59 protein-coding genes (1 of these 59 running past the window's edge) are annotated in these 54,929 nt (G+C 70.2%); 28 read left to right on the forward strand and 31 right to left on the reverse strand.

What is annotated here, in order from left to right:
- The coding region (locus GPY60_RS15240; protein WP_231639672.1) for a PecA family PE domain-processing aspartic protease at positions 1-903 on the forward strand (903 nt) is incomplete at its 5' end.
- A 20-nt stretch (positions 904-923) separates the two neighbouring features.
- Here the strand turns inward: GPY60_RS15240 and GPY60_RS15245 are convergent.
- Both GPY60_RS15245 and GPY60_RS15250 read right to left on the reverse strand, forming a co-directional pair.
- Positions 924-1,679: a bestrophin-like domain gene (locus GPY60_RS15245; RefSeq protein ID WP_156688513.1), complete on the reverse strand. Its 756-nt coding sequence runs from the start codon at positions 1,677-1,679 to the stop codon at positions 924-926.
- On the reverse strand, positions 1,676-2,242 hold the full coding sequence (locus GPY60_RS15250; protein WP_156688514.1) for a M23 family metallopeptidase: 567 nt from the start codon (positions 2,240-2,242) through the stop codon (positions 1,676-1,678). The genes GPY60_RS15245 and GPY60_RS15250 overlap by 4 nt, the downstream gene beginning before the upstream one ends.
- A 262-nt stretch (positions 2,243-2,504) precedes the next feature.
- On the opposite strand from GPY60_RS15250, the gene rpsB reads away from it, so the two are divergent.
- The 3 genes from rpsB to GPY60_RS15265 are packed head-to-tail and all read left to right on the forward strand — an operon-like array spanning position 2,505 to position 5,614.
- The gene (rpsB, locus tag GPY60_RS15255) at positions 2,505-3,347 is read left to right on the forward strand and encodes a 30S ribosomal protein S2 (protein WP_156688515.1); all 843 of its coding nucleotides are present in this window, start codon (positions 2,505-2,507) and stop codon (positions 3,345-3,347) included.
- A gap of 12 nt (positions 3,348-3,359) precedes the next feature.
- Complete coding sequence (gene tsf / locus GPY60_RS15260; protein ID WP_156688516.1) at positions 3,360-4,175, forward strand: translation elongation factor Ts; 816 nt, start codon at positions 3,360-3,362, stop codon at positions 4,173-4,175.
- A 32-nt stretch (positions 4,176-4,207) separates the two neighbouring features.
- The gene (locus GPY60_RS15265) at positions 4,208-5,614 is read left to right on the forward strand and encodes an amidase (RefSeq protein WP_156688517.1); all 1,407 of its coding nucleotides are present in this window, start codon (positions 4,208-4,210) and stop codon (positions 5,612-5,614) included.
- A gap of 1 nt (position 5,615) precedes the next feature.
- On the opposite strand, the gene GPY60_RS15270 is transcribed toward GPY60_RS15265, so the two are convergent.
- A complete protein-coding gene (locus tag GPY60_RS15270) occupies positions 5,616-6,038 on the reverse strand; it encodes a MarR family winged helix-turn-helix transcriptional regulator (protein WP_156688571.1) in 423 nt (140 codons plus the stop codon).
- 109 nt (positions 6,039-6,147) lie between these two features.
- On the opposite strand from GPY60_RS15270, the gene GPY60_RS15275 reads away from it, so the two are divergent.
- Positions 6,148-6,561, forward strand: coding sequence for a ChaB family protein (locus tag GPY60_RS15275; protein ID WP_156688518.1), 414 nt, complete (start codon positions 6,148-6,150; stop codon positions 6,559-6,561).
- A 43-nt stretch (positions 6,562-6,604) separates the two neighbouring features.
- Positions 6,605-6,931 (forward strand): DUF2795 domain-containing protein, encoded by a 327-nt coding sequence (locus GPY60_RS15280; protein ID WP_156688519.1) that lies wholly within the window; start codon positions 6,605-6,607, stop codon positions 6,929-6,931.
- Positions 6,932-6,972: 41 nt separating this feature from the next.
- On the opposite strand, the gene GPY60_RS15285 is transcribed toward GPY60_RS15280, so the two are convergent.
- A complete protein-coding gene (locus tag GPY60_RS15285; protein ID WP_156688520.1) occupies positions 6,973-7,812 on the reverse strand; it encodes an SDR family oxidoreductase in 840 nt (279 codons plus the stop codon).
- Positions 7,813-8,095: 283 nt separating this feature from the next.
- Between GPY60_RS15285 and GPY60_RS15290 the strand changes: the two genes are divergently transcribed.
- On the forward strand, positions 8,096-8,692 hold the full coding sequence (locus tag GPY60_RS15290; RefSeq protein WP_156688521.1) for an MPT63 family protein: 597 nt from the start codon (positions 8,096-8,098) through the stop codon (positions 8,690-8,692).
- 97 nt (positions 8,693-8,789) lie between these two features.
- Positions 8,790-9,725 carry a lysophospholipid acyltransferase family protein gene (locus tag GPY60_RS15295; protein WP_156688522.1) on the forward strand — a complete coding sequence of 312 codons (936 nt, stop codon included), beginning with the start codon at positions 8,790-8,792 and terminating at the stop codon, positions 9,723-9,725.
- Between the two features lie 4 nt (positions 9,726-9,729).
- Here the strand turns inward: GPY60_RS15295 and GPY60_RS15300 are convergent, their stop codons facing one another.
- Both GPY60_RS15300 and mbp1 read right to left on the reverse strand, forming a co-directional pair.
- Complete coding sequence (locus GPY60_RS15300; protein ID WP_231639673.1) at positions 9,730-10,467, reverse strand: winged helix-turn-helix domain-containing protein; 738 nt, start codon at positions 10,465-10,467, stop codon at positions 9,730-9,732.
- A gap of 381 nt (positions 10,468-10,848) precedes the next feature.
- Entirely contained in the window at positions 10,849-11,085 is a 237-nt protein-coding gene (gene mbp1 / locus GPY60_RS15305; protein WP_156688524.1) for a microaggregate-binding protein 1, read from the reverse strand.
- A 286-nt stretch (positions 11,086-11,371) separates the two neighbouring features.
- Between mbp1 and pyrH the strand changes: the two genes are divergently transcribed.
- The 4 genes from pyrH (at position 11,372) to rlmN (ending at position 14,932) form a co-directional block, all read left to right on the forward strand.
- Positions 11,372-12,208 (forward strand): UMP kinase, encoded by an 837-nt coding sequence (gene pyrH, locus GPY60_RS15310; RefSeq protein ID WP_156688525.1) that lies wholly within the window; start codon positions 11,372-11,374, stop codon positions 12,206-12,208.
- An 85-nt stretch (positions 12,209-12,293) separates the two neighbouring features.
- Positions 12,294-12,851, forward strand: a complete 558-nt coding sequence (frr, locus tag GPY60_RS15315; RefSeq protein ID WP_156688526.1) for a ribosome recycling factor — start codon at positions 12,294-12,296, stop codon at positions 12,849-12,851.
- A gap of 80 nt (positions 12,852-12,931) precedes the next feature.
- Entirely contained in the window at positions 12,932-13,798 is an 867-nt protein-coding gene (locus GPY60_RS15320) for a phosphatidate cytidylyltransferase (RefSeq protein WP_156688572.1), read from the forward strand.
- Between the two features lie 39 nt (positions 13,799-13,837).
- On the forward strand, positions 13,838-14,932 hold the full coding sequence (rlmN, locus tag GPY60_RS15325; protein WP_156688527.1) for a 23S rRNA (adenine(2503)-C(2))-methyltransferase RlmN: 1,095 nt from the start codon (positions 13,838-13,840) through the stop codon (positions 14,930-14,932).
- A 127-nt stretch (positions 14,933-15,059) separates the two neighbouring features.
- On the opposite strand, the gene GPY60_RS15330 is transcribed toward rlmN, so the two are convergent.
- Positions 15,060-15,335: a DUF2631 domain-containing protein gene (locus GPY60_RS15330; protein WP_231639674.1), complete on the reverse strand. Its 276-nt coding sequence runs from the start codon at positions 15,333-15,335 to the stop codon at positions 15,060-15,062.
- A gap of 127 nt (positions 15,336-15,462) precedes the next feature.
- Here GPY60_RS15330 and dxr point away from each other — a divergent pair, with 127 nt between their 5' ends.
- The 13 genes from dxr to GPY60_RS15395 all read left to right on the forward strand — a co-directional run bounded on the left by dxr (position 15,463) and on the right by GPY60_RS15395 (position 30,213).
- Positions 15,463-16,695, forward strand: a complete 1,233-nt coding sequence (dxr, locus tag GPY60_RS15335; RefSeq protein ID WP_197283687.1) for a 1-deoxy-D-xylulose-5-phosphate reductoisomerase — start codon at positions 15,463-15,465, stop codon at positions 16,693-16,695.
- A gap of 7 nt (positions 16,696-16,702) precedes the next feature.
- The gene (locus tag GPY60_RS15340) at positions 16,703-17,917 is read left to right on the forward strand and encodes a M50 family metallopeptidase (protein WP_156688530.1); all 1,215 of its coding nucleotides are present in this window, start codon (positions 16,703-16,705) and stop codon (positions 17,915-17,917) included.
- Between the two features lie 22 nt (positions 17,918-17,939).
- On the forward strand, positions 17,940-19,100 hold the full coding sequence (ispG, locus tag GPY60_RS15345; RefSeq protein WP_156688531.1) for a flavodoxin-dependent (E)-4-hydroxy-3-methylbut-2-enyl-diphosphate synthase: 1,161 nt from the start codon (positions 17,940-17,942) through the stop codon (positions 19,098-19,100).
- A 54-nt stretch (positions 19,101-19,154) separates the two neighbouring features.
- Positions 19,155-20,009, forward strand: a complete 855-nt coding sequence (locus tag GPY60_RS15350; protein WP_156688532.1) for a GNAT family N-acetyltransferase — start codon at positions 19,155-19,157, stop codon at positions 20,007-20,009.
- A gap of 170 nt (positions 20,010-20,179) precedes the next feature.
- Positions 20,180-22,000 carry a penicillin-binding transpeptidase domain-containing protein gene (locus tag GPY60_RS15355; protein ID WP_156688533.1) on the forward strand — a complete coding sequence of 607 codons (1,821 nt, stop codon included), beginning with the start codon at positions 20,180-20,182 and terminating at the stop codon, positions 21,998-22,000.
- 34 nt (positions 22,001-22,034) lie between these two features.
- On the forward strand, positions 22,035-22,631 hold the full coding sequence (locus GPY60_RS15360) for a DUF1707 SHOCT-like domain-containing protein (protein ID WP_156688534.1): 597 nt from the start codon (positions 22,035-22,037) through the stop codon (positions 22,629-22,631).
- A gap of 86 nt (positions 22,632-22,717) precedes the next feature.
- The gene (map, locus tag GPY60_RS15365; protein WP_156688535.1) at positions 22,718-23,575 is read left to right on the forward strand and encodes a type I methionyl aminopeptidase; all 858 of its coding nucleotides are present in this window, start codon (positions 22,718-22,720) and stop codon (positions 23,573-23,575) included.
- Between the two features lie 76 nt (positions 23,576-23,651).
- Positions 23,652-25,154 (forward strand): cobyric acid synthase, encoded by a 1,503-nt coding sequence (locus GPY60_RS15370; RefSeq protein WP_156688536.1) that lies wholly within the window; start codon positions 23,652-23,654, stop codon positions 25,152-25,154.
- Positions 25,155-25,232: 78 nt separating this feature from the next.
- Positions 25,233-25,784 (forward strand): alpha/beta hydrolase, encoded by a 552-nt coding sequence (locus GPY60_RS15375; RefSeq protein WP_156688573.1) that lies wholly within the window; start codon positions 25,233-25,235, stop codon positions 25,782-25,784.
- 23 nt (positions 25,785-25,807) lie between these two features.
- Positions 25,808-27,196 (forward strand): glutamine synthetase family protein, encoded by a 1,389-nt coding sequence (locus GPY60_RS15380; protein ID WP_156688537.1) that lies wholly within the window; start codon positions 25,808-25,810, stop codon positions 27,194-27,196.
- The gene (locus tag GPY60_RS15385) at positions 27,183-28,076 is read left to right on the forward strand and encodes a gamma-glutamyl-gamma-aminobutyrate hydrolase family protein (RefSeq protein WP_156688538.1); all 894 of its coding nucleotides are present in this window, start codon (positions 27,183-27,185) and stop codon (positions 28,074-28,076) included. Before GPY60_RS15380 ends, GPY60_RS15385 begins: the two co-directional genes overlap by 14 nt.
- Entirely contained in the window at positions 28,073-29,440 is a 1,368-nt protein-coding gene (locus GPY60_RS15390) for an aldehyde dehydrogenase family protein (RefSeq protein ID WP_156688539.1), read from the forward strand. Before GPY60_RS15385 ends, GPY60_RS15390 begins: the two co-directional genes overlap by 4 nt.
- Positions 29,437-30,213, forward strand: a complete 777-nt coding sequence (locus GPY60_RS15395; RefSeq protein ID WP_156688574.1) for a 3-oxoacyl-ACP reductase — start codon at positions 29,437-29,439, stop codon at positions 30,211-30,213. The genes GPY60_RS15390 and GPY60_RS15395 overlap by 4 nt, the downstream gene beginning before the upstream one ends.
- Here GPY60_RS15395 and GPY60_RS15400 read toward each other — a convergent pair.
- The 22 genes from GPY60_RS15400 to GPY60_RS15500 all read right to left on the reverse strand — a co-directional run bounded on the left by GPY60_RS15400 (position 30,195) and on the right by GPY60_RS15500 (position 49,855).
- Positions 30,195-31,118 carry a PPE family protein gene (locus GPY60_RS15400; RefSeq protein WP_156688540.1) on the reverse strand — a complete coding sequence of 308 codons (924 nt, stop codon included), beginning with the start codon at positions 31,116-31,118 and terminating at the stop codon, positions 30,195-30,197. The genes GPY60_RS15395 and GPY60_RS15400 overlap by 19 nt on opposite strands.
- 100 nt (positions 31,119-31,218) lie before the next feature.
- Positions 31,219-32,334, reverse strand: a complete 1,116-nt coding sequence (locus tag GPY60_RS15405; RefSeq protein WP_156688541.1) for an alkaline phosphatase family protein — start codon at positions 32,332-32,334, stop codon at positions 31,219-31,221.
- 21 nt (positions 32,335-32,355) lie between these two features.
- Positions 32,356-33,099, reverse strand: a complete 744-nt coding sequence (locus GPY60_RS15410) for a DUF6390 family protein (RefSeq protein ID WP_255457246.1) — start codon at positions 33,097-33,099, stop codon at positions 32,356-32,358.
- Entirely contained in the window at positions 33,096-34,223 is a 1,128-nt protein-coding gene (hypD, locus tag GPY60_RS15415; RefSeq protein WP_156688542.1) for a hydrogenase formation protein HypD, read from the reverse strand. Before hypD ends, GPY60_RS15410 begins: the two co-directional genes overlap by 4 nt.
- A gap of 12 nt (positions 34,224-34,235) precedes the next feature.
- Positions 34,236-34,508, reverse strand: coding sequence for a HypC/HybG/HupF family hydrogenase formation chaperone (locus tag GPY60_RS15420; RefSeq protein ID WP_156688543.1), 273 nt, complete (start codon positions 34,506-34,508; stop codon positions 34,236-34,238).
- 68 nt (positions 34,509-34,576) lie between these two features.
- Positions 34,577-35,689: a hydrogenase expression/formation protein HypE gene (hypE, locus tag GPY60_RS15425; RefSeq protein WP_156688544.1), complete on the reverse strand. Its 1,113-nt coding sequence runs from the start codon at positions 35,687-35,689 to the stop codon at positions 34,577-34,579.
- Positions 35,686-36,363: a D-sedoheptulose-7-phosphate isomerase gene (locus GPY60_RS15430; RefSeq protein ID WP_156688545.1), complete on the reverse strand. Its 678-nt coding sequence runs from the start codon at positions 36,361-36,363 to the stop codon at positions 35,686-35,688. Before GPY60_RS15430 ends, hypE begins: the two co-directional genes overlap by 4 nt.
- A complete protein-coding gene (locus GPY60_RS15435) occupies positions 36,360-37,091 on the reverse strand; it encodes a HypC/HybG/HupF family hydrogenase formation chaperone (protein ID WP_156688546.1) in 732 nt (243 codons plus the stop codon). The genes GPY60_RS15430 and GPY60_RS15435 overlap by 4 nt, the downstream gene beginning before the upstream one ends.
- A gap of 14 nt (positions 37,092-37,105) precedes the next feature.
- Positions 37,106-39,439, reverse strand: a complete 2,334-nt coding sequence (gene hypF / locus GPY60_RS15440; RefSeq protein ID WP_156688547.1) for a carbamoyltransferase HypF — start codon at positions 39,437-39,439, stop codon at positions 37,106-37,108.
- Positions 39,436-39,708, reverse strand: a complete 273-nt coding sequence (locus tag GPY60_RS15445) for a HypC/HybG/HupF family hydrogenase formation chaperone (RefSeq protein WP_156688548.1) — start codon at positions 39,706-39,708, stop codon at positions 39,436-39,438. The genes hypF and GPY60_RS15445 overlap by 4 nt, the downstream gene beginning before the upstream one ends.
- 3 nt (positions 39,709-39,711) lie before the next feature.
- Positions 39,712-40,224, reverse strand: coding sequence for a hydrogenase maturation protease (locus tag GPY60_RS15450; RefSeq protein ID WP_156688549.1), 513 nt, complete (start codon positions 40,222-40,224; stop codon positions 39,712-39,714).
- 16 nt (positions 40,225-40,240) lie between these two features.
- Complete coding sequence (locus GPY60_RS27835) at positions 40,241-40,360, reverse strand: DUF6893 family small protein (protein WP_444850859.1); 120 nt, start codon at positions 40,358-40,360, stop codon at positions 40,241-40,243.
- Between the two features lie 12 nt (positions 40,361-40,372).
- A complete protein-coding gene (locus GPY60_RS15455) occupies positions 40,373-41,722 on the reverse strand; it encodes a hypothetical protein (RefSeq protein ID WP_156688550.1) in 1,350 nt (449 codons plus the stop codon).
- On the reverse strand, positions 41,719-42,360 hold the full coding sequence (locus tag GPY60_RS15460; RefSeq protein ID WP_156688551.1) for a DUF6084 family protein: 642 nt from the start codon (positions 42,358-42,360) through the stop codon (positions 41,719-41,721). The genes GPY60_RS15455 and GPY60_RS15460 overlap by 4 nt, the downstream gene beginning before the upstream one ends.
- Positions 42,357-43,001 (reverse strand): DUF5947 family protein, encoded by a 645-nt coding sequence (locus GPY60_RS15465; RefSeq protein ID WP_156688552.1) that lies wholly within the window; start codon positions 42,999-43,001, stop codon positions 42,357-42,359. The genes GPY60_RS15460 and GPY60_RS15465 overlap by 4 nt, the downstream gene beginning before the upstream one ends.
- Complete coding sequence (locus tag GPY60_RS15470; RefSeq protein WP_156688553.1) at positions 42,998-43,864, reverse strand: NifU family protein; 867 nt, start codon at positions 43,862-43,864, stop codon at positions 42,998-43,000. The genes GPY60_RS15465 and GPY60_RS15470 overlap by 4 nt, the downstream gene beginning before the upstream one ends.
- A gap of 56 nt (positions 43,865-43,920) precedes the next feature.
- Positions 43,921-45,720, reverse strand: a complete 1,800-nt coding sequence (locus GPY60_RS15475) for a nickel-dependent hydrogenase large subunit (protein ID WP_156688554.1) — start codon at positions 45,718-45,720, stop codon at positions 43,921-43,923.
- 53 nt (positions 45,721-45,773) lie between these two features.
- On the reverse strand, positions 45,774-46,829 hold the full coding sequence (locus GPY60_RS15480; RefSeq protein WP_156688555.1) for a hydrogenase expression protein HypE: 1,056 nt from the start codon (positions 46,827-46,829) through the stop codon (positions 45,774-45,776).
- A 260-nt stretch (positions 46,830-47,089) separates the two neighbouring features.
- Positions 47,090-47,845, reverse strand: coding sequence for a hydrogenase nickel incorporation protein HypB (hypB, locus tag GPY60_RS15485; RefSeq protein ID WP_156688556.1), 756 nt, complete (start codon positions 47,843-47,845; stop codon positions 47,090-47,092).
- Between the two features lie 13 nt (positions 47,846-47,858).
- Positions 47,859-48,194: a hydrogenase maturation nickel metallochaperone HypA gene (locus GPY60_RS15490; protein WP_156688557.1), complete on the reverse strand. Its 336-nt coding sequence runs from the start codon at positions 48,192-48,194 to the stop codon at positions 47,859-47,861.
- 31 nt (positions 48,195-48,225) lie between these two features.
- A complete protein-coding gene (locus GPY60_RS15495; protein ID WP_156688558.1) occupies positions 48,226-49,326 on the reverse strand; it encodes a HoxN/HupN/NixA family nickel/cobalt transporter in 1,101 nt (366 codons plus the stop codon).
- Positions 49,327-49,504: 178 nt separating this feature from the next.
- Positions 49,505-49,855 (reverse strand): WhiB family transcriptional regulator, encoded by a 351-nt coding sequence (locus GPY60_RS15500; RefSeq protein ID WP_156688559.1) that lies wholly within the window; start codon positions 49,853-49,855, stop codon positions 49,505-49,507.
- A gap of 376 nt (positions 49,856-50,231) precedes the next feature.
- Between GPY60_RS15500 and GPY60_RS15505 the strand changes: the two genes are divergently transcribed.
- Positions 50,232-50,717, forward strand: coding sequence for a Fur family transcriptional regulator (locus GPY60_RS15505; RefSeq protein ID WP_231639675.1), 486 nt, complete (start codon positions 50,232-50,234; stop codon positions 50,715-50,717).
- Here the strand turns inward: GPY60_RS15505 and mtr are convergent.
- Complete coding sequence (gene mtr / locus GPY60_RS15510) at positions 50,706-52,100, reverse strand: mycothione reductase (RefSeq protein WP_156688560.1); 1,395 nt, start codon at positions 52,098-52,100, stop codon at positions 50,706-50,708. The two genes, GPY60_RS15505 and mtr, sit on opposite strands and share 12 nt — an antisense overlap.
- A gap of 9 nt (positions 52,101-52,109) precedes the next feature.
- A complete protein-coding gene (locus tag GPY60_RS15515) occupies positions 52,110-53,141 on the reverse strand; it encodes an alpha/beta hydrolase (protein ID WP_231639676.1) in 1,032 nt (343 codons plus the stop codon).
- Positions 53,142-53,305: 164 nt separating this feature from the next.
- On the opposite strand from GPY60_RS15515, the gene mqo reads away from it, so the two are divergent.
- Both mqo and GPY60_RS15525 read left to right on the forward strand, forming a co-directional pair.
- A complete protein-coding gene (gene mqo / locus GPY60_RS15520; RefSeq protein ID WP_255457247.1) occupies positions 53,306-54,799 on the forward strand; it encodes a malate dehydrogenase (quinone) in 1,494 nt (497 codons plus the stop codon).
- A protein-coding gene (locus tag GPY60_RS15525) for a GNAT family N-acetyltransferase (RefSeq protein ID WP_156688561.1) crosses the window boundary here: on the forward strand, positions 54,796-54,929 show its 5' end (the start). 394 nt of this gene lie beyond the right edge of the window; the window shows 134 of its 528 coding nt (coding positions 1-134); its start codon is at positions 54,796-54,798; its stop codon lies off the right edge, out of view. The genes mqo and GPY60_RS15525 overlap by 4 nt, the downstream gene beginning before the upstream one ends.

Consider the following 54,929-nt stretch of genomic DNA (forward strand, 5'->3'; position numbering starts at 1 on the left):
GGCCGCGGCGTGTGGCTGAGGGGCACCGCGGGGGCCGGCGGCACCGCAACTCCCTTGCCGCCCAACGAGATTCTCGTGCAGGTCGATCCCGAGGGCCGCCCGCTCGTCAACGTTTCCGTCGGCGGCGGACCGACCGCGTCCGTGCTGTTCGATACCGGATCCACCGGACTTCTGCTCACACCCCAAGACGTTGATGTCGCGAAGCTCGGCCCGGTCACCGGGCCTCCGGGTCACGTCGACTACGAAATCAACAGCGATTCGTTCAAGACGGTCTACTACAACACCTACACAGCGCCGGTGGATCTCGGCAACGGCATCGTCACCGCGCCGATCACCGTGGCCGTCGCCACGTCCGCGACAGAGACGATCAATGGGGGTACGCCAACGCCCCTCTCGCTCGACTCCTTCCCCAGCGTGATGGGAGTCGGGCCGAACGACGGGCATCCGTTCTCCGATCCTGTGACCGCGGCGTTGCCGGGCACCCTCAGCCAGGGGGAGCTCATCAACGAACCGGCGGGTGTGGTGGAGTTCGGTCCCAACCCGCTGACCCCTGTCGCGTCGCTGCCCGGGGCGCCGCACACCGCCGACCTGCAGGTCCAGCTCGGGACCGGGCCACTGCAGACGGTGAGCGACACGATGGTCGACTCCGGGGGCAAAACCGGATCCATCCCGGCGTCCCTCGTGCCCGGCTTTGCGCAAGGCACGACGCTACCGGCGGGGACGACGTTCACGGTCTACACCAGCACCGGTCACGAGCTGTACACCGAGACGGTCACCGCGCCCTACACCCCGGTGGTCGCGTCGAACGGCAACCCGTTCAACACCGGGAACTACCCGTTCACGCTGGGACCGATCTACATCTCCAACAGCCCCGCAGGCGGGGAGACGATCTTTGACTTCTGACCGGGTCGCACGTTCGGCCGTCAGGTGGAGCGGTCGATCACGTCGAACACCAGGAGTGCGTGCTGAAGGGATCCCGAGGTGATCTCGCCGCCGGAGGGATGGTCGAGCGTGAAGACGATCCACAGCAGCAGGCCGAGCAGAATCGCGACCATGCTGGTCAGAGCCCCGTGGGCGGCCGTATTACCGATGCGCAGCAACGCGGTCAGAGTGATGAGGACGAGGGCGCCGGCGCCCAGGCCGGCCCACAGCGGCGGCGGTATGCGGGGCTGGGTCCGCATGTGGCGCATGGTGCGGTGTGATGCGAGCTCCGTCAGCTCGCTGAGGAAAGCCCCGTTGATGGGGTTCGAGGCCGCGCTCGGCGGCTGATCTCCGACCACGCGGTAGATCTGGACGAGCGTGGGACGGCGGGAGGCGCCGGGCTGCCGCTCCCAGTCGGCACCCTCATCGGCCGTGTATGTGCGGAGCAGAGCCCTCAGTTGTGCCCGCTCCGGCTCGGGCATGGCCGTCGTCTGCCGGTACAGCGTTGTCAGTGACGTCGCTTCGGATACGACGACCGCCTGAGCCGCGGAAAATTCCTGCCAGGAAACGACGACGGTAAAGCCGAGCAGAGCGCCGTAAACGAGCCCGGTGACCGACAGGTACGGCGAAATCTTCGAGTTGTGTTCCGGGCTGATCCCCGGCATGAGGCGGTCGGCCAGCGACACCCAGGTCAGCGAAAGGGCTATCGCGACGGCGGCGACCGAGAACAGGAGGAGCCAAGGATTCAATCCGCTCATGGATGTCCTCGTGGTGCGCGCGCGTCGGCCGGTGCTGGCAGCCTAACTTCCGTCCCGGCCGGTCGCTCGGTTGCGGCGAGCGGCTTGAGCCGGATCGGCGTCGATTTCAGCAGCCCCAGCGGGTCCACGTAATGGGCCCCGGACGCCGGACCCCACATCGCGCCCCAGTGCAGGCATGCCGCGGCCGGGCAGCCGGCGTGGCCGGGCAGCAACGACCCGATCGCCGTCTCGGCGGTGACGACCTGACCGACCCGCACGGAGGCGCGCACCGGCTCGTAGCTGGTGCGCAGCCCGCCGGGGTGGGCCAGCGAGACGACGGGCCGTCCCGCGAGCAGTCCCGCGAACACCACGGTCGCGTCGCCGGCGGCGTATACCGGCTGGCCGGGATGCCCCGGCAGGTCAACCCCCCGATGACCGGGGTGCCAGTCGGGCGTGGGAGCGTCGAACCCGCGGCTGACGGCCGGGGGAGGCCGCAAGGGCCAGTCCAGCCGGACGTCGTCGGCCCCCGCGGGCACCGCGCCGACCAGCAGCGCGCCGAGTACCAGCCCCGCCAGCCGTCGCATGCGGTCAGTTCAGTGCCGCGCCGATGGTGCCACCAGTCGCCGGCCGCCAGTGCTGTGGAAAAAGCACCCGCCGAACCGGTGTAAACTGCTGGTCGCAGCTCGCTTGCGGGCTGACTTCGCGCGTCTGCACCGCGACTCCCGCAGTCCAGGAACTCGCATCGCATGCCGGGCGGTCCCCTAACAGGGTCCGGCATCGCAGCAGACGCCAGGGCGTGGCGTCACCCGACGCCGGGCATAAAACCGACACAAGTGAGGCACAACCATGGCCGTCGTGACCATGAAGCAGCTGCTCGACAGCGGCACCCACTTCGGGCACCAGACCCGTCGCTGGAATCCCAAGATGAAGCGGTTCATCTTCACCGACCGCAACGGCATCTACATCATCGACCTGCAGCAGACGCTGACCTTCATCGACAAGGCGTACGAGTTCGTCAAGGAGACCGTCGCGCACGGGGGCACCGTGCTGTTCGTCGGCACCAAGAAGCAGGCGCAGGAGTCGGTCGCCGCGGAGGCGACCCGCGTCGGCATGCCCTATGTGAACCAGCGCTGGCTGGGCGGCATGCTCACCAACTTCTCCACCGTGCACAAGCGGCTGCAGCGCCTCAAGGAGCTCGAGGCGATGGAGCAGACCGGCGGCTTCGAGGGTCGCACCAAGAAGGAGATCCTCGGGCTGACCCGCGAGAAGAACAAGCTGGAGCGCAGCCTCGGCGGTATCCGGGACATGAACAAGGTGCCGTCGGCCGTCTGGGTCGTCGACACCAACAAGGAGCACATCGCCGTCGGCGAGGCCCGCAAGCTGGGCATCCCGGTGATCGCGATCCTCGACACCAACTGCGACCCCGACGAGGTCGACTACCCGATCCCGGGTAACGACGACGCGATCCGCTCGGCCGCCCTGCTGACCAAGGTGATCGCCTCCGCCGTCGCCGAGGGCCTGCAGGCCCGCGCCGGCCTGGGCCGCGGCGACGGCAAGCCCGAGGCCGAGTCCGCCGAGCCGCTCGCCGAGTGGGAGCAGGAGCTGCTCGCTTCGGCGACCGCCACCGCAGCCCCGGCCGGCAACGAAGCCGCCGCGGGCGCACCCGAACCAACCACTGAAACCTCATAGGAGGGCTGAGCATTGGCGAACTTCACCGCTGCCGACGTCAAGCGGCTTCGGGAACTCACCGGCGCCGGCATGCTCGACTGCAAGAACGCGCTGGCCGACAGCGACGGTGACTTCGACAAGGCGGTCGAGGCGCTGCGCATCAAGGGCGCCAAGGACGTCGGCAAGCGCGCCGAGCGCGCCACGGCCGAGGGCCTCGTCGCCGCCAAGGGCGGGGCGCTCATCGAGCTGAACTCTGAGACCGACTTCGTCGCCAAGAACGCCGAGTTCCAGGCCCTGGCCGACCAGGTCGTCGATGCCGCGCTGAACGCGAAGGCCACCGACGTCGAGTCCCTGAAACAAGCCAAGGTCGGCGACAAGACCGTCGAGCAGGCGATCGCCGACCTGTCGGCCAAGATCGGCGAGAAGCTCGAACTGCGGCGCGTGCAGTACTTCGACGGCAACGTCGAGGCCTACCTGCACAAGCGCGCCGCCGATTTGCCGCCGGCCGTCGGCGTGCTCGTCGAGTTCACGGGTGAAGACAAGGACGCGGCCCACACCGTCGCGCTGCAGATCGCCGCGCTCAAGGCGCGCTTCCTGTCCCGCGACGACGTCCCAGAGGACGTGGTGGCCAGCGAGCGCCGCATCGCCGAGGAGACCGCCAAGTCGGAGGGCAAGCCGGAGCAGGCGCTGCCCAAGATCGTCGAGGGCCGCCTGAACGGCTTCTTCAAGGACTCGGTGCTGCTCGAGCAGCCGTCGGTGTCCGACAGCAAGAAGACCGTCAAGTCCCTGCTCGACGAGGCGGGTGTGACGGTGACGCGGTTCGTCCGGTTCGAGGTGGGCCAGGCTTAACCGGCCCGACGGGCCGGGTTAGCGTCATCGCCATGCAACACGTGCACGCGTTCGGTGACGACGCCCTCGGTGAGCTGGACGCCGTCGGGCTGGCGGAAGCCCTCCGGACCGGCGCGGTCAGCCGCACGGAGGTGACCGAGGCCGCCATCGCCCGCACGGAGGCCGTCGACCCGATCCTGAACGGCCTGGCGTACGCGGCCTTCCGGCAGGCCCGGGAAGCCGCCGAGGGGAACGCGGTTGCGCAGGGCTACTTCGCCGGCGTGCCGACGTTCCTCAAGGACAACGTCGACATCGCCGGCCAGCCGACGATGCACGGCACCGACGCCTGGACGCCGTGGAACGCCACCAGCGACAGCGAGTTCACCCGGCTGTACCTGACGACCGGGCTGGCGCCGGTGGGCAAGACGCAGCTCTCGGAGTTCGGGTTCAGCGCATCGGCCGAACACCCGCGCCTGGGGCCGGTCCGCAACCCGTGGAACACCGACTTCAGCGCGGGCGCGTCGTCGTCGGGGTCGGGCGCGTTCGTCGCGGCCGGCGTGGTGCCGATCGCGCACGCCAACGACGGCGGCGGCTCGATCCGCATCCCGGCGGCGTGCAACGGGCTCGTCGGCCTGAAGCCCTCGCGCGGGCGCCTGCCGCTGGACCCGCACCTGCGGCGCATGCCCGTCGGGATCGTCGCCAACGGCGTGCTCACCCGCTCGGTGCGCGACACCGCGGCGTTCTACCGTGAGGCCGAGCGCACCTTCCGCAATCCCAAGCTGGCGCCGGTGGGAGACGTGACGGGCCCGGGCAGGCAGCGGCTGCGGATCGCCGTGCTGACCCGGTCGGTGCAACGCGACTGCAGCCCGCAGGTGCGGGAGCTGACGCTCAAGTCGGCCGCCCTCCTCGAGGAACTCGGCCACCGCGTCGAGCACATCGACGAGCCGCCCGTGCCGGCGAGCTTCGTCGACGACTTCGTGCTGTATTGGGGCTTTCTGGCGCTGGCGCAGGTGAGAACCGGGCGGCGGTTGTTCGGCGAGACGTTCGACCGCACGCGGCTGGACAGCCTGACGCTGGGCCTGGAACGGAACACGGCCCGCAACATGCACCGCCTGCCGCTGGCCATCCTGCGCCTGCGCCGGATCCGGCGGCGCACCGCGCGATTCTTCGGCACCTACGACGTCGTGCTGACCCCCACCCTCGCCGACCAGACGCCCCGCATCGGCCACCTGGCCCCGACCGACTACCACCAAGTCATCGAGAGGCTGATCGACTGGGTCTCGTTCACCCCGCTGCAGAACGTCACCGGCGAGCCGGCGATCTCGCTGCCCCTGGGCCAGTCCGCCGACGGCATGCCCGTGGGCATGATGTTCTCGGCGGATCTGGGGCAGGAAGCCCTGCTGCTGGAACTGGCCTACGAGCTGGAAGAGGCCCGTCCCTGGGCCCGCATCCAGGCCTGAATCATCCGTCGGAGCCCAGCTTTTCGAGTGTGCGCTTGAACTCGCGCTGCTGCGCCGGCGTGAGCTTGCCGAGAATGCGGTTGTCGGCTTCGCGCACGGCACCCTCCGCGCGCTTCAGCAACGTGCGCCCCGCAGTGGTCAGCGTGGCGGGCAGCGCCCGGCCCGACGACACCGACTCCGGTCGGGTCACCGCCCCGATCTCCTCGAGGCGGCGCAGGACCGTGTTCATCGCCTGCGGGGTGACGTTGGTGTGCCGCGACAGCTCGGCGCTGGACAGGCCCGGCGACATCGAAAGGATGCGCAGGCAGACGAATTCGGGCAGCGTCAGGCCGACGGGACCCAGCACCGCGGCGACCTCGGGTCGCAGGACGGCCGCCACCCGGTAGAGAAGGAATCCCAGCGGGGCGTCTTCGGCCTGACCCATGTCAGTCATATTTACATACCTCGGGCGCGGTGACGGGCGAACGGTGATTGCCTGGCGTGTGGCGGGGTAACCGACTGCCAACGAAACCAGCGGCCGACAAGGAGTTGTGATGCCGAAGACGACGAAAGGCGGCAAGCCGAAGAAGGACGAGTTGCCGAGCACCCTGCAGCGCTCCAACGCCAAAGCGCAACGCACGTTCGCGAAGACCCACGACTCCGCGGCCGAGGAGTACGGCGACGAGGAGCGTGCCCACCGAGTGGCCTACTCCGCCCTCAAGCACAGCTTCGAGAAGGTCGGTGACCACTGGGAGCCCAAGGAGAAGAAGGGGCCGTCGGACGAACGGGCAAAGAGCGGGGGACCCAAGGCCTCGGGGAAGACGGCGGAGGGCGTCGATGCCAACGCCAGCAAGAAGCACCTGCTCGACGTCGCGCGCCGCCTCGAGGTGCGCGGAAGGTCGACAATGAGCAAGGAGCAGTTGGTCGACGCGATCAAGAAGGAGAACCGTCGGGTCCGCGGGCGCTGACCCGACTCGTTTGGGGCGCCGATCGGGGGGCATCCCGACGGCCATGGTTGCATCAACTACCCCTGACCGACTCCGGCGGTGCCTCGACGCGGTCGACTTCCCGGCCAGCAAGGAGGACCTGCTCGACGCCGCGGACCGCAGCGGCTGTGACCTCGAGACCATCCGGGCGTTGCGGGCGATCCCGCCAGAGACCTACGCCAATGTCTCCCAGGTCATGTCGTCGGTGACGCTCGCCGACGGAGGCGTCGGCGACGCCGACAAGGCCGCGGCGCGCCGTTCGCACACCAAGCCCGGGCTGGCCGAGAACGCGAAGGACATCGGACCGCCGAGCGCGATCGTCGAGGAGCTGGGCGAGAACCGCGGCTCCTGAAGCCTATTCAGCCGCAGCGTGATTCACACCGGTGACCGGCCCTAGAGAATGGGCCGGCCCCCGGTGACCGCGACCCGCGCCCCCGAGATGTAACTCGCGTCGTCGGAGGCCAGCAGCACGTAGACCGGTGCCAGCTCGACGGGCTGGCCCGCGCGCCCCAGTGGGGTGTTCTCCCCGAAGGACTCCACGCTGTCGGGCGGCATGGTCGACGGGATCAGCGGCGTCCATATCGGACCCGGAGCCACACTGTTGACGCGAATTCCCTTCTCGCCCAACAACTGCGCCAGGCTGGCCGAGAAGTTGGCGATCGCCGCCTTGGTCGCCGCGTACGGGGCCAGCGTCGGATTGGGGCTGTCGGAGTTCACCGACGAACTGCCGATGATCGACGATCCCGGCTTCATGTGCGGCACCGCGGCTTTGGCGAGGTGAAAATACGCACCCACGTTGAGGCGGAAGGTGTAGTCCCACTCCTCGTCGCTGATCTCGTCGAGGCTGTGGCGCATCATCTGAAATGCCGCGTTGTTGACGAGGATGTCGACGCCGCCCAGCTCCTGTACCGCGCGGTCGACGACCGCGCGGCAGTGTGCCGGATCCGACAGGTCCCCGGGCACCAGAACGCATTTGCGCCCCGCGCCCTCGACATGGCGGGCCACGTCGCGCGCGTCGTCGTCCTCGTTGAGGTAGGAGATCAGGACATCGGCGCCTTCGCGCGCGAAGGCGATGGCGACCGCGCGCCCGATGCCGCTGTCGCCGCCGGTGATGATCGCCCGCTTGCCGGTGAGTTTTCCCGATCCCTGGTAAGAGTTTTCGCCGCAATCGGGAATCGGGTCCATCTCTGATTGCCGACCCGGAACCTCTTGTTGCTGTGCCGCAAAGCCCATTGCTGAGTTCCTCTTTCTGTTCAAGCGTGGGGTGAACGAGCGCTGTGAATGTCGCTTCGTGCCGGCCGCAGAGCGCCGTCATGCGGCTACCCGCCCGCGCAATGGCCAATCAACCGCGGTGTGGGAATTGTTACCGATGTGAAAGATGTGGCGCGAAAGGCCGTGTGCGGCAAATAAACGCGAACCATTTCCGTGTTTACGCCTTCGGACGAATGGCTATGCGACCTGGGTGCGCTTATCCCCCTTCGGGAAGAGCGAATGTTCGACACGGAAGGAACAAGCAATGAAGTTCAGCACGACCGCGAAGACTGCTGTCGCCGCCGCGGGCATCGCGGCCGCGACGATGTTCACCCCGGCGATGGCCTCCGCCGCGCCGGCGCCCAACATCCAGGGCTTCGGCGCCAGCGAGCAGCTCATCGACGGGCCGATGGTCACCGACTACACGGTGAGCAACCTGCAGCCGAGCAACGTCACAATCCCCGGCTACACGCCCAAGGGCACGCTCTACCAGGCGGACGTCACCGCCCGGTCGGACGGCGGGATCGTGACGCCGATGGTGAACAACTTCATCGCGCGCGGGCCGAACGGCCAGAACTACCGCGTGATCGACAAGGTGCAGGTCCCCAACGGCCTCAACCCGGCGCCGATCCCGCCGGGTAACCAGTCGACAGGCACCCTGTACTTCGACGTGACCGGCGCGGCGCCCAACGGCGTCGTCTACAACGACGGCCTGCAGGACATCCTGATCTGGACGTCGAACATGCCGGGCGGCACCGGTGCCCCGAACTCGACCCCGGGCGCCCCGAACACGAACCCGGGTGCTCCGAACTCGAGCCCGGCCCCGGGTGCGCCGCCCAGCCCGGCGCCGCAGCAGAGCTAAGTTCTCCTGCAAATACTCCCCGCGTCACGCGAAGTGGCGCGGGGAGTTTTGCGTCGAAGGGGAATGCAGTGCGGGCGAATCGGGTACCCGCCCCGTCATGAGTTGCGAAGATCACAGGCCGGACGACGTGAGACAGCAGGCACAGGAACACGCCGAGCAGGCGCGGGCCACCATGGACGAGAAGCGCAGCAAGGCGCGGGGCGGCGTGAGCGGGTGGGTTGCCGAGCGGGCCGGCGAATGGGATCTCAGCGGCGTCGACGAGTCGGCCCTGCAGCGCCAGAAGTATTTCTGGAACTTCCTCGTGGACTACTGGTTCCGCATGGAGATCGACGGCTGGGACAACATCCCCGAACCGCCGGTGCTGTTGGTCGGCATCCATTCCGGTGCCCCGTTCGTCTGGGACGCGTGGACCGTCGGCCTGCAGTGGTGGCGGCACTTCGGCCCGCGGCGCCAACTGCACGGGACGGCCCACGACGCCCTCATGGCGATTCCGGGCATCGGCCGCTACTTCCGGGCGATGGGAGTGCTTCCGGCCGCGCCCGACGCGATCGCCACGGCCCTGGCCGAGGGATGCGACGTCGCGCTGTGGCCGGGCGGCGAAGTGGACTCGCTGCGCCCGTGGACCGAACGTGACCGTGCCATCCTGGCGGGACGAAAAGGCTTCGTAAAAATGGCGATTCGCGCCGGCGTGCCCATCGTCCCGATCTCGACCGTCGGCGGCGCCGACGCGATGCCCGTGCTGATCCGCGGCGACAAGCTTTCGAGGGCCCTGCAGCTCGACCGCCTCTTGCGCCTGAAGGTCTTCCCGCTGGCGGTCTCGCTTCCGTGGGGCATCGCGCCCGCGGCGCTGCCGCAGCTGCCGCTGCCCGCCAAGATCAGGACCCGGTTCATGCCCGCCGTCGAACTCGACCACGATCCGGCGCGCGCCGACGACGACGCCTACGTCGACCGCAAATACAACGAGGTGCAGGACGCCATCCAGGCGGGAATGGACGCGCTGGCGCGCAAGCGCGCGTTCCCGCTCTTCGGCTGACGGGCTACGGAGACACCGAATCGGCGGCGGCCGCTGCCGATGTCCAGACCGGTGTCACGGTCGCGTTGCCGACGATCCACTCGGGGTGCGGCGGTGTAGGCGCCATGTACCCGACGCCGCGGACGGTATCGATCATCGACTCGTGTTCGGCGCCCAGCTTGGCGCGCAGGCGCCGCACGTGGACGTCGACGGTCCGCACGCGGCCGTTGCAGTCATAGCCCCACACCTCATGCATCAGCCGGGTGCGGGTGAACGCTCGACCCGCGTGCTGCACAAGGAAATTCAGCAACTTGAACTCGGTGAGCGTCAGTCCCAGGTCCCTGCCGTCGAGCGATGCGGAGAAGCTGGCCGGGCGCAGCACGAGTGGGCCGAACTTCAACGCGCCGTCGAGTGCGCTGCGGCGCCGCGTGATCGCCATCCGCAGGCGCGCCTGCAACTCGTCCGCGCCGACGGCCGGCAGAATCACGTCGTCGAAGTGCCCGTCGACGCCGACCGCCATGAAGTCGGACGGGGCCACCACGGCCACCACGGCCACCGCGGGGCTGCTCGCGGTCAGTTCGCGGCACGCGTTGCGCGCGGTGGCGGGGTCGTTGCGTGCATCGATGATGGCGACGTCGGCGATGCGGTGATGGCCGTCGCCGTCGTGCGAAAGCGGCGCGCGCCGCGTCGTCTGCGCCAACGATGCGAGAGCGGGCAGGGCAGAGTCGAAGTCGTCCTCGTCGGTGAGGAGTAGAACGTCCACCGCATCTCCAAGCTGACGTGGGCCTGTCGTGACCCCCGACCGTAGGCACCCCCGAGAGATGCCTGCCAGCGCAGCGGTGGATACCCGATTAAGAGTAAAACTATGCAATCGCCGACGGGGCCGAACCGGTAAACGGACCGGTGGCTCGCAAATCGACGGGGCCGGACCGGCAAACGTATGGGCCCGGTCCGTATCCGGACCGGCCGCGCGGAAATAGGTGGGGCCGGTCCGTATCCGGACCGGCCGCGCGGAAATAGGTGGGGCCGGTCCGTATCCGGACCGGCCGCGCAGAAATAGATGGGGCCGGTCCGTATCCGGACCGGCCGCGCAGAAATAGATGGGGCCGGTCCGTATCCGGACCGGCCCCATGCCATCCCCAAGTTACTGGTGGGACTTCTGGCGCTCCTCGGCCGCCTCGGCGCCGCCGCGCGCGGCCTCCGCCTCGGCTTCCTTCTTCGCCGCGTCGCGCTGAGCCTCGGCCTTGTCCTGCTGCGCCTGGCCCTCACGCTGGAGGTCGTCGCGGCCGGCCACGGTGCCGATGGCTTCCTTGGCCTTGCCCTTGGCATCCTCGACGATGCCCTTCACGGCCTCAGCGGGTCCCGACTTGTCGTCCGCCATGGATTCGTTCCTCTCGGTGGCGTCCCGCGTTGAGCAGTGCTGCCCAACGCCGGCCGATCTGATGATCGGCCCGGTCACACGGCGAGATGGGCCCTTGTTCTCAAGGCCTTGGTAACTCACCGCGATGGTGCGGATTCCCCACGCTCGGAGCCGCTCAAACATGTGCGGGCCACGGCCCTGCGGATAATGCCCCCCGCCGACGCGTCTTTGTGCTGCGATGAGGCAGGATGTGAAATGCCGTTCCGGATGAGGCCGCCCGGGATGGCACTCTCATGCGAGGAGTCTGATGACGGAGTCCACAGAGTCCAGGGAATCCGGAGTCGCCGGCCCAGCGGCGGCGCAGCCGGAGCCGACCAGCCATGGCACGCCCGAGTTTTCGGCGGAGAACGGGCTGGCGTCGGGCCACCCGGCGGGCCGGCCGAAGTATTCCAGGGTGCTGCTGAAGCTGGGCGGCGAGATGTTCGGCGGAGGCCAGGTGGGCCTGGACCCGGATGTCGTGGCGCGGGTGGCGCGTCAGATCGCCGAGGTGGTCCGCGACGGCGTCCAGGTCGCCGTGGTCATCGGCGGTGGCAACTTCTTCCGCGGCGCGCAGCTACAGCAGCGCGGGATGGAACGCACCCGCTCGGACTACATGGGCATGCTCGGCACGGTGATGAACAGCCTGGCGCTGCAGGACTTCCTCGAGAAGGAAGGCATCGTCACCCGCGTGCAGACCGCGATAACGATGGGCCAGGTGGCCGAGCCCTACCTCCCGCTGCGGGCGGTCCGCCACCTCGAGAAGGGGCGGGTGGTGATCTTCGGGGCCGGCATGGGGTTGCCGTACTTCTCCACCGACACCACCGCCGCGCAGCGGGCGCTCGAGATCGGCGCCGAGGTGGTCCTCATGGCCAAAGCGGTCGACGGCGTCTTCTCCGAGGATCCACGGCTGAACCCCGAGGCCGAACTCATCGCCGCGATCACCCACCGCGAGGTCATCGACCGCGGCTTGCGAGTGGCCGATGCGACCGCCTTCAGCCTCTGCATGGACAATGGCATGCCGATCCTGGTGTTCAACCTGCTGACGAATGGCAACATCGCCCGTGCCGTCGCCGGTGAGAAGATCGGGACGCTGGTCACCACCTGAGGGGAAGACGCATGACCCGCGCCTGCGACTATGCAGAGCAGGGATGTGGGGCTACCACCCGCTTGCGGGGGAGAGGAGCGGCGCAATGATCGACGAGGCTCTCTTTGACGCCGAGGAGAAAATGGAGAAGGCCGTCGCCGTGGCCCGCGACGACTTGTCGACCATCCGCACCGGTCGCGCCAACCCGGGCATGTTCTCGCGGATCACAATCGACTATTACGGCACCAACACCCCCATCACGCAGCTGGCGAGCATCAACGTGCCCGAGGCGCGGCTGGTGGTCATCAAGCCGTACGAGGCCGGACAGCTCGGGGCGATCGAGACGGCGATCCGCAACTCCGACCTGGGAGTGAACCCCACCAACGACGGGACGCTGATCCGCGTGGCCGTGCCGCAACTCACCGAGGAACGGCGCCGCGAGCTGGTCAAGCAGGCCAAGGGCAAGGGCGAGGACGCCAAGGTCTCGGTGCGCAACATCCGCCGCAAGGCGATGGAGGAGCTGCACCGCATCCGCAAGGACGGCGAGGCGGGCGAGGACGAGGTCGGCCGCGCCGAGAAGGACCTCGACAAGACCACCCACCAATACGTCACGCAGATCGACGAGCTGGTCAAACACAAAGAGGGCGAGCTGCTGGAGGTCTAGCGACCGTCCAGCAGCGAAACGCGTCGAAGTCCGTGGCAACCACCGGTACCCCGCCCGACGAGCCGGCGCGCTCGGCCCCGATGCCGGCGCAGCCGCCCAAGAAGACCTCCCGCGCGGGGCGCGACCTGCCCGCCGCCATCGCCGTGGGCGTCAGCATCGGCGCCGTGCTGATCGTGACGCTCGTCTTCGCGCCCCGCTACTGGGTCGCGATCGTCGCGGTGGGCGTCGCCGTGGCCAGCCACGAGGTGGTGCGCCGGCTGCGCGAGGCCGGGTACGTCATCCCGCTCGTCCCGTTGCTCATCGGCGGCCAGTTCACGATCTGGCTGACCTGGCCGTTCCATGCCGCGGGCGCGCTCGCCGGCTACGGCGGGACCGTCGTGGTCTGCAACTTCTGGCGCCTGTTCATGCAGGACAACAGCAAGCTCCCCGAGCCGTTCGTCGGGTCGCCGTCGGCGAACTACCTGCGCGACGCCTCGGCCACGGTCTTCCTCGCGGCGTGGGTTCCGTTGTTCGCGTCGTTCGGCGCCCTGTTGGTGTATCCGCACGACGGCGCGGGGCGGGTGTTCTGCCTGATGGTCACCGTCGTTGCCTCCGACGTGGGCGGTTACACCGTGGGGGTGCTGGTGGGCAAGCATCCGATGGTGCCGGCGATCAGCCCCAAGAAGTCCTGGGAGGGATTCGCCGGGTCGATGATCTTCGGTACCACGGCGGCGATCCTGACCGCCACCCTGCTGGCCCACAAGCCGGTGTGGGTGGGCGCGCTGCTAGGCGTCGTCTTGGTGCTCACCTGCACGCTGGGCGACCTGGTGGAGTCGCAGGTCAAGCGCGACCTGGGCATCAAGGACATGGGCCGCCTTTTGCCCGGCCACGGCGGGCTGATGGACCGGCTCGACGGGGTGCTGCCGTCGGCGGTCGCCGCCTGGATCGTCCTCACGCTCGTCTCCTGACGGCTCGTCCGAAGAGAAAGCGGCGATACTGGACCTGTCATGGTCCAGCAACTGGTCTTCACCGAACCCCGCCCCGGCCGGCCCCCGCGCCACCTCGCCGACCTCGACGCCGAGGGACGCGCGTCGGCCGTCACCGAACTGGGCCTGCCGGCGTTTCGCGCCAAGCAACTCGCGCACCAGTACTACGGCAGGCTGATCGCCGACCCGCACGAGATGACGGATCTCCCCGCGGCGGTCCGTGATCGGGTGGCCGAGGCGATATTCCCGACGCTGCTCACCGCGGTCTCCGAGGTGACCTGCGACGCCGGCGAGACCCGAAAGACGTTGTGGCGGGCCGCCGATGGCGCCACCGTCGAGTCGGTGCTCATGCGGTACCCGCAGCGCAACACGGTGTGCATCTCGTCGCAGGCGGGCTGCGGCATGGCCTGTCCGTTCTGCGCGACGGGACAGGGCGGGCTGACCCGCAACCTGTCCACCGCCGAGATCGTCGAGCAGGTCCGCGCCGGCGCCGCGGCCCTGCGCGACGACTTCGGTGACCGACTGTCCAACGTCGTCTTCATGGGCATGGGGGAGCCGCTGGCCAACTATGCCCGGGTGCTGGCGGCCGTGCGGCGCATCACCGAGCCGCCGCCGCACGGTTTCGGCATCTCGGCGCGCTCGGTGACGGTGTCGACCGTGGGCCTGGTGCCCGCGATCCGCAGGCTCGCCGACGAACGCCTCGCGGTGACCCTGGCGTTGTCGCTGCACGCGCCCGACGACGAACTGCGCGACACGCTGGTCCCGGTCAACACCCGGTGGAAGGTCGACGAGGCGCTCGACGCGGCCCGGTACTACGCCGACGTCACGGGTCGGCGGGTCTCGGTCGAATACGCGCTGATCCGCGACGTCAACGACCAGGCGTGGCGCGCCGACCTGCTGGGGGAGCGGCTGCATCGGGCGCTCGGACCGCTGGTGCACGTGAACCTCATCCCGCTCAACCCGACGCCGGGCAGCCAGTGGGACGCCAGCCCGAAGGCGGTCGAGCGGGAGTTCGTCCGGCGCGTCCGGGCCAAGGGGGTGTCGTGCACGGTGCGGGACACGCGCGGCCGCGAGATCAGCGCCGCCTGCGGCCAGCTGGCCGCCGAAGGCGGGTAGCACCTGCGCCGAGCGTGTAACTGTTGCGAGTTTCGGCGCGTTTTTTCGCAATGGCTGCACGCTCGGCGATCCGCCCGCGCTGGCCGCTTGTACCCAACGGCGCGGCGCGCCGGTGCGCTACAGCGAGCTACCTGAGCCAGCCGCGGCGGCGGCCCCACAGGTCGCGGCCCACGACGAAGAGCACGAGCGCGGCGAAGCCGATCAGGAACCAGTCCTCGATGTGCCCGACGTGGTTCCCGCGCAGCATGGCCAGCAGGAACACGAAGATGACGAGCCCGGTGATGTGCCAAGTGCGGTAGTTGATCCGGCTCCAACCCCACGCCCCGGACGGCACCTCGGCCACGTCGACGCCATTGACGTACCCGGAGACGTCCCCGGTGCGCTGCACCTCGGTACCGGCCACGGAGAGCCCCTTTCGGATCGTTCGGCCTGTCACCGGAGATTCTGGCATATGCGCACGGCGGTCGGCGGGCCAGCGTGGCTCGGGTCGCTCCGTGGCCCGCGGCGTCGCCGGGCGGCACAATGAATGGGTGACCAACCCGACGGCTCAACCGGATGCCGGCGCCCGCCTGCGCGTGCTGGTGCTGGGCAGCACCGGCTCGATCGGCACCCAGGCGCTGGAGGTCATCGCCGCCAACCCGGATCGCTTCGAGGTGGTCGGGCTGGCCGCCGGCGGCGCCAACCCGGACGTGCTGTCGCGCCAGCGCGCCGAGACCGGGGTGACGAACGTCGCCGTCACGGACGAGCGCGCCGCGCAGCAACTCGGCGACGTCCCGTTCAGCGGCCCGGACGCCGTCACCCGGCTGGTCGAGGAGACCGACTGCGACGTGGTGCTCAACGCGCTGGTCGGGGCGCTGGGCCTGCGGCCCACGCTGGCCGCGCTGGCCTCGGGGGCCCGGCTGGCGCTGGCGAACAAGGAGTCGCTGATCGCCGGGGGTCCGCTGGTGCTGCGGGCGGCGCGCCCCGGCCAGATCGTCCCCGTCGACTCCGAGCATTCCGCGCTCGCCCAGTGCCTGCGCGGCGGCGCGCCCGACGAGGTCGCCAAGCTGGTGCTGACGGCCTCTGGCGGCCCCTTCCGCGGCTGGACCGCCGACCAGCTCGAGACCGTCACCCCCGAGCAGGCCGGCGCCCACCCCACCTGGTCGATGGGCCCGATGAACACGCTCAACTCGGCTTCGCTGGTCAACAAGGGCCTCGAGCTCATCGAGACGCACCTGCTCTTCGGCATCCCGTACGACCGCATCGAGGTCGTCGTGCACCCGCAGTCGATCGTGCACTCGATGGTCACCTTCGTCGACGGCTCGACGATCGCGCAGGCCAGCCCGCCGGACATGAAGCTGCCCATCTCGCTGGCGCTGGGATGGCCGCGGCGGGTGCCGCGGGCGTCGGCGGCGTGCGACTTCACCAGCGCGTCCAGCTGGGACTTCGAGCCACTGAACAGCGACGTCTTTCCCGCGGTCGAGCTGGCGCGGTACGCCGGCGAGACCGGCGGTTGCATGACCGCCGTCTACAACGCGGCCAACGAGGAAGCCGCCGCGGCGTTCCTCGAGGGGCGGATCCGGTTCCCGGCGATCGTCAAAACCATCGCCGACGTGCTGCATGCCGCCGACCAATGGGCCGAATTACCCGCTAACGTGGATGAGGTACTGGACGCGCAGCGTTGGGCAAGGGAGCGGGCGCAGCGTGCCGTCGCGGCGGCGAGCCCCACCGGAGTTCCCGCAGCGTCCGAGAAGGTCGCCGGCATGGTTTTGGAAAGGTCGTAAGCGCCCCATGATGTTCGTCATCGGCATTGTGCTGTTCGCGCTCGCCATCCTGGTCTCGGTGGCGCTGCACGAGTGCGGCCACATGTGGGTCGCCCGCGCCACCGGCATGAAGGTGCGGCGTTACTTCGTCGGCTTCGGCCCCACGCTGTGGTCCACGCGGCGCGGCGAGACCGAGTACGGCGTCAAGGCCGTGCCGCTGGGCGGCTTCTGTGACATCGCCGGGATGACGTCGGTGGAGGAGCTGGCGCCCGACGAGCACGACCGCGCGATGTACAAGCAGGCGGCCTGGAAACGGGTGGCCGTGCTGTTCGCCGGCCCCGGCATGAACTTCGTCATCTGCCTGGCCCTGATCTACGGCATCGCCCTGGTCTGGGGGTTGCCCAACCTGCACCCCGACACGCGCGCCGTCGTCGGCGAAACCGCCTGCGTCGCACCGGAAACCGCGCCGGGCAAGGTCGCCGACTGCACGGGCCCCGGGCCCGCCGCGCTGGCCGGAATCCGCGCCGGCGACGTCGTGGTGAAGGTCGGCGACACCAACGTGTCCACGTTCGAGGACATGGCCGACGCCGTGCGCAAGGTGCACGGCACCGTCCCGGTGGTCGTCGAGCGCAACGGCACCCCGATCACCGCCTACGTCGACGTCACGTCGACGCAGCGCTATTTGACCAAGGGGCGGGGCGCCAAGCCCGAGCCCGCCATGGTCGGTGCGATGGGCGTCGGCGCCCAGCGCAACCCGCCCACGCACTACAACGTGCTCACCGCCGTGCCGGCCACGTTCGCGTTCGCCGGGCAGCTGACCGTCGAGGTGGGCAAGGCGCTGGTCACCATCCCGACCAAGGTCGGCGCGTTGGTGCACGCGATCGGCGGCGGCCAGCGCGACCCGGGCACGCCCATGAGCGTCGTCGGCGCCAGCATCATCGGCGGCGACACCGTCGACCATGGCCTGTGGGTGGCGTTCTGGTTCTTCCTGGCGCAGCTGAACCTGATCCTCGGCGCGATCAACCTGGTGCCGCTGCTGCCCTTCGACGGCGGCCACATCGCGATCGCGGTGTTCGAGAAGATCCGCAACACGATCCGCTCGGCGCGCGGCAAGGTCGCGGCCGCACCGGTCAACTACCTCAAGCTCATGCCCGCGACCTACGTCGTGCTGGTCTTCGTCGTCGGCTACATGCTGCTGACCGTCACCGCCGACCTGGTCAACCCCATCAGGCTCTTCCAGTGACGCAACCAAAGGAACGACGACAGTGACAATTGGCCTGGGCATGCCGGACGCCCCGGCGCCCACTCTCGCCCCGCGGCGCAAGACGCGCCAGCTGATGGTGCGCGACGTCGGGGTCGGCAGCGACCATCCGATCTCGGTGCAGTCCATGTGCACCACCAAGACTCATGACGTGAACTCGACGCTGCAGCAGATCGCCGAGCTGACCACCGCGGGATGCGACATCGTCCGGGTGGCCTGCCCCCGGCAGGAGGACGCCGACGCCCTCGCCACGATCGCCAAGAAGAGCCAGATTCCGGTGATCGCCGACATCCACTTCCAGCCGAAGTACATCTTCGCGGCCATCGACGCCGGGTGCGCCGCGGTGCGGGTGAACCCCGGCAACATCAAGGAGTTCGACGGACGGGTCGGGGAGGTCGCCAAGGCCGCCGCGGCCGCCGGCATCCCGATCCGCATCGGTGTCAACGCCGGCTCGCTGGACAAGCGGTTCATGGAGAAGTACGGCAAGGCGACGCCCGAGGCGCTGGTCGAGTCGGCGCTGTGGGAGGCCTCGCTGTTCGAGGAGCACGGCTTCGGCAACATCAAGATCAGCGTCAAGCACAACGACCCCGTCGTGATGGTCGCCGCCTACGAGATGCTGGCGGCCAAGTGCGACTACCCCCTGCACCTCGGCGTCACCGAGGCGGGCCCGGCGTTCCAGGGCACCATCAAGTCCGCCGTCGCTTTCGGCGCGCTGCTGTCGAAGGGCATCGGCGACACCATCCGGGTGTCGCTGTCGGCGCCGCCGGTCGAGGAGGTCAAGGTCGGCATCCAGATCCTGGAGTCGCTCAACCTGCGTCCGCGCGGGCTGGAGATCGTGTCGTGCCCCTCGTGCGGTCGCGCGCAGGTCGACGTCTACACGCTGGCCAACGAGGTCACCGCCGGTCTGGACGGCCTCGACGTGCCGCTGCGTGTCGCGGTGATGGGCTGCGTCGTCAACGGCCCGGGCGAGGCGCGGGAGGCCGACCTCGGCGTCGCGTCGGGAAATGGCAAGGGGCAGATCTTCGTTCGCGGCGAGGTGATCAAGACGGTCCCCGAATCGCAGATCGTCGAGACCCTCATCGAGGAGGCCATGCGGCTTGCCGGCGAAATGGGCGGCGATAGTGGATCAGAAACGAGCGGTTCGCCGATTGTGACCGTAAGCTGATAGGGCCAGCGCCCGTTCGCTGGTGATCCGTTCGCACCACAGAGAGTCCGCCAGATGTCGGCCCCGCCCATCTTTCGCCTTGTCGGCGATCGACGGGTGTCCGTGGTGCGCGACGCCGCCGCCGTCTGGCGCGTCTTCGCCGACGACCCCGTGGGCTCGTGCATGGTCGCCGCCCGCGTCGCCGACCACGGCATCGACCCCAACTCGATCGGCGGCGAACTGTGGACGCGCCGGGGCGCGGAGGAGTCGCTGTGCTTCGCCGGCGCCAACCTCATCCCGCTGCGCGGGGCGCGTGACGACCTGAACGCCTTCGCCGACGAGGCGATGAGCGGGACGCGCCGCTGCTCGTCACTGGTCGGCCGGGCCGACCTGGTGATGCCGATGTGGCAGCGCCTCGAGTCGGCCTGGGGTCCCGCGCGGGACGTGCGCGACAACCAGCCGCTGATGGCGCTGACGAGTCACCCCAGTTGCGACATCGACCCCGAGGTCCGCCAGGTGCGGCCCGACGAGCTGGACGCCTACCTGGTCGCGGCGGTCGACATGTTCATCGGCGAGGTCGGCGTCGACCCCCGGCTGGGCGACGGCGGCCGGGGCTACCGCCGTCGGGTGGCCAGCCTGATCGCGGCCGGGCGGGCCTGGGCCCGCTTCGACCACGGCGAGGTCATCTTCAAGGCCGAGGTCGGCTCGCAGTCGCCGGGCGTCGGGCAGATCCAGGGGGTGTGGGTGCACCCCGAGTGGCGCGGCCTGGGCCTCGGCACCCGCGGCACGGCGACCGTCGCCGCGGTCACCGTCGGGAGCGGGCGCATCGCCAGCCTGTATGTCAACAGCTTCAACACGGTCGCCCGCGCGGCGTACGCGCGCGTCGGCTTCACCGAGGTCGGCACCTTCGCGACGGTGCTGCTCGACTGAGCCCGCCTTTCCTCGCCCGAGTGTCACGCTGGCGTGACGCTCGGCGCCCAACGTCACGCTGGCGTGACGCTCGGCGGCACTGCCACGACCATTCACCAGGCGACGCATAACGATCGGGTCTCGGTGTGTCTGCGGTGGTGGGACGCCCCGAGTTCCTAACATCAGCACCAATGGTCACAAAAAGAACATTTGCCTCAGTGGTCTCAGGGCTTCTCCTCGTCGGGGTCGTCGCCCTGTCGGGCTGCACGCCGCGGCCGGAAGGCCCCGGCCCCGCGGCCGAGAAGTTCCTCAAAGCCCTGTCCGTCGGCGACACCGCGACGGCGGCCCAGCTCAGTGACAACCCCAACGAGGCCCGCTCGGCGCTCAATGCGGCCTGGTCGGGGCTGCAGGCCACCCACCTCGACGCGCAGATCCTCAACGCCAAGTACGCCGAGGACACCGGAACCGTCAGCTACCGCTTCACCTGGCACCTGCCGAAGAACCGCACCTGGGCCTACGACGGCCAGCTTCAGATGGCGCGCTACGAGGGCCGCTGGGAGGTGCGCTGGGTGCCCAACGGACTGCACCCCAGGCTGGGGGAGCACCAGACGTTCGCGCTGCGCGCCGATCAGCCGCGGAGGGCCTCGGTCAACGAGCTCGGCGGCAGCGACGTCCTCGCGCCGGGCTACCTGTACCACTACACGCTCGACGCCACCCAGGCCGGCTCCGGCGCGGCGCTGATCGCGACCGCGCACGCCGTCGTCGACGTCCTGCACCCCATCAACAACGCGCTCGCCGACCCGCAACTGCTGGCCGAACAGGCCAGCTCGGCGACCGAGCCGATCGACCTGGGCGTCACGCTCAAGCCCGAGGACAACGACAAGGTCTTCCCCGCAATCGGAAAGCTGCCCGGCGTCGTGGTCACGCCCATCGCCGACATGCTGCCGACCGACCCGCACTTCGCCCCGGCCGTCGTCAACGCGGTGAAGAAGGCCGTCATCGACCAGCTCGACGGGCAGGCCGGCTGGCGGATCGTCAGCGTCAACCAAAACGGCGTCGACGTCGCCGTGCTGCACGAGGTCGAGGGCGCGCCGGCGCCGTCGGTCTCCATCACCCTGGACCGGGCCGTGCAGAACGCCGCCCAGCACGCGGTCGACACCCGCGGCGGCAAGGCCATGATGGTCGTGATCAAGCCCTCGACCGGGGAGATCCTCGCCATCGCGCAGAACGCGGGCGCCGACGCCGACGGCCTGCCCGCCACCACCGGCCTGTTCCCGCCCGGGTCGACGTTCAAGATGATCACCGCCGGCGCCGCCGTCGACCGCGACATGGCCACGCCCAACACCATGCTGGGCTGCCCCGGCCACATCGACATCGGGCACCGCACGGTGCCCAACTACGGCGGCTTCGACCTCGGCGTGGTGCCGATGTCGCGCGCCTTCGCCAGTTCGTGCAACACCACCTTCGCGGAGCTGAGCAGCAGGATGCCGCCCCGCGGCCTGACGCAGGCCGCCACCCGCTACGGCATCGGGCTGGACTACACGGTCGACGGCATCACCACGGTGACGGGATCGGTGCCGCCGACGGTCGACCTGGCCGAGCGCACCGAGGACGGGTTCGGCCAGGGCAAGGTGCTGGCCAGCCCGTTCGGCATGGCCCTGGTCGCGGCGACGGTGGCCGCCGGCAAGACCCCGGTGCCGCAGCTCATCGCCGGGCACCCGACCACGGTCGACGGCGACGACACGCCGATCTCGCCGAAGATGGTCGACGCGCTGCGCCCGATGATGCGGCTGGTCGTCACCAACGGCACCGCCAAGGAGATCGCCGGCTGCGGCGAGGTGTACGGGAAGACCGGCGAGGCCGAGTTCCCGGGCGGCTCGCACTCGTGGTTCGCGGGATACCGCGGTGACCTGGCGTTCGCGTCCCTGATCGTGGGGGGCGGCAGCTCGGAATACGCGGTGCGGATGACCAAGGTGATGTTCGAGTCGCTGCCGCCCGGCTTCCTGGCCTGAGCCGCGGGACCGCTCACGGCGGTAAGTTGCGACCATGAGTGAAACCGGTGGAGAGATGGTCGCCCCGCCGTCAGGTATGCGTATCTCAGACGCCGACCGCAACGGCACGCTGCGGCGCCTGCACAACGCCGTCGCGCTCGGGCTGATCGACATCGACGAGTTCGAGGAGCGCTCGTCGCGGGTTTCCTACGCGCGCACGCAGGGCGAGCTCGAAGGGCTGGTCGGCGACCTGCCCGGGCCCGGATCCATCGTCACCTCCGCAGCCGACCGGGTGGAACTGCGGGGCTGGGCGGGGTCGCTGAAGCGGCACGGGGAGTGGATGGTCCCGACGCGCCTGGCGCTCGTGCGCAGGCTCGGCTCGGTTGAGCTCGACCTCACCAAGGCGCGGTTCGCCGGGCCCGTCGTGGTCATCGAGCTCGACATGCGGCTCGGCTCGGTGGAGATTCGGCTGCCGGACGGCGCCAGCGCGTCGATCGATGACGTCGAGGTCTACGTGGGCAGCGCCCGCGACCGCCGCCGCGGCCCGCCGGGCGAGGGCAAGCCGCACGTCGTGCTGACCGGCCGGGTGGTGGGCGGCTCGGTGATCATCCGGGGGCCTCGCCGTTCGCTTGGGCGTCGTCTTCAACGTTGATTCTGCGTCTACGGCGACAAAGTGCGAGAGGACCCCGCCGTACACGCAGAGTCAATGCCGACCAATGCCCGATTAAGCTGGTCGGCATGCCCGCCCGCACCGCGCTGTCCCCCGGAGTGTTGTCCCCGACCCTGCCGGTGCCCGGCCGCATCCCGCGTCCGGAATACGCCTGGAAGCCGACCGTGCAAGAGGGCAGCGAGCCCTGGGTCCAGACGCCCGAGGTCATCGAGAAGATGCGCGTCGCCGGTCGCATCGCCGCCGGCGCGCTACAGGAGGCGGGCAAGGCCGTCGCGCCTGGTGTGACCACCGACGAGCTCGACCGCATCGCGCACGAGTACATGGTCGACCACGGCGCCTACCCCTCGACGCTGGGCTACAAGGGATACCCGAAGTCCTGCTGCACATCGCTCAACGAGGTCATCTGCCACGGCATCCCCGACTCGACGGTCATCGAGGACGGTGACATCGTCAACATCGACGTCACCGCCTACATCGACGGGGTGCACGGCGACACCAACGCCACGTTCCTGGCCGGCGACGTCGCGGAGGAGCACCGGTTGCTCGTGGAACGGACGCACGAGGCGACCATGCGCGCGATCAAAGCCGTCAAGCCGGGGCGGGCGCTGTCGGTCGTCGGCCGGGTGATCGAGGCGTACGCAAACCGGTTCGGCTACAACGTGGTTCGCGACTTCACCGGCCACGGCATCGGCACCACCTTCCACAACGGCCTGGTCGTGCTGCACTACGACCAGCCGTCGGTGTCGACGGTCATGCAGCCGGGTATGACGTTCACGATCGAACCGATGATCAACCTCGGCGGCCTGGACTACGAGATCTGGGACGACGGCTGGACGGTGGTGACCAAGGACCGCAAGTGGACCGCCCAGTTCGAGCACACGCTGCTCGTCACCGACACCGGCGCCGAAATCCTGACGCTGCCGTGACGTTTCCGCGAGAAGACGCAAAAGCACACAATTGCCCGGCGTGTCGCGTGCTTTTGCGTCTGGTCGCCGTAAGTAGGTGAGCGGGGCGCTGCTGGTCGCGGGCACCAGCTCCGACGCGGGTAAGTCCGTCGTGGTGGCCGGCCTGTGTCGGCTGTTGCGGCGCAAGGGCGTTCGGGTCGCGCCGTTCAAGGCGCAGAACATGTCCAACAACTCGGTGGTCACCGTCGAGGGCGGCGAGATCGGGCGCGCCCAGGCGCTTCAGGCCCGGGCCGCCGGGCTCGAGCCCAGCGTGCGGTTCAACCCGATTTTGCTCAAGCCCGGCGGTGACCGGACCTCGCAGCTGGTGATCCTCGGACAGGTCGCCGAGTCGGTCACCGCGGCCGGTTACGTCACGCACCGCGACCGGCTGGCCGGCATCGTCGGCGACCACCTGGCGAGCCTGCGCGACGAGTTCGACGCGGTGATCTGCGAGGGCGCCGGCTCACCGGCCGAAATCAACCTTCGGGCAACGGATTTGGCCAACATGGGCCTGGCCAGGGCCGCGAACCTGCCGGTGCTGCTGGTCGGCGACATCGACCGCGGCGGCCTGCTCGCCCACCTGTTCGGGACCGTGGCGGTGCTCGAACCCGAAGACCAGGCGCTCATCGCCGGCTTCATCGTGAACAAGTTCCGCGGCGATCCGGCGCTGCTGGAGCCGGGGCTCGAGCAACTGAAGGCGATGACGGGCCGCCCCACCTACGGCGTGCTGCCCTACACCGACGACCTGTGGCTGGACGCCGAGGACTCGCTGTCGGTGGTCGCGCACCGCGTCGTGGGCAGGCCCGCGCCGCCGCTCGGCCACGACCGGTTGCGGGTGGCCGCCGTTCGGCTGCCCCGGATCTCCAACTCCACCGACGTCGAGGCCCTGGCGTGCGAGCCGGGCGTGGTGGTGCGGTGGGTCACCGAACCCGCCGACCTGGCCGACGCCGACCTGGTCGTCCTGCCCGGCAGCAAGGCCACGGTCGCCGACCTCGCATGGCTCCGAGATCGCGGCCTCGCCGGCGCGGTCATCGATCACGCGCGGGCCGCCAAGCCGGTGCTGGGCATCTGCGGGGGATTCCAGATGCTGTGCCGGTGCATCGACGACCCCGTCGAATCCAGGGAGCGGGACGTTCCGGGGCTGGGCCTGCTGGACGCGGACATCGCGTTCCGGGCGCCGAAGACGCTGCGGCGCTGGTCGTCACCGCTCGCCGGCTACGAGATCCACCACGGCGCCGTCACCCGATGCGACGAGGAGCCGTGGTTCGCCGTCGGCGGCGAACCGCAGGGCGTGGAGCGCGGCGCGGTGTTCGGCACGCACTGGCACGGCCTGCTCGACAACGACGAGTTCCGCCGCGCCTGGCTGGCCCGGGTGGCCGAGGCGGCCGGACGGACGGGGTTCGTCGCCGCGCCCGACACCGACGTCGCGGCGCGGCGCGACGCCCAACTGGATACGATCGCCGACCTGCTTGCCGCGCACCTCGACGTCGACGCCGTGCTGGGCCTGCTCGACGGGCCGCCGCCGGAGCGCCCCGGGATTTCGGTCGGGCTGCGGCGCTGATACCGGAGGCGCTGAAGGATGAGGGCGGGGACCTCGCGCTCGCGGCCCGATTCCCTGTAGCGTGCGGGAGTGCCCTCGATGATGACCACGCTCGACGGGATCGCCGTTCCGGTCGCCGTGGCGGGCCCGGAAAAGGGTGTGGTCGTCCTGATTCTGGGTGACCAACAGCGCGGGCCCGCCGCCTATGACGCCGTCTGCGAGCGTCTGCACACCGCCTCGATGCGCACCGTGGTCGTCGGGTTCGACCCGCGGCTGACCGCCAAATCGGTGATCGGGATCCTGGACGGGCTGCGGATCGGCTGGGCGGTGGTGGTCGGTGACCGGGCCGGCGCGGAGCTTGCCTGGGAGCTGGCGGCGACCCGGCTGGGCCGGTTCGTCGGCCTGGTGGTGATCGACCGGGGACACCCGGGGGTCGCCGACGCCCAGGGTGCGGTCGCAGACGAGCACTGCCCGCCGGTCGAGGTCGGCACCACCGTGCTGGTCAGTTCGCCGGCGACGCGGAAGGTGGCCCGCGACAGCCAGCGGATGGTGTATTCCGAGTACCGCGTCGTCGAGCTCGGCCGCCGCAACGTCCAGGAGTCGACCGCCCAATTGGCGGCCGAGATCGTGTTGCGGGCCAGCACCTGGTAGCCGCTCCTGGTTGACTTGCCGTCATGGCTCGCACCGATAGCTCGGGAAGTGCGCAATCCCCGCTGACGTTGGCCGCGCTCGACCAGCTAATCGGCATCGGCGAGGTCGACACCGTCGTCGTCGCGTTCCCCGACATGCAGGGCAGGCTCGTCGGAAAGCGGGTGTCGGCCCGGCTCTTCGTCGACGAGGTCGCCGCGCACGGCGCGGAGTGCTGCAGCTACCTGCTGGCCGTCGACGTCGAGATGAACACGGTCGCCGGGTATGCGATGTCGAGCTGGGACACCGGCTACGGGGACATGGTGATGACCCCGGACCTGTCCACCCTCCGGCTGCTCCCGTGGTTGCAGGGCACCGCGTGCGTCATCGCCGACCTGGCGTGGGCCGACGGCGCGCCCGTCGCCGTCGCGCCCCGGGCCGTCCTGCGCCGCCAGCTCGACCGGCTGGCCGGTCGCGGCCTGGCCGCCGATATCGCGACCGAGCTCGAGTTCATCGTGTTCGACGAGCCCTACCGGCAGGCGTGGGACCGGGGCTACCGCGGCCTTACCCCGGCCAGCGACTACAACATCGACTACGCGTTGCTGGCGTCGTCGCGGATGGAGCCGCTGCTGCGCGACATCAGGCAGGGCATGCAGGGTGCCGGCCTGCGGTTCGAGGCCGTCAAGGGCGAGTGCAACCGTGGCCAGCAGGAGATCGGCTTCCGCTACGACGACGCGCTGGTCACCTGCGACAACCATGCCATCTACAAGAACGGCGCCAAGGAGATCGCCGACCAGCACGGCAAGAGCATCACCTTCATGGCGAAATACGATGAGCGCGAAGGCAATAGCTGCCATGTGCACCTGTCGCTGCGCGACGAGCACGGGTCGGCGGCGTTCGCCGACGGCGACGGCGCCCACGGCATGTCCGAGACGTTCCGCCGCTTCGTCGCCGGCCTACTGGCCACGCTGCCCGAGCTGACGCTGTTCCACGCGCCAAACATCAACTCCTACAAGCGCTTTGCCGACGGCAGCTTCGCGCCGACCGCGGTCGCTTGGGGGCTGGACAACCGCACCTGCGCGCTGCGGGTCGTCGGGCACGGGCGGCACGTCCGCGTCGAATGCCGGGTCCCCGGCGGCGACGTCAATCCGTACCTGTCCGTCGCGGCGCTGATCGCGGGCGGTCTGTACGGTGTCGAGAAAGGGCTGGAGCCGCCGGAGCCCTTCGTGGGTAACGCCTACGAGGCGGACGGGGTCGCCCGGCTGCCCGCCACGCTGGCCGAGGCGGCGGCGCTGTTCGAGGCGTCGGCGCTCGCGCGGGAGGCGTTCGGCGACGACGTGGTCGCGCACTACCTGAACAACGCGCGCGTGGAGGTGGCGGCCTTCAACGCGGCGGTCACCGACTGGGAGAGGACCCGCGGTTTTGAACGGCTCTGAATCAGTCGGCGGCGACCCGCCTCGCCCGGCTTCGCCGCGCTCGCGATCGCCACGTGCGCATGGTGGCGACCCGCCTCGCCCGGCTTCGCCGCGCTCGCGATCGCCACGTGCGCATGGTGGCGACCCGCCTCGCCCGGCTTCGCCGCGCTCGCGATCGCCACGAAAACCGGTCATCGGCCTCACCACCTACCTCGACCGCGCGCAGATGGGCGTCTGGGACGTGTGCGCGGGATTGTTGCCCGCCAACTACTTTCAGGGCGTCACGCGGGCCGGCGGCATCGCCGTGCTGCTGCCCCCGCAGCCGGTGGACGCCGCGGCCGCCGAGCGGGTGCTCGACCGGCTCGACGGGCTGGTGATCACCGGAGGCAAGGACATCGACCCCGCCGAGTACGGCGAGTTCCGGCACGCGGCCACCGACGAGCCGGCGCCGGTGCGCGACGCCTGGGAGTTCGCGCTGCTGCGGGGCGCGCTCGACCGGGGCCTCCCGGTGCTGGGCATCTGCCGGGGTGCGCAGGCTCTCAACGTCGCGTTCGGTGGCACGTTGCACCAGCACCTGCCCGACGTGATCGGGCACAGCGGGCACCGGGCGGGCAACGCGGTCTTCACGTCGCTGCCGGTGCGAACGGTTCCCGGGACGCGGCTGGCCGCGCTGCTGGGCGAGTCGGCCGAGGTGAGCTGCTATCACCACCAGGCGGTCGCCAAGGTCGGCGACGGGCTGGTCGTCAGCGCGTGGGACGCCGACGGGGTGGTCGAGGCGCTCGAGGTGCCCGGCGAGGCGTTCGCCGTCGCCGTGCAGTGGCACCCCGAGGAGCGGCTCGACGACCTGCGGCTCTTCGCGGCCATCGTCGACGCCGCGCGGGCGTACGCGGAAACCGCATGAGCGCAATAGAACTCGTCAATCCCGCCACCGAGCAGGTCCTCGCATCGGTCGACCGCGTGGACGCCGACGGGGTCGACGACGCGGTGCGGCGGGCCCGGGCGGCGCAGCGGCGCTGGGCGCGACTGGCGCCCGCCGAGCGGGCGTCGGGACTGCGGGCGTTCGCCGCCGCCGTCGACGCCCACCTCGACGAGCTGGCCGCCCTCGAGGTCGCCAACTCCGGGCACCCGATCGCGTCGGCCGAAGGGGAGGCGGCCCAGGTCCGCGACGTGCTGACGTACTATGCCGCCAGCCCGGAACGACTGGCCGGCAACCAGATTCCCGTCGCCGGCGGCCTTAATGTCACCTTCAACGAACCGCTCGGCGTGGTCGGGGTGATCACCCCGTGGAACTTCCCGATGGTCATCGCGTCGTGGGGCATCGCCCCGGCCCTGGCCGCCGGCAACGCCGTCCTGGTCAAGCCCGCCGAGTGGACGCCGCTGACCACGCTGCGCCTCGCCGGCCTCGCGGCCGAGTCCGGGCTGGACCCCGACCTGCTGCAGGTGCTGCCCGGGGACGGCGCCGTGGCGGGGGAGCGGCTGGTCACCCACCCGGGCGTCCGCAAGGTCGTGTTCACCGGATCCACCGCCGTCGGCAAGCGGGTCTTGGCGTTGGCGGCCGCGCACGTCAAGCGGGTGACGCTCGAACTCGGCGGCAAGAGCGCCAACATCGTCTTCGCCGACTGCGACCTGGAGCGCGCCGCGGCCACCGCGCCGGCCGGCGTGTTCGACAACGCCGGGCAGGACTGCTGCGCCCGCAGCCGGATCCTGGTGCAGCGCAACGTCTACGACAGGTTCATGGAGTTGCTCGAGCCGGCCGTCAAGGGCGTCGCCGTGGGGGATCCGGCGTCCCGCGACACGCAGATGGGCCCCCTGGTGTCGGCCGCGCACCGCGACAAGGTGGCCTCCTACGTGCCCGACGGCGCGCCCGTCGCGTTCCGGGGCACGGCGCCGTCCGGTCCGGGATTCTGGTTTCCGCCAACGGTTCTCACCCCGGCCCGAACCGACCGCGCCGTCACCGACGAGATCTTCGGGCCCGTCGTCACCGTGCAGGCGTTCGACGACGAGCGCGACGCCGTCGCGCTGGCCAACGACACCCCGTACGGCCTGTCGGGGTCTGTCTGGACCGACAACCTGTCCCGCGCGCTGCGGGTGTCGCGGGCCCTCGAATCGGGCAACCTGTCGGTGAACTCGCACTCGTCGGTCCGCTACACCACTCCCTTCGGGGGTTTCAAGCAATCGGGATTGGGGCGCGAACTTGGCCCCGACGCGCCACTGCATTTCACCGAGACCAAAAACGTCTTCATCGCGATCAAGGAGATGCCCTGATGGACCTGACCCGACGGCTCGCGGGCCGGGTGGCCATCGTCACGGGCGGGGGCGGCGGTATCGGGCTCGCCGCGGCCCGGCGGATGCGCGCCGAGGGCGCGACGATCGTCATCGGTGACGTCGACGCCGGCGGGGGGGCCGCGGCGGCCGACGAGCTGTCCGGCCTGTTCGTGCCGACCGACGTCTCCGACGAGGACGCGGTCAACGCCCTGTTCGACGCCGCGGCCGAGACCTACGGCTCGGTCGACATCGCATTCAACAACGCCGGCATCTCGCCGCCTGACGACGACCTGATCGAGCACACGGAACTGCCCGCCTGGCAACGGGTTCAGGACGTCAACCTCAAGTCGGTGTACCTGTGCTGCCGGGCGGCGTTGCGGCACATGGTCCCCGCGCGGCGCGGTTCGATCATCAACACCGCCTCGTTCGTCGCGGTGCTGGGCTCGGCGACCTCGCAGATCTCCTACACCGCCTCCAAGGGCGGGGTGCTGGCCATATCGCGCGAGCTGGGCGTCCAGTACGCGCGGCAGGGCATCCGGGTCAACGCGCTGTGCCCCGGCCCGGTGAACACGCCGCTCCTGCAGGAGCTCTTCGCGAAGGATCCCGAACGCGCCGCCCGCCGGCTGGTCCATGTGCCCGTCGGCCGTTTCGCCGAGCCCGACGAGATCGCCGCGGCCGTAGCGTTCTTGGCGAGCGACGACGCGTCGTTCATCACCGCCTCGACGTTCCTGGTCGACGGTGGGATCAGCTCGGCCTACGTCACCCCGCTGTAACCGGTACGCGTCCCGTCGTAGACGGGGTCGGGTGTCGCCGCCGCGGACCAGGCCTGCGGCACCGACAGCACCCCGATGACGGCGGCCCGGCCGACCCTCGGGCCGGTCGTTTCGCCCCGAGCGCCGCCCGGGAAGAGGCGCCTCAGGGCGGCCGCCTTGTTGAGCCTATTCAGGTGACTGATCGCGGCGCCCGACGGCGCACTCAACGAGCCCAGCCTCGACAGCGGAGATGTCACCGGTGACAGGGCCGCGTCGAGCGACGCCAGCGGGGACCGGGACAACGCCCGCAGAGCGTCCGGGATGGTCGCCATCACCCCTCGGCCGGCCGATAGGACGGCGGGCGCGGACGTCAGGCGCCAACCCCGGGACCCGCCGCCGCTCGTTCTCCGCGCCGAGGGTGGCGAGACGAACGGCGTCAACGGCGAGGCGTCGGCCGAGGCGCGGGCGTAGGCGTACATCGCCTCGGCGTCTTGGGCCCACATCCGCTCGTAGTCGGCCTCGGTGTCCGCGATCGCCGCGCTGGCATGGCCCAGGAAATTGGCGAGCCGCAACGACTTCCGTCGCCTCAGATTGGCCGCGATGACTGCCGGCGGGACCACCGCCGCGTGGGCCGTTTGGTAGGCGCGCACCGCCGCATCCGCGCGGGTGGCCGCACCCTCGGCGTGGGTGGCGGCCGCGGCCAGCCAATCGGCGTAGGCGCGGGCGCACCCGGCCGTCTGCGTTGCTCCGCGGTCAGCGCTCGACCGCCCGAGCTGGGAGGCCACCGCCCGGCAGTCCGCCGCCGCGGCGCGCAGCCGGACGGCCAGTCGGTCCCACGCCGTGGCGGCCCCGGCCAGCGACGCGGACCCGGGCCCGTGGTGCATGCGCCCGGAATTGACTTCCGGCGGAAGCATCGCGAACGACATGCGTATCTCTGCCTAACCGCGCCGCTACGTGGACGCGCATCCTAGAGATAGACGCAGGGGTTACACGGCGGGTTCACGCCGCGCAAAAGATGCTTTCGGCTCAGGACAGGACGATCAGCGGAATGGCCATCTCGGCCGGTGTCCCGGCGCCGTGAAAACCGATGAGCTGCGCCGATTCCGGTGGCTCGTGGCCGGTCGCCAGCACCGCGGCGTCACCGGTGCAGACGACGACGACATCGCCGATGCGCAAGGCGTTTTCGGGCTTCATGGGCCCGAACATCCCGGTCGCCACGGCCTCGTCGCGAGCGTAGACGTCGGCGTGGCCGTCGAGCGCCTCCCGCCAGGTGGCCTGCACGTCCGCGGCGGCGCCGGGCTCGGTGTGCAGGTAGCGCACCCGCGGCTCACCGGCGACCACCCGGACGCCCGCGGCCAGCGCCGGGTCGTCGTCGAGGTCGATGCGGGCGCCGGCCGGGACGTTGAGGCCGCCGTGGTCGGCGGTCACCAGAATGGTCGCGTCGGGCGGCAGCGCGTCGACGAGCCGCGTCAGTTGGGCGTCCACCCGGACCGCCGCCTCGTGCCACTCGGTGGAGCCGACGCCGAAGACGTGGGCGGCCGTGTCGAGGTCGGCCATGTACCCGTAGACCAGCCCCGGCGCCGCGCGCAGCTCGTCGGTCACTCGTTGGACGTAGTCGTCGGCCGGGCCGACCGGGCGAAATCGCGCGCCGCCGTAGGCCGCGTCCGTGAGCCCGCTGCCGATGAACCACTCGGGCAGCACGGCGCGGGCGGCCACCCCGGCGCGCTCCAGCCGCTCGAACCACGTGGGCAGCGGCTGCCATTGGCCGTGGGGCGGATCGTCGCGCCACCGAACATGATTGAGCACCCGGTCGGTGCCGGGAACGTTGAGGGTGAACCCCAGGATGCCGTGCTCACCCGGCTGCGCTCCCGTGCCCAGCGACACCAGGCTCGTCGGCGTCGTCGACGGAAAGGTGCATGCGAGCTCGGTGAGCCGTCCGATGTCACCGGCCAGGACGGAGGCGAGCATCGGCGCGCTGGCGGCCAGCTCCGGCAACAGGTGCCAGCCCATCCCGTCCACCAGCACGACGGCGACGCGGTCGACACCACCCGCCGACTCGCCAAGGCCGAGCCCGTCGACCGCGCCCGGGACGCCCAGCAGTGCCGCGACGGCGGGCAGCACGTCGCAGAGTGAACCGGGCATGACCGCCAGTGTCGCAGATATTTACACTCGCGTCAGCCGTTGGGTCGTCATCCGGAGCTGGCGGTCCGTGCTGTTGGCCAGCGCGCGAACCTGTTCCTCCGAGAGCCGGCCGCACAGCCGGTCCCAGTGCACCGCGACCCGGTCGCCAATGGCGACGTCGGGCACCGCGCTGTAGCCGTCGGCCCAGACGTCCAGCGCGCGCGCCGACGGCTCGCCCAACGCGAGTTCCCGGCCGTCCCAGCGCAGCCTCCGGCACGACACCTCGACCCGGTCGCCGGTAACGGAAGAGACTGTCCCCCAAGTGATCCGGCAGTTGTCGAGGACGGTGAGCGGGTGCTCGTCCATGCCCCGGCCCAGGAATCGCGTCCACGGGTAGACGCCGAAGACGTGGAAGCTGTGGTTGCCGGCCGCCTCGGCCGCGAGTTCCGCGGTGAGGTGGGCCCAGTACCGGCCGGCCTGCGGGCCGATGATGGCCAGCAGCGCGTCGTAGAATGCCCGTGCATCCAGGCCGGCGCCGACTCCGCCGCCCAGCCAATAGGATTCGACGAGCCGCACATCGAGCGGGTCGGCGATCCCGGTCAGCTCCGACAGCACCCGCAGGTACGGCCAGGCCCCCGAGAACCCCCGGGCGGCCGCGCGCACGTCGTCGACCGTGCCGTCGCGCAGCGTCGCCCCGAGCGGCGGCCCGCAGTAGCCGAGCGCGTTCGGGGCGTAGGCGTAGCGGGCGAACATGTCCGCGCCGCGCCGCACCGGGTCGTCGGTCAAGTGCGGCCCACGAGCTTGGCGGCGTCCCGGTGCATGCGGCCGAAGTTGTAGTAGGCCGCACAGGCCCCCTCCGGCGACACCATGCACGTGCCGATCGGCGTCTCGGGGGTGCAGGCGGTGCCGAAAACCTTGCACTCCCAGGGCTTCAGCACGCCCTTGAGCACCTCGCCGCACTGGCAGGCCTTCGGGTCGGCCACCCGCACGCCCGGCATGGCGAACAGCAGCTCGGCGTCGTACCCGGCGAAGTCGTCGTGCAGGCGCAGCGCGCTCTGCGAGATGAAACCGAGCCCGCGCCATTCGAAGTGGGGCCGCAGCGCGAACACCTTGCCCATCAGCGCGAGCGCGGCGGGGTTGCCGTTCTCGGGCACCACGCGCTTGTACTGGTTCTCCACCTCGCAGCGGCCCTCGCGGATCTGGGTCAGCAGCATGGCCACGGCAGCCAGGATGTCGAGCGGCTCGAAACCGGCCACCACCAACGGCTTTCGATACACCTGCGGCACGAACCGGTAGGGCCTGTTGCCGACGACGGTGGAGACGTGGCCGGGGCCGATGAAGCCCGACAGGCGAAGGTCGGGGGATTCGAGGATGGCCTTGATCGGCGGCACGATCGTGACGTGGTTGCAGAACACGCTGAAGTTGGTCAGGCCCAGATCGCGGGCGCGCACCAGCGTCACCGCCGTCGACGGCGCGGTGGTCTCGAACCCGATCGCGAAGAACACCACCCGCTTGCCGGGGTTGTCGACCGCGATCTTCAGCGCGTCCAGCGGCGAGTAGACGAACCGCACGTCGGCGCCCTTGGCCTTCGCGTCGAGCAGGCTGCCGGACGAGCCGGGCACGCGCATCATGTCACCGAAGCACGTGAAGATGACGTCGGGCTGCCCGGCCAGCCACATGGCGTCGTCGATGCGGCCCATCGGGATCACGCACACCGGGCATCCCGGACCGTGCACGAGTTCGACGTTGCCGGGCAGCAGGTGTTCGATGCCATGGCGGTAGATGGTGTGGGTGTGGCCGCCGCACACCTCCATGAACTTGAACTCGTCGCTGTCGCCGGCCAGTTTTTCGATGGCGCCCAGCAGTTTGCGGGCGGCCGCCGGGTCGCGGAACTCGTCAACGAATTTCATGTCCGTCCCCCTTTAGTTGATGGCCGAGGAGTCGAAGGCTTCCATCTCGGCGGTGTAGGCCTCGCCGAGTTTCTTGATGGCGGCCAGGGTCAGCAGGGCCTCGGTCTCGTCGATCTTGGCCATCGCGAAGCCGACGTGCACCAGCACCCAGTCGTCGGGCGCGGGCGGGTCGTCGTCGAGCAGGCGGATGCTGATGGTGCGCTGCACACCGCTGACGTCGACCTTCGCCAAATAGTTCTCGGCGTCGGTGATCTCGACGATCCGTCCCGGAATCCCCAGACACATCTTGTGGACCTCCTCTCTGTGGCGACCCGCTTCGCCCGGCTTCGCCGCGCTCGCGATCGCCACCTCCTCTAACAGATTCGAGGCAGCGGGTCGCCGACCAGCATGTCGACGATCCGGGTGCCCCCGAATCCCGTTCGTAGCACGACACTTTCGGCCGGTTCCGGCACGATCTGCCCGACCTCGGCCGCCCCGGCGCCCAGCGGGTGCGACCGCAGCGCGGCCAGCCCGGCCTCGGCCTCTTCCGGGGCGACGACGGCGACGAGCTTGCCCTCGTTGGCGACGTACAGCGGGTCGATGCCCAGCAGCTCACAGGCGCCGTTCACGGTGGGCGTCACGGGCAGCCGCTCCTCCTCGAGCAGCACGCCCAGCCCGCACGACTGCGCGAGTTCGTTGCAGACGGTGCCGACCCCGCCGCGGGTCGCGTCCCGCAGCCAGCGGGTCGACGGCGCGGCCGCCATCAGCAGCTCCACCAGCGGGCTCAACGAGGCGGTGTCCGAAGCGATGTCGGCCTCGATGGCCAGGTCGCCGCGCGCCAGCATCACCGCCATGCCGTGATCGCCCATCGACCCCGACAGCAGCACCCGGTCCCCGGGGCGCACCGCGCTCGCCGAAAGCGCACGGCCCGCCGGGATCACGCCGGCGCCCGTCGTGGTGATGAACAGCCCGTCTGCGGCGCCCCGCGGCACCACCTTGGTGTCACCGGTGACGATCTGCACGCCGGCCGCCGTTGCCGCAGCCGCCATGTCGGCGACGATGCGCTTCAGCTCGTCGATGGCGAACCCCTCCTCGAGCACGAAGGCCGCCGAGATCCACGCGGGCACCGCCCCGGCCATCGCCAGGTCGTTACAGGTGCCGTTGACGGCCAGCTCGCCGAGCGAGCCGCCGGGAAAACGCCTGGGCTGCACCACGAAAGAATCGGTCGACATCGCCAGCCGCTCCCCGCCCGGCAGCGTCAGCACGGCGCCGTCGCCCAGCGATTCGAGCATCGGGTTGCGGAACGCCTCGACGAACACCGCGTCCACCAGCGCCGCCGACGCCTTGCCGCCGGCCCCGTGCGCCAGGGTCACGTGGTCGTCGAGCAACCGGGGGCGCCGCCGGCGGAACGACTCGATCCGCTCGATCACCTCGCCCTCGCCGAACCGCGGCCCGGATGACAGGTAGTCGCCCGGCGATTTACTCATGCGGCCCCCAAACCCCGGTCGCCCAACCGCTCGTGGACGGCCAGCCACAATCGATACCCCAGCAGCGCCTGGGATTCCTGGATGCGGTGCACGCTCTGCGAGCGCACCGTGAAGCACGCGTCGACGGCCGGGCTGCTGGCGAAGGCGCCGCCGTCGTAGCCGGCGAAACCGACCGTGTACAGGCCGCGCCGCCGCGCCTCGGCCAGCCCGGCCAGCAGGTTCGCCGAGCTTCCGCTCGTCGACATCGCGATCGCGATGTCTCCGGCCTGCGACCGCGCGATCAATTGGCGCGCGAACACCAGCTCGAATCCCACGTCGTTGCCGAGCGCGGTCAGGATCGCCTGGTCGGCCGTCAGCGACCACGCGGGTAGCGGCCTCCCGATCGGCGGCCGGGCGAACAAGCCGGCCAGCGTCGTGGAATCGGTGCAGCTGCCGCCGTTTCCGAAGGTGAACAACCGTCCTCCCGCCGCGAAGCGGCGCGCCATCTCGTCGGCGGCCCGCGCCAGCAGTTCGGCGTTGGCTTCCAGCGTGGCGCGCCGCAATTCCAGGCTTTCGGCGGCCTTCGCCTGCGCCGACGCGGCGAGGTCGGCGAGCAGCGAACGGGCCCCCTCTCCTAGCAGGTCCTCCTCGGCGTCGATGAACGGATACAGGAAGTTGGTGGGCTCGTCGGTCATGACCGGGCCTCCTCGTCCAGCCGCGAGATGGCCGTGCCGGCGTGCACGAGGATCAGGTCGCCGGGGGCGACGGGGTCCACCAGCGTGGTCACGACGTCCTCGACGCCCCGCGCGGTGCGCACGGCGGCGGTGCCGCCCCTCGATGCGCCGACTACCTCGCCCACGCGGCCCTCGTCGCTGCAGGTGACGCAGACGTCCTGTGGCTCTTCGGGTTTGAGCAGGCCGGGATGTTCGAAGCACACGTGGGTGAGCTCCCACAGCAGGTGGTAGAACAGCACGAAGCCGCCCGTCGCGGGCACGCGCGGATCGGGGTCGTCGAGCCACAGCACGTGGTCGGCAAGACCGGCCCGCGGCCGTTCGCCGCTGCCGATCCAGATCGTGGTGACACCCCAGGCCGGGGCCCGGCGCATCACCGAGCGCACCTGCGGGTCGTCGGCGCCGGCAACGGCGACGACGATGTCTCCCGGGCGCGCCGACACCCGCACGAGGTCGACGATGTCGGGGCCGGTGAGCGCGACGGCGGGCAGCGCCCGCTTGCCCACGATCACCGGGTGCACGAACTCGACGGCGATGTGCAGCGCGTGCGGCTCCCAGCCGGGCGCGACCGACCACATCGTCGCGCCCGCGGCGAAGCGGCGGGCGAGCGTCAGCGCGGTCGCCGCCAGGTCGGCACTGAGGTTTGTGGCCAGCTCTGCACCCAGCCCGCGATCGATCGCGGTCGTGATCATTGTTCCGTCCCCCTTCAGCCCTCGCGCATCCCGGCCAGCATCGAGACCGCGGCCTGACCCAGCGCCAGCCCGCCGTCGTTCGGCGGGACGGTGCGGTGGGTCAGCACCTCGAAACCGTTCCGGCGCAACCGGCTTCGGCATGCGCGCAGCAACAGCACGTTCTGGAAGACACCGCCGGTCAGGCCGACCAGGCGGGTGTCGCCGGCCACCCGCGCGACCACCTCGGCGACGGCGTCGGCGACCGCGTCGTGGAATGCCGCCGCCAGCAGCGCGGGCGGTGTGCCGGCGTGCAGCGCCGACACGATCGTCTGCACGGTCGTGGCGGGGTCGATCACGCCGTCGGAGCGCACGGTCAGCGGCAGCGACGGACGGGGCCCGTCGCCCGCCGACCCGGCCAGGGCCTCGAGTTCGATGGCGGCCTGCCCCTCGTAGTCGATCCGCTGCCGCACCCCGAGGAGCGAGGCGATGGCGTCGAACAGCCGGCCCATGCTCGAGCACGGCACACACCCGGCTCCGCTCTCCAATTGTGAACGGACGAGGCGCAATTCGTCGGCGCTCGCGGCGGCCACCGGCGCCAGCTCGGCGGTCCAGTCCAGGCCCGCCACCCACAACTGCGCCAGGGCCATCCGCCAGGGGTTGCGCACCGCCGCGTCGCCGCCGGGCAGCGGGACGGCCAGCAGGTGGCCGGCGCGCACAAAACGGTCGCTGTCGGCGCCGAGCGTCAGGATCTCCCCGCCCCAGATCGTGTGGTCACAGCCGTAACCGGTGCCGTCGAAGGCGACGCCGACGATGGGTTCGCCGAGGCGCCCGTGCTCGGCAAGCAGCGACACCACGTGCGCGTGATGGTGCTGGACGAGGTCCAGCGGGCGGTCGCCGGCGTGGCGCTCGGCCCAGCCCCGGGTGTGGTAGTCGGGATGCAGATCGGCGGCCAATCGTGTTGGCTCGCCCCGGATTTCACCCAGCTGGCCCACGGCCCGATCGAACGCCCGCAGCGTCTCCAAGGTGCCCATGTCGCCGATGTGGCCGGACAGGTAGGCGCGCGGCCCGTCGGTGAGGCAGAAGGTGTTCTTCAGTTCACCACCCACGGCCAGCACGGCGGGACCCGCGAGCCGCAGGTCGACCGGCAGCGGCGCGTAGCCGCGCGAGCGGCGGATCGGCAGTTCTTCGCCGTCCACCACGCGCACCACAGAGTCGTCGCACGGCACGTGGATGGGCCGGTCGTGGTCGAGGACCGCGTCACAGAGCACCGAAAGCCTGTGCGCGGCATCGTCGTCGGTGAAGCAGAGGGGTTCGTCGGAGCGGTTGGCGCTCGTCAGCACGAGCGCCTCGGGGACGGGCCGCGCGGCACCCGGCACGGGCGCGAGCAGCAGGTGGTGGATCGGGGAGTAGGGCAGCATCAGGCCGAGCAGCGGGTTGCCGGGGGCGACCGCGTCGGCGACCGGCGCGCCGTCGCGGCGGCGCAGCAACACGATCGGGCGGGCCGGACCCGACAGGACGGCGGCCTCGTCGTCGTCGACGTGAGCGTAGCGGCGCGCCACGTCGAGGTCGCGGACGAGCATCGCAAAGGGCTTGGCGCCGCGCGCCTTTCGGGCCCGGAGCGCACCGACGGCCGCCGCGTCGCGGGGCGCGCAGGCCAGGTGGTAGCCGCCGATCCCCTTGATCGCGACCACCGCGCCCGCCGCCAGGGCGGCCTGCGTTGCCGCCAGCGCGCCGTCGGATCCGTCCACGCGGCCGGCGCTCGAGGTGAACCACAGCGACGGGCCGCACCCGGGGCACGCGATCGGCTGCGCGTGAAACCGGCGGTCGGTGGGGTCGCGATATTCGGCGGCGCAGCGCCCGCACAGGGGGAACGCGGCCATCGTGGTGCCCGGGCGGTCGTACGGCAGCGCGCGGACGATGGTGAACCTCGGCCCGCAGTTGGTGCACGTGATGAACGGGTGCCGGTAGCGCCGGTCGCCAGGGTCGAACAACTCGGCGACGCAGTCGTCGCACGTGGCGACGTCCGGTGGGATCGGCGTGCTGGCGCCTGTGACCGCCTCGCTCGCCACGATCCGGAACTCCCCGTCGCACGCCGCGTCGATCGGGACGTCGGCAACCGCGACGGCGCCGATCCGCGCCAGCGGCGGGGCCTCGGCGCGCAACCTGCGGGCGAATTCCATCACCCGCGTGCATTCGCCCTGCACCTCCAGAAAGACGGCGCCCGAGTCGTTGCCGACGAAACCCGCGAGCCCCAGCTCGCTGGCGACGCGGTGGACGAACGGGCGAAAGCCGACCCCCTGAACCACGCCGGTGACCGTGAAGCGCTGCCGGAGCTCGGCCGGTCGCACCATCACGGGGGACTCGGTCATGTCAATCGGCCCCAGGGGTCGTCGGCCGGGTCGGCGGGACCGCGGCCCATCAGCTCGAGGCCGGCCATCGCCTGTTCCGCCCCAGCCCGGTCCGTCTTCTCCACGGCGAAGCCCATGTGGATGATTATCCAGTCACCGGGGGAGAAGGTCTCCTCCGGCAGCATCCCCACGTTCACCCTGCGCTGTTCGCCCACGACGTCCACCAGCGCCAGCTGGCCCTCGTAACCGTCCAGCATCCGGACGACCTGGCCGGGAATGCCCAGACACATGGCTCAGCGCTCCCCTCCGGCGGGCGCGGGCCACGTCGCGGCCAGCGATCCCTGCAAGGCCGCGACGATCTCCTCGACGGCGCGGGCGGCGCGGGGAACCGCCGCGGCGACGGGTTCGGTCAGGCCGATCCCTTCCTCGACCTGTCCCGCCTCGCAGCCGACCACGACCGTGTAGGGCGGCGTCCCGCCGAGGGCCCGGAGGCCGGCGAACACCGCGGCGGGGTCCATGCTGTGGGCGTCGATGCCGACCGGGTTCTCGGCCTCTGACTCGTGGTCGGCCTGAAAGACGTGCAGGGTGCCGGGGTGGCCGCGGCTGGGTACCGCGTCGACGAGCACCAGCGTGTCCCACTCCTCGAGCAGGTCGTAGGCCAGATGCGTGCCGCGGATGCCGTAGTCGACGACGCGCAGGCTCGGGTCGTCGCGGGGCAGGGCGGCGGCGCGGACGACTTCCGAGCCGAATCCGTCGTCGCCCAGGAAGATGTTGCCGATGCCGGCCACCAGGATGCGGGCGGTCATGGGGCTCCCGTCCGTGCTACATCCGCCTCAGTTTGAGGTAGCGGCGGGCATCCGGCAGGGAGATGACCCCCAGCGCGACGGCGACGGCCGCCACCAGGGCGATGATGGCCACGAATATCCAACCCATCACTTCCATGGCGAACTCCTTTCACGGTTGGCTGTGTTCGGCTTTCAGAGGCTCGACTCCCACAGGTTCGACTTCGTCGGGGGAGAAGTACAGGTAGCGGCCGTACCAGTCGTGCAGGTCGGCGGCCGGGTCGTCCTCCACCACCACGCCGACGTGCTTCTTGCCCTCGACGTCCTCGTGGACGGAGGTGACGCGCGCGATCCTGCCGGCCACGAAGATGTCCTGCGCGTCGGCGTTGCGCCGCGGCCGCAGCCGGACCCGGCTGCCGCGGGCCACCCGGACGCCGTTCACCAGCACCGCGTCGACCTCGGGCCGGACGGCGTTGTCGGCCAACGGGTCCCACCAGTCCACGCCCTCGGGCACCTCGGGCACCAGGCCCGCCGCGGTGGACAACGCGTGCGGGTCGCGCAGCACCCCGTGCAGGCGCGCCAGGTCGTCGGGCGACATCGCGTCGCACTCGTCGATGATCCGTGCGGCCCGCGCGTCGGTGGCCCGCGCCTGCGCCTTCTCCTCGTCCGTCATCGTCATCACCCGCAGCGCGAGCAATTCGTCGATCTCGGTGCAGTCGTACATCGCGGTGCTGCTCTGCTCGGCGACCTCGGGGTGGTCATAGAGGATGATCGGGGACACCAGCAGGAGGTCGCGGGCGCCGGGCGGGCCGGCCAGCACGGGGAAGCAGCGGTGCCGGTGGCACCGCGACACCGCGCCGGCCGCCTCGGGGGGCGGCTCGAGCAGCGAAACAAACTGGCCGCCAACTACTTCCGCGATCAGGTGGGCGCCGATGAAGGAGCGCGCGATCGCGTCGTCCTTGTCCCGGGCCGGGCCGCCGGTGTTGGCCAGCCGCACCGACACCCGGCGCAGCTCGCCGTCCGGCTCGACGGTGACCGTCAGCACGCCGCGCACCTCCCGGCGTTCGCGGACCAGGCGGCCACCGTCGACGGGCTCGACCTCGGTGGCCGCCGCGGCGTTCACCGGCAGCGTGTGCGAGTCGAAAGCGAGCGGCCCGAGGGGGATTTCGCATTCGACCGCCTCGTCCCAGGTGAGCCACGACCCCGTCGGGGTGGTCAGCTCGTCGACGGGCTCGAACCCGCCGCCCGGCAGTGCGCGCTCGGCCCGCCGGTGCTGCAACTGGAGGAACCGCACCACCAGGGTGAGCGATTTCCCGCCGTCGACCAGGACGTCGGCGGCGATGCTGTCCTCCTCGCCGAGGCCGGCGTCCACCGCGCCGGGGGGTCCGAGTACGCCGAACTGCCACCGCGACTGGTTCTTGCTCGACGTGCCGCGGTACGGGTAGAGGAGGTAGCCCTCGTAGAGCACCGCGTCGGCGACGGTGCGGGCGCGGTCCCAATTCGACGTCCCCTGCGAGGTCATCGCGCGGCCTCCCGTTCGGCCGGCAACAGGGAGGTGATCGCGTGGTCGAGGTCGAGCAGGCCCAGGGCCGACTTGTAAGCGGCCAGGGCGGCGATGGTGTCGTGGCTCAGCCGCACCCATCCGGCATTGGGGTAGTGCTGGGCGACCAGGGCCCGCCACACCGCGACCGGCATGTCGTAGCGGTACTCGCAGTCCCAGGGCACCTGCTGCACCGAGAAGCCGCGCTCACCCTTGAGGAAAATCGTTCCGCTGAACAGGAATTCGAGCGGCAGGGCGCCGTCGCGCAGCGCGTGCAGGTACTTCGCCGCGGCGACCTCGAAGTCGTACGTGCAGTCCAGCGGCAGCGCGACCGTCGTGTGCCCGGTGAAGCCCGGCACCATCGCGGTGCAGTGCTGCCACAGGAAGGTGCGCTGGGTGTTGGCCCAGCGCTCGCGCGGACCGAACAGGTCGGTCAGCCCGGCGGCTTCCTCGTCGGAGTAGGAGCGCCGCAGCGGTTCGATACGCACCTGGCAGCGCAGGGCCATGGCGTGCACCGGGTCGTCGGCGTCGGTGGTGATCCCGACGCGGGCGGTGAGCACCGGGGTGACGGTGTACGGCTCGGGCGCCACGTCGAGCACCGCGAAGCTGACGTCGGTCATGGTGGCCCCCCGGATACCGCCACCGCGCGCGCCGCGACCCGCGCGAAGAAGTCGTCGATGAACCGCCGCGCCTCCTGGCCGCCGTCGAAACCGCGCCACAGCATGCGCAGCCGCCCGACGAACTCGTAGCACGCGTCGATCGGCACCAGGAAGCACTGCGGCGCAGCCGATTCCGCCTCGTCCGGTACCCGCACCAAAAGCGCCTCCACGTCCTCGGCCAGCAGGCCCACGCGGGAATCGGCGCCGGCGATCGCGTTCCACGCCGCCAGGTCCAGCTCGGACTCGGTCGCCCCAGCCGGGCCGGGATAGAACGCGACGGTGCGGCCCAGCGCCGAGTTGACGAAGAAGAAGGCGACGCCCACCGGGATCTGCAGCGCCTCCCAGGCGCGCCGGTCCAGCGCGAAGTCGCCGAACGCCAGGTAGCGGTCCGGCACGGCCCGGTAGCGCAGCTCGGCGTGGGAGTCGGTGAACAGCAGGTAGCAGGCGCGGCACACGCACATCAATTGCCGCGCCGACACATTCACCACGTGCTGGTGCTCGTCCGCGATCGCCTCCGCGCACATCTCGCAGCGCTCCCCTTCCGGCTCCGGCGCGCGGCGATTCCCGGTGATCCGGGCCAGCACGTCATACGGCGTGGTCACGCGCCGGCCCTCATAGGCTGGGGGAGTGCGACCGACGGCACCCCGTCGCGCAGCAGCAAGGGGAGCGGCTCGACGTGGGCTCCGTCCGGCCCGGCGCCCGCCTGCACCACGTCGAACTCGGTGCCGCAGCGCGGGCAGCCCAGCAGCGTCTCGTGCAGTCGTGCGCCCGCCAGTGTGTCGTTACACACCGGGCAAAGGTCGCGGTACGCCACCGGAAGGTCGCCGATCCGGCACACCACCAGTGGTGTGCCCGACACCAGGAACCCGCCGACGTCGCCCGGTTCCAGCTCGGCCAGCTCGGGCAGGGGATGCCAGTTCGAACGGACGTGCGCGAGAAGGGATTCGGTGGGTATGACGGCGGGAGCGGGCGCCGATTCGGCCGTCACCACCTCGATCGAGGAGATCTCCGGGGCGGCCGCCCGGACCGCGTCCTCGACGGCCAGCTCCAGGGTCGCCGCCGACGACGGGCAGCTCTTGCAGCTGCCGGTGAACGCAAGCCGCACGGTGTCGCCCTCGACCTCGACGAGGTCGACGTCGCCGCCGTGCGAGCCGAGGTAGGGGCGCACCCGGTCGAGCGCGTCGGACACCCGGCGGCGCACGTCGTGCGGGTGCAGGCCGTGCACCAGCAGCAGGCTGGCCACCAGGTCGTCCTCGGCGAGCCGCGCGGCCAGCCCGGTGTCGGCGAGTTGCATGATCCGTTCCAGCCCGGCGCCGTACAGGCCGACCACCTCGCGCACCAGCTGCTGGGCGCGTTCGAAGGCGACGGGCCCGCCCGCAGCGGAGGCGTCCAGGAGGGTCTGGATCCGATCGCCCGCCGTGCGCCACTGCGCGTGGTTGTCGGGTTCCTCCGGGCGATCCGCCATGCCACTCCCTCGATGGTGACGACCCGCCGCGCCCGGCTGCGCCGCGCTTGCGATCGTCACTCCCCGACCGGCGACTGGGTCGGCGAGTGCAATCTGTCCAGGGTCTTGCCCTTACCCAGGTACATGTGCACGCCGCAGGGCAGGCACGGGTCGAAGCTGCGGACGGTCCGCATGACGTCGATGCCCTTGAAGTGCTCCCGGTCGTTCTCCTCGAAGATCGGCTGGCCCTGCACGGCGTCCTCGTAGGGGCCCGGCGTGCCGTAGCTGTCGCGTGGGTTGGCGTTCCACGGCGTAGGCGGGTACGGGTGGTAGTTCGCGATCTTGCCGTCCCGGATCACCAGGTGGTGGCTGAGGACCCCGCGCACCGCCTCGGTGAAGCCGCAGCCGATGCCCTCGTCGGGCACCTCGAACTTTTCCCACGTCTTGGTGCGCCCGGCCCGGATCTCGGCCAGCGCCTTCTCGGCGAAGTGCAGCGCGCACGCCGCCGCGTAGGCCTGGAAGTAGGTGCGGGCCCGGTCGCGCTCGATCGTGTTGCTGCCGAACTTGGGCACCTTCCACTCGAACTCGACGGGACCCTTCAGCGCGGTCTTCGGCAGGTTGATCTTGACGCTGTTGCCGGTGGCCTTGACGTAGCCGATGTCGACGAGGCCGGCCAGCGCCGTCGCCCACAGCCGGGCCAGCGGGCCGCCGCCGGTGTCGAGCGCCAGGTGGTCCTTGCCGTCGAACCAGCGCGGCGACATCACCCAGCTGTACTTGCCGCCCTCCATGTCGCGCTTCTGCGGGTGCGGGTTGGTGTGCTGGTTCCACGGGTGGCGCCGGTCCACCGCGTTGCCCAGCGGGTCGGTCTTGACGAACATCTCCTGGTCGGTCCAGTCGTCGTAATACGAACTGCCCAAGAGGATCCGGATGCCCAGGTTGACGTCCACCAGCGAGTGGGTGACCAGCTTGCCGTCGACCACCACGCCGGGCGTGACGAACATGGCGTTGCCCCAGCGCTCCATGTCCTTGTACTCGAAGTTGCACACCTCCGGGTCCTGGAAGGAGCCCCAGCAGCCGAGCAGCGTGCGGCGCAGCCCCACCTTCTCGTAGCCCGGCAGCGCCTCGTAGAAGAAGTCGAACAGGTCGTCGTGCATGGGCACGACCTTCTTCATGAACTCCACGTAGCGCATGAGCCGGGTCATGTAGTCGGTCATCAGCTGGATGGTGGCGACGGTGCCGACTCCGCCGGGGTACAGCGTGGACGGGTGCACGTGGCGACCCTCCATGAGGCAGAACATCTCTCGCGTCCAGCGGCTGACGGCCAGCGCCTCGCGGTAGAACTCGCCGCTGAACGGGTTGAGCGAGCGCATGATGTCGGCGATCGTCCGGTAGCCGTGGGCGTCGGCGTGCGGCGCCTGCGTGTTCTCGGCCTTGGCCAGCACGCTGGGGTTGGTTTCGGCGACCATCTTCTCGCAGAAGTCCACGCCGACCAGGTTCTCCTGGAAGATGTTGTGGTCGAACATGTATTCCGCGGCCTCGCCGAGGTTGACGATCCACTCACCGAGGTGCGGCGGCTTGACGCCGTAGGCCATGTTCTGCGCGTAGCACGAACAGGTCGCGTGGTTGTCGCCGCAGATGCCGCAGATGCGGCTGGTGATGAAGTGCGCGTCGCGCGGGTCCTTGCCCTTCATGAAGATCGAGTAGCCGCGGAAGATCGACGAGGTGCTGTGGCACTCGACGACCTCCCGGTTCTCGAAGTCGATCTTGGTGTAGATGCCGAGGCTGCCCACGATCCGGGTGATCGGGTCCCACGCCATCTCGACGAGCTGGCCCGGTTCCCGCTTGGCGGTGGACGGCTCGGGGACGATTGTTGTCATCGAAATATCTCCGTCTCAGCTGAGAGTGGAAGGTGCGCGCTGCTACCCGGTGATCACCAGGTGCGGCGCGCTCCGGTGGTCAGATCGTTGCCGTTGTGGCGCCAGCGCGGCTCCTTGTCCACGGTGCGCCCGGTGATGCCGCGCAGGCTGCGGATCACGGTGCCGTAGAGGCCGACCGCATTGGTCGAGACCTTGCCGCCCGGCGGCTCGTCCATGAAGGGCATGAACTTGTCGGGGAAGCCCGGCATGGTGCAACCGATGCAGATGCCGCCGACGTTCGGGCACCCGCCCACACCGTTGATCCAGCCGCGCTTGGGCACGTTGCACTTCACCACGGGACCCCAACACCCAAGCTTCACAATGCATTTCGGCGACCCGTACTCGTCGGCGAAGTCGCCCTGCTCGTAGTAGCCGGCCCGGTCGCACCCCTCGTGCACGGTCTTGCCGAACAGCCACTGCGGGCGCAGCGCGTTGTCGAGCGGGATCATCGGGGCCTGACCGGTCGCCATGTACAGCAGGTAGGTCAGCGTCTCGGACAGGTTGTCCGGGTGGATCGGGCAACCGGGGACGCAGACGATCGGGATGCCCGCCTTGCTCTTCCAGTCCCAGCCGAGGTAGTCCGGGACACCCATCGCACCCGTCGGGTTTCCGGCCATGGCGTGGATGCCGCCATAGGTGGCGCAGGTGCCGACCGCGACGATGGCGGTCGCCTTGGGCGCCAGCCGGTCGAGCCACTCGCTGGTGGTCATCGGCTGCCCGGTGGCCGGGTCGTTGCCGAACCCGCACCAGTAGCCCTCGTCCTTGATCTTCTCGTTGGGGATCGACCCCTCGACGACGAGCACGAAGGGTTCCAGTTCGCCGCGGTCGGCTCTGAAGAACCACTCGAGGAAGTCGTCCGCCCCGCCGTTGGGGCCGCACTCGAAGTCGATCAGGGGCCAGTGCACGGCGACCTTCGGCAAGCCCGGGAGCGCACCGAGGGCGATCTCCTCGACACTGGGCTGGGTGGCGGCAGTCAACGCCACCGAATCGCCGTCGCAACTGAGCCCCGCATTGATCCATAGAACATGAATCAATGTCTCTTCCGCTTTGACTGCCGCTTCTGTTGGCATGCTGCAGCTTTCCGGAGCCGTGGGCTGAAGCTCCTGCGCTGCCGGAGTCGACCGTCGGCCCACTTGCGCAGCGTTGTTTCTGGGTCTACTCCCGCCATGGTGCGTTGTCAACGGCGGTGTGCATCCGTCACTTGTTACACATATGTTGCGCGGTTGGGCCCGGTTTGCTGAGGCACGCGACGGCGCCGAAGACCCTCGGCGTCATGCAATTCGCTTGCAGGAGGGCCGCATTGCGAACCGCCGTTTTCGCTCCGGACTCCTCAGGCCTCGGGCGTTCCCGCGAACCGGCGCAGCCAGCCATACCACGCGGCCATGCCCGCACCGGTGCGCGCGCTGACGGGCAGGATCTCGGCCGCCGCGTTGACCTCGCGCACGTGCGCGATGTAGGTGTCGACGTCGACGTCCAGGTGTGGCACCAGGTCAATCTTGTTGAGCAGCACCACATCCACCGACCGGAACATCACCGGGTACTTCAGCGGTTTGTCCTCGCCCTCGGTCACCGAGTACACCATCGCCTTGGCGTGCTCGCCCACGTCGAACTCCGCGGGGCAGACGAGGTTGCCGACGTTCTCGATGATCACCAGGTCCAGCGCGGGCAGGTCGAGGCCGGGCAGCGCGCGGCTGACCATGGGCGCGTCGAGGTGGCACTCGCCGCCAAATCCGTTGCTGGTGTTCAGTAGTGAGATCTGGGCGCCGCGGCCGCTGAGCTTGGCCGCGTCGAGGTCGGTGGCGATGTCGCCCTCGATCACGCCGATCGCGAATTCGCCGGCGAGCTCGTCGAGCGTGGCCTGCAGGACGGTGGTCTTGCCCGATCCCGGTGAGCTCATGAGGTTCAGCGTGCGGATCCCGTTGCTCTCGAAAGCCGCCCGGTTGGCGTCGGCCAGCAGGTCGTTCTCGGCGAAGATCGACTCCAGCACCTCGACGCGCTGGGCGCCCGTCCGGTAGTGGGAGTGGTCCTCGTGCTCGTGCTCATGGGCGTGCACGGTGCCGTCGTCGTGCCGGTGAAACTTCCCCATGTCGAACAACCTTTCAGGAGACGTCCAGCGACGTCACCAGGAACTCGTCGCCGCGGAGCACCTCGACGTCGGCGCTGTCGCACCGCGGGCACCAGATCGACCAGGCCGACGCGATCTCCGACCGTTGGCCGCACTGGCGGCACCGGACCTCGGCGGCGACGCACTCCAGTTCCAGCTCGGCGTCCGGCATGTCCTCGGAGTCCCGGACGAGCGTCCAGCAGAAGGACAGCGATTCGGGCACCACCTGGCGGAGCGCCCCGATGCGCACGCGCACGACGTCGACGTGCCGGCCGTCGGCGTGGTTCTTGACGACTCCCGCGATGGCCTCGCAGAGCGACAGCTCGTGCATGAGCACTGTTCTACACCCGCGGTCCGGGCGGTCAAGTCGCGGTTTCGGGCGTGAGCGACGGCGCCCATTTCTCGTCGAAGCGGCCGAGGCGCCAGACCAGCAGCGCTACGGCCCAGGTGAGGACGAACAGCGCGACGATGGCGTAGCCGACCGCGTTGAGGTTCAACCCGGTGACCCACCGCCAGAACGCACCCCGCCAGCCGAGTTGGTCGGCCAGCAGGCCGAGCAGTTCCACGGTTCCGATCAGCAGGGCGACCGCCACCGAGAGCGCGGTGATGGTGATGTTGTAGTAGATCTTCCGCACCGGGTTGGAAAACGCCCACCCGTAGGCGAAGTTCATGAACGAGCCGTCGATGGTGTCCAGCAGGCACATGCCCGCGGCGAACAGCACTGGCAGGCACAGGATGGCGTACCACGGCAGCCCGGCCGCGGCGCTGGTGCCCGCGAGCACCAGCAGGGCGATCTCGGTGGCGGTGTCGAAGCCGAGGCCGAACAACAGGCCGACCGGGTAGGCGTGCCAGGACTTGGTGATCGACCTGGTGAAGCGGCCGAGGACACGGTTGATCAGGCCGCGGTTGTCGAGTTGCCGCTCGAGTTCGGCTTCGTTGTAGTCCCCGCGGCGCAGGCGCGCGAACACCCGCAGGATGCCGGCCAGGATGACGATGTTGAGGATTGCAATCAGGTACAGGAAGACGCCGGAGACGCCGGTGCCGATCAGTCCGGTGTAGTGGTGCAGGGCCGACGAGTCGTCCTCGACCGGTCCCACGATGGTCTTGACCCCGGTCGCCAGCAGCACCGCCAGCGCGAAGACCACCGTGGAGTGGCCCAGTGAGAAGAAGAACCCGACCGCAAGCGGGCGTTGCCTGTCGTGCATGAGCTTGCGGGTGGTGTTGTCGATGGCGGCGATGTGGTCGGCGTCGAAGGCGTGCCGCATGCCCAGCGTGTACGCGGTCAGCCCTATCCCGACGCCGAATGCCTTGCCTTCCAGGGTGAATCGTCCCGGCTCCACCAGGAATACCAGGGTGAGCCACCCGGCCACGTGCAGCGCGACGATCAGCGCGAGCATCGCTGCGAGCCGCCACCACTCCGCCGGAGCCAGGGCGACGAGGGCCTTGCGGGGAGCGTTCTTCATCCGCGAGCGGGTCGTAAACGACCGTCGCCGGCCGGGATCCATACGGGCCACTGGGGTCCTTCCGGGGACCATGGAGTATCGCGCGGGATCAACGTGCCCGACTCTAGGTCGCGCCGTCAGCTGAATGCAAGTGACTTGCAACAGCGGCCGGATGTCGCGTGGCCCGCCCCGGGGCGTCCTACGACGCGCTGCGCCGATCGCCTCCGGCGGCGAGGTAGTCGGCCCACGACGTCACCTCGGGGTGCCGGTTGAGCAGGGCGCGGCGCTGACGCTCCGTCATGCCGCCCCACACGCCGAACTCAACGCGCGCGTCGAGCGCATCGGCGGCGCATTCGATGCGCACCGGGCAGTGCCGGCAGATCACCGCGGCCTTGCGTTGGGCGGCGCCGCGCACGAACAGATCCTCTGGGTCGACCGTGCGACACGAGGCCTTGGAGACCCACGCGATGCGGGCCTCGTCCTGCGCACCCTCGATGGGCTTGTGAACCGCCCGGATGACCACCCTGCGGGCCGTACTGCCAGCTGACACCGAATTCCCCCTTGTATTCCTCACGGCTGCCAACCGCCTTCTCACCTGACGGCCGAACAAGAAGCGCTGCCGGGAACTGCCGGCGGCGTGACCCCCCCAGGTCATGCTCGGCCATGCTTTGCAGATGAAGCAGGCGTCTTCGGTGACATTACGAAACGGTCTCGGCGCCGACCTAGGGACTATTGTCACAAGTTGCGTGTCACTTATGACCCCTCGATCGGACCGGGGCATCGGTCCGGGGGCCGGTATTGCTCTGTCGCAGAGACGTTTTGCCGCACAGGACGGTGACAGCGCCCTCCCGGGGTAGCGGGATCGGGCGTGGGTTGACCGGGCGCCGCGCTGGCAATCCGGTTCGGCAGGCGCGACACTGAAACCTGTGACGCGCAAGCCGTCGGCGTTGGATCCCGCAGACACCGCCCGGATCGGCGACTTCCTGCGTGCCCGCGGGCTGCGCCGGATGTCGTCGCGCATCCAGGTCCTGGCGGTGCTCGAGCCGGTCGACGGGCACCTGCCGGTGGCGGAGATCCACCAGCGGGTGCGCGCCTGCCTGCCCCCGGGCGCCCAGCCGCCCGACGTCGCGACCATCTACCGCACGGTGACCACCCTCGTCGAGCAGGGCGTCCTGCACGCCTTGACCCTCGACGGCGGCGTCACCACCTACGGCCTGGCCACCGCCCCGCACCACCACGCGGTGTGCACGCAGTGCGGCTCGATCATCGAGGTGCCGGCGCGGCGGCTCAGCTCGGCGCTGGAACACGCGATGGCGGGCAGTTCGTTCGCGCTGTCGGAGGAGGCGGGACTGACGCTGCGCGGCCTGTGCCCCCAGTGCCAGGACGGGCCGGGGAAGCGCTCAGCACGCTGATTCTCCGCCCAGGGCCAGCAGCGCGTTCTCCACGACCTCGGGCAGGGCAGGGTGGATCCAGTACTGCCCACGGGCCATCTCGTGCGCGGTCATCCCCGAGCGCATCGCCTGGATCAGCGGCTGGATGATCGACGACGCCTGGTGGCCCATGATGTGCGCGCCCAGCAGGCATCCGGTGTTGCGCTCGGCCACCAGCTTGACGATCCCGGTGGTGTCCTCCATCGCCCAGCCGTAACCCACGTCACCGTAATTCTGGACGACCACGGAGATGTCGAATCCCCTTGCCCGAGCCTGGTTCTCGGTCAAGCCGACCGCGGCCAGCTGGGGATCGGTGAACACCGCCGCCGGCACGAACCGGTGGTCGGTCATCGCCATCGAGTCGGTGTCGTCCCAGTCGTGCAGCAGGTTGTGCTGCACCACGCGCGCCTCGTGGTTGGCGACGTGCTTGAGCTGATAGGGCGACGAGACGTCACCCAGCGCGAACACCCCGCGCGCCGAGGTTCTTTGGTACTCGTCGACCGCCACCCTGCCGTCCTGCACGTCGACCCCGGCCTGATCGGCGTCGAGCAGGTCGGCGTTGGACAACCGGCCGGTCGCCACCAGCAGCAGGTCGGCGTTCAGGGTGCTGCCGTCGTCGAGTTGCAGGGCGACGCCGGAACCGCGGTCGGACCCGCCGACCACGGTGCGGTGGGTGCGCAACTCCCACTTGGCCGCCGCGATGCGGGTGAACCGCTCGCAGAGGGTGTCGTCGGAGTGCCGCAGCATGGTGCTGCCCCGCGCGACGAGGGTTACGCGCGCACCGAGGGCCGAGAAGATGTGTGCGAATTCGGCCGCGACGTAACCGCTTCCGACGATCGCGATGTGCTCGGGCAGCTCGGGGATGCGCATGACGGTGTCGCTGGTGTGATAGGTGACGCCCGACGAAAGGATCGGCGTGGGAACCACGGGACGCGATCCCGCGGCGATCACCACCTGGTCGGCGGTGAACTCGTCACCGGCGTCGGTGCGCAGCAGGTAGCGCCCGTCGGACTGGACCGGGCCGAACCGGGTGTGCCGGTCGTACATGTCCACGTTGGGCGCCGAGCGGCGAAAGTCCTCGCCGCTGAGCGACTTCGGGTCGATCCGCCCGAAGACGCGTGACACGATGTCGTCCCACCGGACCCGGTCGACGTGCGCGTCGATGCCGAACCGCGCGGCGTCGCGGATCGTCGTGGCGACCTCCGCGGCATACACGAACATCTTCGTCGGGATGCACCCCACGTTGAGGCAGGTGCCGCCGAAGGCGCCCTGCTCGCACAGCGCCACCCGCTTGTCGGCGAAGCGGTCGTCGAGAATGCTGTTGCCCGAACCGGTTCCGATGATGGCGATGTCGTACGTTTCCATGGCCGGCGGTCAACCCTTGATTTCTCGGTGGTCCGACTCCGCCGGGGCGTCGCTGTCGGCGAGGTACTGATCCAGCCACACGTCGAGGTGCCGGTAGGCCGCGCGGCGCGGCCGCGGAAGGGACAGGAACACGTCGTGCTTGGCGTCGGCGACCGGCACGATCGTGGTGCGGTGCCCGATGCAGCCGGCCCACCTGGCGATCAGGGCGACGTCGAGAACCGCGTCGCCGCAATGCATCGCCGCGGGGTCCGTGCCCTCGCGCACGCTGTGGTCCGACCGCAGGATCAGGCTCGGCACCCCGACGTCCAGCCCGCGGTGCAGCCGGGCCTGGCCGCGCCGCACGGCGTGCAGCCAGCCCAGGGTGATGGGGAAGCCGCCCACCGGTTTCCATTTCAGGTTGTAGTCGAACTCGCCGCCGTAGTCGCGGTGCAGCGTGGTGCCGTAGCCGCCCGGGGTGGGGGCGCGGATCACGCCTTTGGACCGCAGCCGCGACAGGCCGGCGATCATCGCGGAGGTCGCTGCGTGCCGCAGGACCGCCGGGCCGTGCAGGTCCAGGAACGGGCTGTTCAGGACGAGGCCGCCCACGCGCGAATGCGTCCCGGCGGCCCGGCGCCGCAGTCGGTCCAGCCACAGCGACACGATGAGCCCACCGGCCGAGTGCCCGTACACCACGACCCGGCCCGACTGCCGCCCGATCACCTCCAGCGCCCGGTCGAGTTCGGCGTCGTAGTGGGCCAGATCGGTGATGAAGTGGGGGGTCTGCCCGTCACGGTGCGACCGGCCGCATTTCTGCAGGTCCAGCGCGTAGAAGGTGAACCCCCGGTCGGCGAAGTGATCGGCCAGGTCGGTGTGGAAGAAGTAGTCGGTGTAGCCGTGGACCGCCAGGACGGCGTGGTCGGATCGCGCATCCTCCTCGGAGCCGCGCCGGATCAGCGTGGCGACGATGTCGCCCTCGCCCGCGGGGTCGGGCCCGAGGGGAAGTGTGCGCTGCCAATAGCCCTGCAGGACGTCGGGCACCCAGCCAGTCACCCCGCCACTCATTCAAGTCAGCTTAAGGGTTGTGCCGCCGGCCGCGGGCCGGGTCCGGCGAACACATGGCGTGCTCGTCGCGTTCCGGCTGCGTCCCGCCCTCACCGCCGCTCGGGATAACCTGAGACGGCACAGCCAGCAAAAAGGGCCACGAAAGGACCGACGAACCGGTGCCGCTGACGGGCGAACGAGCCACCACCGCGCGGGCGGACGTCGTGCTGGTGGGCGCGGGCATCATGAGCGCCACGCTGGGGGCCTTACTTCGGAGGCTGGAGCCGGGGTGGTCGATGACGATCGTCGAGCGGCTCGACGCCGTCGCCGCCGAGAGCAGCGACCCGTGGAACAACGCCGGCACCGGGCACTCCGCGCTGTGCGAGCTGAACTACACCCCGCAGCAGCCCGACGGCTCGATCGACATCACCAAGGCCGTCCGCATCAACGAGCAGTTCCAGGTGACCCGCCAGTTCTGGGCGTACGCCGTGGAGAACGGCATCCTCACCGACCGCCGCTTCGTCAACCCGATCCCGCACGTCAGCTTCGTGCGTGGGGAACGGGGCGTCGACTTCCTGCGGCGGCGGCAGCGGGCGCTCGCGCACAACCCGCTGTTCGCCGGCATGGAGCTGATCGACGACCCCGACGAGTTCGCCCGACGGTTGCCGCTGATGGCCGCCGGGCGGAACTTCTCGGAGCCCACGGCGCTCAATTGGGCGGCCCACGGTACGGACGTCGACTTCGGCGCGCTGGCACGGCAACTCGTCGGCTACTGCCTGCGCGACGGGGCGACCGCCCTGTTCGGTCACGAGGTCCGCGACCTCACCCGCCAGCGCGACGGCAGCTGGACTTTGCTCATCGCCAACCGCCGCACCCGCCAAAGGCACCGCCTGAACGCCAGATTCGTCTTCGTCGGCGCGGGCGGCGACGCGCTGCCGCTGCTGCAGCGGGCCGGCATCGACGAGGTGAAGGGATACGCCGGCTTCCCGATCGGCGGCCGGTTCCTGCGCGCCGGTAACCCGAAACTCACCGCGGCGCACCGGGCGAAGGTGTACGGCGCGCCCGCGCCGGGCGCGCCACCCTTGGGGGCGCTGCACCTCGACCTGCGTTTCGTCAACGGCAAGTCGTGGCTGGTGTTCGGGCCGTACGCGGGCTGGTCGCCCAAGTTCCTGAAACACGGCCACGTCACCGACCTCCCGCGGTCGGTCAAGCCGGACAATGTGGTGTCGATGCTCGGCGTCGGCGTCACCCAGGTGACGCTGGTCAACTACCTCCTCGCACAACTGCGGCTCTCCGAGCCCGACCGCATCCGCGTGCTGCGCGAATTCGCCCCCACCGCAACGGCTTCCGATTGGCGGATGACGGTGGCCGGGCAGCGGGTTCAGGTGATCCGGCGGGACCGGCGAAAAGGCGGCGTGCTCGATTTCAGCACCGTCGTGGTGGGTTCGGCCGACGGCAGCATCGCCGGCCTGCTGGGCGGCTCGCCGGGCGCATCCACCGCGGTGGCGGCCATGCTGGAGGTGTTGCAGCGGTGCTTCGCCGACCGCTACCGGGCCTGGCTGCCCACGCTGAAAGAGATGGTGCCGTCGCTGGGGGTCGAGCTGTCCCGTGAGCCAGAGCTGTACGACGAGGTTTGGTCCTGGGGGACAAGGGCTTTGAAACTGGGAGCCGCGGCGTGAGTGAAATTCTGCGTCGGGTGTGGGCCAAGGACCTCGACGCCCGGACGCTCTACGAGCTGCTCAAGCTGCGGGTGGAGGTGTTCGTCGTGGAGCAGGCCTGCCCGTACCCGGAACTGGACGGTCGCGACCT

The organism is Mycobacterium sp. Marseille-P9652, assembly GCF_902652685.1.
Lineage (GTDB): Bacteria > Actinomycetota > Actinomycetes > Mycobacteriales > Mycobacteriaceae > Mycobacterium.

Excerpts from the sequence above, each read along its gene's own strand:
- GPY60_RS15475 (WP_156688554.1), bottom strand. The coding sequence starts at position 45,720 with ATGACAACAATCGTCCCCGAGCCGTCCACCGCCAAGCGGGAACCGGGC.
- GPY60_RS15355 (WP_156688533.1), top strand. The coding sequence starts at position 20,180 with ATGGTCACAAAAAGAACATTTGCCTCAGTGGTCTCAGGGCTTCTCCTC.
- pyrH (WP_156688525.1), top strand. The coding sequence starts at position 11,372 with ATGACGGAGTCCACAGAGTCCAGGGAATCCGGAGTCGCCGGCCCAGCG.
- GPY60_RS15515 (WP_231639676.1), bottom strand. The coding sequence starts at position 53,141 with ATGAGTGGCGGGGTGACTGGCTGGGTGCCCGACGTCCTGCAGGGCTAT.
- GPY60_RS15390 (WP_156688539.1), top strand. The coding sequence starts at position 28,073 with ATGAGCGCAATAGAACTCGTCAATCCCGCCACCGAGCAGGTCCTCGCA.
- GPY60_RS15285 (WP_156688520.1), bottom strand. The coding sequence starts at position 7,812 with ATGGGCTTTGCGGCACAGCAACAAGAGGTTCCGGGTCGGCAATCAGAG.
- GPY60_RS15280 (WP_156688519.1), top strand. The coding sequence starts at position 6,605 with ATGGTTGCATCAACTACCCCTGACCGACTCCGGCGGTGCCTCGACGCG.
- hypB (WP_156688556.1), bottom strand. The coding sequence starts at position 47,845 with ATGGGGAAGTTTCACCGGCACGACGACGGCACCGTGCACGCCCATGAG.
- GPY60_RS15380 (WP_156688537.1), top strand. The coding sequence starts at position 25,808 with ATGGCTCGCACCGATAGCTCGGGAAGTGCGCAATCCCCGCTGACGTTG.
- GPY60_RS15275 (WP_156688518.1), top strand. The coding sequence starts at position 6,148 with ATGCCGAAGACGACGAAAGGCGGCAAGCCGAAGAAGGACGAGTTGCCG.
- GPY60_RS15320 (WP_156688572.1), top strand. The coding sequence starts at position 12,932 with ATGCCGGCGCAGCCGCCCAAGAAGACCTCCCGCGCGGGGCGCGACCTG.
- GPY60_RS15400 (WP_156688540.1), bottom strand. The coding sequence starts at position 31,118 with ATGTCGTTCGCGATGCTTCCGCCGGAAGTCAATTCCGGGCGCATGCAC.
- mbp1 (WP_156688524.1), bottom strand. The coding sequence starts at position 11,085 with ATGGCGGACGACAAGTCGGGACCCGCTGAGGCCGTGAAGGGCATCGTC.
- GPY60_RS15430 (WP_156688545.1), bottom strand. The coding sequence starts at position 36,363 with ATGACCGACGAGCCCACCAACTTCCTGTATCCGTTCATCGACGCCGAG.
- GPY60_RS15405 (WP_156688541.1), bottom strand. The coding sequence starts at position 32,334 with ATGCCCGGTTCACTCTGCGACGTGCTGCCCGCCGTCGCGGCACTGCTG.
- GPY60_RS15455 (WP_156688550.1), bottom strand. The coding sequence starts at position 41,722 with ATGACCTCGCAGGGGACGTCGAATTGGGACCGCGCCCGCACCGTCGCC.
- GPY60_RS15490 (WP_156688557.1), bottom strand. The coding sequence starts at position 48,194 with ATGCACGAGCTGTCGCTCTGCGAGGCCATCGCGGGAGTCGTCAAGAAC.
- GPY60_RS15360 (WP_156688534.1), top strand. The coding sequence starts at position 22,035 with ATGAGTGAAACCGGTGGAGAGATGGTCGCCCCGCCGTCAGGTATGCGT.
- frr (WP_156688526.1), top strand. The coding sequence starts at position 12,294 with ATGATCGACGAGGCTCTCTTTGACGCCGAGGAGAAAATGGAGAAGGCC.
- GPY60_RS15470 (WP_156688553.1), bottom strand. The coding sequence starts at position 43,864 with ATGGCGGATCGCCCGGAGGAACCCGACAACCACGCGCAGTGGCGCACG.
- GPY60_RS15340 (WP_156688530.1), top strand. The coding sequence starts at position 16,703 with ATGATGTTCGTCATCGGCATTGTGCTGTTCGCGCTCGCCATCCTGGTC.
- GPY60_RS15290 (WP_156688521.1), top strand. The coding sequence starts at position 8,096 with ATGAAGTTCAGCACGACCGCGAAGACTGCTGTCGCCGCCGCGGGCATC.
- GPY60_RS15265 (WP_156688517.1), top strand. The coding sequence starts at position 4,208 with ATGCAACACGTGCACGCGTTCGGTGACGACGCCCTCGGTGAGCTGGAC.
- GPY60_RS15495 (WP_156688558.1), bottom strand. The coding sequence starts at position 49,326 with ATGAAGAACGCTCCCCGCAAGGCCCTCGTCGCCCTGGCTCCGGCGGAG.
- hypD (WP_156688542.1), bottom strand. The coding sequence starts at position 34,223 with ATGAAATTCGTTGACGAGTTCCGCGACCCGGCGGCCGCCCGCAAACTG.
- GPY60_RS15420 (WP_156688543.1), bottom strand. The coding sequence starts at position 34,508 with ATGTGTCTGGGGATTCCGGGACGGATCGTCGAGATCACCGACGCCGAG.
- GPY60_RS15245 (WP_156688513.1), bottom strand. The coding sequence starts at position 1,679 with ATGAGCGGATTGAATCCTTGGCTCCTCCTGTTCTCGGTCGCCGCCGTC.
- hypE (WP_156688544.1), bottom strand. The coding sequence starts at position 35,689 with ATGAGTAAATCGCCGGGCGACTACCTGTCATCCGGGCCGCGGTTCGGC.
- GPY60_RS15375 (WP_156688573.1), top strand. The coding sequence starts at position 25,233 with ATGATGACCACGCTCGACGGGATCGCCGTTCCGGTCGCCGTGGCGGGC.
- GPY60_RS15435 (WP_156688546.1), bottom strand. The coding sequence starts at position 37,091 with ATGATCACGACCGCGATCGATCGCGGGCTGGGTGCAGAGCTGGCCACA.
- GPY60_RS27835 (WP_444850859.1), bottom strand. The coding sequence starts at position 40,360 with ATGGAAGTGATGGGTTGGATATTCGTGGCCATCATCGCCCTGGTGGCG.
- rlmN (WP_156688527.1), top strand. The coding sequence starts at position 13,838 with ATGGTCCAGCAACTGGTCTTCACCGAACCCCGCCCCGGCCGGCCCCCG.
- GPY60_RS15450 (WP_156688549.1), bottom strand. The coding sequence starts at position 40,224 with ATGACCGCCCGCATCCTGGTGGCCGGCATCGGCAACATCTTCCTGGGC.
- GPY60_RS15445 (WP_156688548.1), bottom strand. The coding sequence starts at position 39,708 with ATGTGTCTGGGCATTCCCGGCCAGGTCGTCCGGATGCTGGACGGTTAC.
- GPY60_RS15295 (WP_156688522.1), top strand. The coding sequence starts at position 8,790 with ATGAGTTGCGAAGATCACAGGCCGGACGACGTGAGACAGCAGGCACAG.
- GPY60_RS15480 (WP_156688555.1), bottom strand. The coding sequence starts at position 46,829 with ATGCCAACAGAAGCGGCAGTCAAAGCGGAAGAGACATTGATTCATGTT.
- mtr (WP_156688560.1), bottom strand. The coding sequence starts at position 52,100 with ATGGAAACGTACGACATCGCCATCATCGGAACCGGTTCGGGCAACAGC.
- GPY60_RS15250 (WP_156688514.1), bottom strand. The coding sequence starts at position 2,242 with ATGCGACGGCTGGCGGGGCTGGTACTCGGCGCGCTGCTGGTCGGCGCG.
- rpsB (WP_156688515.1), top strand. The coding sequence starts at position 2,505 with ATGGCCGTCGTGACCATGAAGCAGCTGCTCGACAGCGGCACCCACTTC.
- GPY60_RS15350 (WP_156688532.1), top strand. The coding sequence starts at position 19,155 with ATGTCGGCCCCGCCCATCTTTCGCCTTGTCGGCGATCGACGGGTGTCC.
- hypF (WP_156688547.1), bottom strand. The coding sequence starts at position 39,439 with ATGACCGAGTCCCCCGTGATGGTGCGACCGGCCGAGCTCCGGCAGCGC.
- map (WP_156688535.1), top strand. The coding sequence starts at position 22,718 with ATGCCCGCCCGCACCGCGCTGTCCCCCGGAGTGTTGTCCCCGACCCTG.
- GPY60_RS15460 (WP_156688551.1), bottom strand. The coding sequence starts at position 42,360 with ATGACCGACGTCAGCTTCGCGGTGCTCGACGTGGCGCCCGAGCCGTAC.
- GPY60_RS15270 (WP_156688571.1), bottom strand. The coding sequence starts at position 6,038 with ATGGGTCAGGCCGAAGACGCCCCGCTGGGATTCCTTCTCTACCGGGTG.